The 54,781-nt window shown below is 70.5% G+C and carries 59 protein-coding genes and 4 pseudogenes (1 of these 63 cut by a window edge); 25 read left to right on the top strand and 38 right to left on the bottom strand.

The genetic code is table 11. From position 1 onward, the window contains the following. From ABGB08_RS25245 to ABGB08_RS25230, 4 genes are all read left to right on the top strand, one after another. Positions 1-321 carry the 3' portion of a transcriptional regulator gene (locus ABGB08_RS25245; protein ID WP_347594339.1) on the top strand. Its footprint begins 24 nt before the window's first position, so only the last 321 of its 345 coding nucleotides appear in the window; its start codon lies beyond the left edge, outside the window; its stop codon occupies positions 319-321. Between the two features lie 110 nt (positions 322-431). Beyond that, positions 432-1,388 carry a D-alanine--D-alanine ligase family protein gene (locus ABGB08_RS25240; protein WP_347594337.1) on the top strand — a complete coding sequence of 319 codons (957 nt, stop codon included), beginning with the start codon at positions 432-434 and terminating at the stop codon, positions 1,386-1,388. Next, positions 1,385-2,764 carry a UDP-N-acetylmuramoyl-tripeptide--D-alanyl-D-alanine ligase gene (gene murF / locus ABGB08_RS25235; protein WP_347594335.1) on the top strand — a complete coding sequence of 460 codons (1,380 nt, stop codon included), beginning with the start codon at positions 1,385-1,387 and terminating at the stop codon, positions 2,762-2,764. Before ABGB08_RS25240 ends, murF begins: the two co-directional genes overlap by 4 nt. A gap of 72 nt (positions 2,765-2,836) precedes the next feature. Then, positions 2,837-3,529, top strand: coding sequence for an aspartate/glutamate racemase family protein (locus tag ABGB08_RS25230; RefSeq protein ID WP_347594333.1), 693 nt, complete (start codon positions 2,837-2,839; stop codon positions 3,527-3,529). A 3-nt stretch (positions 3,530-3,532) separates the two neighbouring features. On the opposite strand, the gene ABGB08_RS25225 is transcribed toward ABGB08_RS25230, so the two are convergent. Together ABGB08_RS25225 and vanY-N are read right to left on the bottom strand one after the other, a co-directional pair. After that, the gene (locus tag ABGB08_RS25225) at positions 3,533-5,572 is read right to left on the bottom strand and encodes an ATP-binding protein (protein WP_347594331.1); all 2,040 of its coding nucleotides are present in this window, start codon (positions 5,570-5,572) and stop codon (positions 3,533-3,535) included. A gap of 48 nt (positions 5,573-5,620) precedes the next feature. Then, positions 5,621-6,166, bottom strand: coding sequence for a D,D-peptidase/D,D-carboxypeptidase VanY-N (gene vanY-N, locus ABGB08_RS25220; RefSeq protein WP_347594329.1), 546 nt, complete (start codon positions 6,164-6,166; stop codon positions 5,621-5,623). 190 nt (positions 6,167-6,356) lie between these two features. On the opposite strand from vanY-N, the gene ABGB08_RS25215 reads away from it, so the two are divergent. From ABGB08_RS25215 to ABGB08_RS25205, 3 genes are read left to right on the top strand one after another with little or no spacing between them, the layout of a single operon-like run. Beyond that, positions 6,357-7,031, top strand: a complete 675-nt coding sequence (locus ABGB08_RS25215; RefSeq protein WP_347594492.1) for a response regulator transcription factor — start codon at positions 6,357-6,359, stop codon at positions 7,029-7,031. Between the two features lie 7 nt (positions 7,032-7,038). Beyond that, positions 7,039-8,514, top strand: coding sequence for a HAMP domain-containing sensor histidine kinase (locus ABGB08_RS25210; RefSeq protein WP_347594327.1), 1,476 nt, complete (start codon positions 7,039-7,041; stop codon positions 8,512-8,514). Beyond that, on the top strand, positions 8,511-8,996 hold the full coding sequence (locus ABGB08_RS25205; RefSeq protein WP_347594325.1) for a hypothetical protein: 486 nt from the start codon (positions 8,511-8,513) through the stop codon (positions 8,994-8,996). The genes ABGB08_RS25210 and ABGB08_RS25205 overlap by 4 nt, the downstream gene beginning before the upstream one ends. Before the next feature lie 13 nt (positions 8,997-9,009). Here the strand turns inward: ABGB08_RS25205 and ABGB08_RS25200 are convergent, their stop codons facing one another. The 5 genes and pseudogenes from ABGB08_RS25200 to ABGB08_RS25180 all read right to left on the bottom strand — a co-directional run bounded on the left by ABGB08_RS25200 (position 9,010) and on the right by ABGB08_RS25180 (position 13,392). Next, positions 9,010-10,260, bottom strand: coding sequence for a DUF6596 domain-containing protein (locus tag ABGB08_RS25200; protein ID WP_347594323.1), 1,251 nt, complete (start codon positions 10,258-10,260; stop codon positions 9,010-9,012). Positions 10,261-10,283: 23 nt separating this feature from the next. Beyond that, positions 10,284-10,634, bottom strand: coding sequence for a YciI family protein (locus ABGB08_RS25195; protein WP_347594321.1), 351 nt, complete (start codon positions 10,632-10,634; stop codon positions 10,284-10,286). Positions 10,635-10,734: 100 nt separating this feature from the next. Then, on the bottom strand, positions 10,735-11,406 hold the full coding sequence (locus ABGB08_RS25190; protein ID WP_347594490.1) for a response regulator transcription factor: 672 nt from the start codon (positions 11,404-11,406) through the stop codon (positions 10,735-10,737). Positions 11,407-11,487: 81 nt separating this feature from the next. Next, positions 11,488-12,210, bottom strand: a pseudogene (locus tag ABGB08_RS25185) (MMPL family transporter); the annotation flags it as partial. 309 nt (positions 12,211-12,519) lie between these two features. Then, positions 12,520-13,392 carry a 5'/3'-nucleotidase SurE gene (locus ABGB08_RS25180; RefSeq protein WP_347594319.1) on the bottom strand — a complete coding sequence of 291 codons (873 nt, stop codon included), beginning with the start codon at positions 13,390-13,392 and terminating at the stop codon, positions 12,520-12,522. A 382-nt stretch (positions 13,393-13,774) separates the two neighbouring features. On the opposite strand from ABGB08_RS25180, the gene ABGB08_RS25175 reads away from it, so the two are divergent. Next, positions 13,775-14,008 carry a hypothetical protein gene (locus tag ABGB08_RS25175; protein ID WP_347594317.1) on the top strand — a complete coding sequence of 78 codons (234 nt, stop codon included), beginning with the start codon at positions 13,775-13,777 and terminating at the stop codon, positions 14,006-14,008. A gap of 16 nt (positions 14,009-14,024) precedes the next feature. Here the strand turns inward: ABGB08_RS25175 and ABGB08_RS25170 are convergent, their stop codons facing one another. After that, positions 14,025-14,459 (bottom strand): ester cyclase, encoded by a 435-nt coding sequence (locus tag ABGB08_RS25170; RefSeq protein ID WP_347594315.1) that lies wholly within the window; start codon positions 14,457-14,459, stop codon positions 14,025-14,027. 222 nt (positions 14,460-14,681) lie between these two features. After that, positions 14,682-15,689, bottom strand: a complete 1,008-nt coding sequence (locus ABGB08_RS25165) for a WYL domain-containing protein (protein ID WP_347594313.1) — start codon at positions 15,687-15,689, stop codon at positions 14,682-14,684. A 62-nt stretch (positions 15,690-15,751) separates the two neighbouring features. On the opposite strand from ABGB08_RS25165, the gene ABGB08_RS25160 reads away from it, so the two are divergent. From ABGB08_RS25160 to ABGB08_RS25150, 3 genes and pseudogenes are all read left to right on the top strand, one after another. After that, positions 15,752-16,357, top strand: a complete 606-nt coding sequence (locus ABGB08_RS25160) for a DinB family protein (protein ID WP_347594311.1) — start codon at positions 15,752-15,754, stop codon at positions 16,355-16,357. Between the two features lie 3 nt (positions 16,358-16,360). Continuing rightward, a pseudogene (locus tag ABGB08_RS25155) lies at positions 16,361-17,461 on the top strand (winged helix DNA-binding domain-containing protein). Positions 17,462-17,804: 343 nt separating this feature from the next. Beyond that, positions 17,805-18,221, top strand: a complete 417-nt coding sequence (locus ABGB08_RS25150; protein ID WP_347594309.1) for a hypothetical protein — start codon at positions 17,805-17,807, stop codon at positions 18,219-18,221. On the opposite strand, the gene ABGB08_RS25145 is transcribed toward ABGB08_RS25150, so the two are convergent. The 15 genes from ABGB08_RS25145 to ABGB08_RS25075 all read right to left on the bottom strand — a co-directional run bounded on the left by ABGB08_RS25145 (position 18,218) and on the right by ABGB08_RS25075 (position 30,933). Further along, entirely contained in the window at positions 18,218-19,213 is a 996-nt protein-coding gene (locus ABGB08_RS25145) for an ABC transporter ATP-binding protein (protein ID WP_347594307.1), read from the bottom strand. The two genes, ABGB08_RS25150 and ABGB08_RS25145, sit on opposite strands and share 4 nt — an antisense overlap. Continuing rightward, positions 19,210-20,217 (bottom strand): ABC transporter ATP-binding protein, encoded by a 1,008-nt coding sequence (locus ABGB08_RS25140; protein WP_347594305.1) that lies wholly within the window; start codon positions 20,215-20,217, stop codon positions 19,210-19,212. The genes ABGB08_RS25145 and ABGB08_RS25140 overlap by 4 nt, the downstream gene beginning before the upstream one ends. Next, the gene (locus ABGB08_RS25135) at positions 20,214-21,107 is read right to left on the bottom strand and encodes an ABC transporter permease (RefSeq protein ID WP_347594303.1); all 894 of its coding nucleotides are present in this window, start codon (positions 21,105-21,107) and stop codon (positions 20,214-20,216) included. The genes ABGB08_RS25140 and ABGB08_RS25135 overlap by 4 nt, the downstream gene beginning before the upstream one ends. After that, a complete protein-coding gene (locus tag ABGB08_RS25130; protein WP_347594301.1) occupies positions 21,104-22,051 on the bottom strand; it encodes an ABC transporter permease in 948 nt (315 codons plus the stop codon). Before ABGB08_RS25130 ends, ABGB08_RS25135 begins: the two co-directional genes overlap by 4 nt. Before the next feature lie 269 nt (positions 22,052-22,320). After that, the gene (locus ABGB08_RS25125) at positions 22,321-23,103 is read right to left on the bottom strand and encodes a helix-turn-helix domain-containing protein (protein WP_347594299.1); all 783 of its coding nucleotides are present in this window, start codon (positions 23,101-23,103) and stop codon (positions 22,321-22,323) included. Between the two features lie 84 nt (positions 23,104-23,187). Next, a complete protein-coding gene (locus ABGB08_RS25120; RefSeq protein ID WP_347594297.1) occupies positions 23,188-23,829 on the bottom strand; it encodes a dimethylmenaquinone methyltransferase in 642 nt (213 codons plus the stop codon). Beyond that, a complete protein-coding gene (locus ABGB08_RS25115; RefSeq protein WP_347594295.1) occupies positions 23,822-24,739 on the bottom strand; it encodes a PDR/VanB family oxidoreductase in 918 nt (305 codons plus the stop codon). Before ABGB08_RS25115 ends, ABGB08_RS25120 begins: the two co-directional genes overlap by 8 nt. A gap of 22 nt (positions 24,740-24,761) precedes the next feature. Next, positions 24,762-25,025 carry a hypothetical protein gene (locus ABGB08_RS25110; protein ID WP_347594293.1) on the bottom strand — a complete coding sequence of 88 codons (264 nt, stop codon included), beginning with the start codon at positions 25,023-25,025 and terminating at the stop codon, positions 24,762-24,764. Positions 25,026-25,027: 2 nt separating this feature from the next. Then, entirely contained in the window at positions 25,028-26,632 is a 1,605-nt protein-coding gene (locus ABGB08_RS25105) for a hypothetical protein (RefSeq protein ID WP_347594291.1), read from the bottom strand. Continuing rightward, a complete protein-coding gene (locus ABGB08_RS25100; RefSeq protein ID WP_347594289.1) occupies positions 26,629-27,282 on the bottom strand; it encodes an RraA family protein in 654 nt (217 codons plus the stop codon). The genes ABGB08_RS25105 and ABGB08_RS25100 overlap by 4 nt, the downstream gene beginning before the upstream one ends. Beyond that, complete coding sequence (locus tag ABGB08_RS25095) at positions 27,279-27,941, bottom strand: RraA family protein (protein ID WP_347594287.1); 663 nt, start codon at positions 27,939-27,941, stop codon at positions 27,279-27,281. The genes ABGB08_RS25100 and ABGB08_RS25095 overlap by 4 nt, the downstream gene beginning before the upstream one ends. Next, positions 27,938-28,366 (bottom strand): OB-fold domain-containing protein, encoded by a 429-nt coding sequence (locus ABGB08_RS25090; RefSeq protein ID WP_347594285.1) that lies wholly within the window; start codon positions 28,364-28,366, stop codon positions 27,938-27,940. The genes ABGB08_RS25095 and ABGB08_RS25090 overlap by 4 nt, the downstream gene beginning before the upstream one ends. Beyond that, positions 28,363-29,520, bottom strand: a complete 1,158-nt coding sequence (locus ABGB08_RS25085; RefSeq protein WP_347594283.1) for a thiolase domain-containing protein — start codon at positions 29,518-29,520, stop codon at positions 28,363-28,365. Before ABGB08_RS25085 ends, ABGB08_RS25090 begins: the two co-directional genes overlap by 4 nt. Then, complete coding sequence (locus tag ABGB08_RS25080; protein WP_347594281.1) at positions 29,517-30,170, bottom strand: 3-oxoacid CoA-transferase subunit B; 654 nt, start codon at positions 30,168-30,170, stop codon at positions 29,517-29,519. Before ABGB08_RS25080 ends, ABGB08_RS25085 begins: the two co-directional genes overlap by 4 nt. Positions 30,171-30,192: 22 nt before the next feature. Further along, positions 30,193-30,933 carry a 3-oxoacid CoA-transferase subunit A gene (locus ABGB08_RS25075; protein ID WP_347594279.1) on the bottom strand — a complete coding sequence of 247 codons (741 nt, stop codon included), beginning with the start codon at positions 30,931-30,933 and terminating at the stop codon, positions 30,193-30,195. Between the two features lie 204 nt (positions 30,934-31,137). Here ABGB08_RS25075 and ABGB08_RS25070 point away from each other — a divergent pair, with 204 nt between their 5' ends. The 5 genes from ABGB08_RS25070 (at position 31,138) to ABGB08_RS25050 (ending at position 36,877) form a co-directional block, all read left to right on the top strand. Then, positions 31,138-31,953, top strand: coding sequence for a helix-turn-helix domain-containing protein (locus tag ABGB08_RS25070; RefSeq protein WP_347594277.1), 816 nt, complete (start codon positions 31,138-31,140; stop codon positions 31,951-31,953). Positions 31,954-32,086: 133 nt separating this feature from the next. After that, on the top strand, positions 32,087-33,085 hold the full coding sequence (locus ABGB08_RS25065) for an amidohydrolase family protein (protein WP_347594275.1): 999 nt from the start codon (positions 32,087-32,089) through the stop codon (positions 33,083-33,085). Between the two features lie 21 nt (positions 33,086-33,106). Continuing rightward, positions 33,107-34,147 (top strand): aromatic ring-hydroxylating dioxygenase subunit alpha, encoded by a 1,041-nt coding sequence (locus ABGB08_RS25060; RefSeq protein ID WP_347594273.1) that lies wholly within the window; start codon positions 33,107-33,109, stop codon positions 34,145-34,147. Positions 34,148-34,167: 20 nt separating this feature from the next. Beyond that, positions 34,168-35,307, top strand: coding sequence for a hypothetical protein (locus tag ABGB08_RS25055; RefSeq protein ID WP_347594271.1), 1,140 nt, complete (start codon positions 34,168-34,170; stop codon positions 35,305-35,307). 13 nt (positions 35,308-35,320) lie between these two features. Further along, positions 35,321-36,877: an ABC transporter substrate-binding protein gene (locus ABGB08_RS25050; RefSeq protein WP_347594269.1), complete on the top strand. Its 1,557-nt coding sequence runs from the start codon at positions 35,321-35,323 to the stop codon at positions 36,875-36,877. Between the two features lie 46 nt (positions 36,878-36,923). Here the strand turns inward: ABGB08_RS25050 and ABGB08_RS25045 are convergent, their stop codons facing one another. The 9 genes from ABGB08_RS25045 to ABGB08_RS25005 form a co-directional block, all read right to left on the bottom strand. Beyond that, positions 36,924-37,139 carry an alcohol dehydrogenase catalytic domain-containing protein gene (locus ABGB08_RS25045; RefSeq protein WP_347594267.1) on the bottom strand — a complete coding sequence of 72 codons (216 nt, stop codon included), beginning with the start codon at positions 37,137-37,139 and terminating at the stop codon, positions 36,924-36,926. A gap of 25 nt (positions 37,140-37,164) precedes the next feature. Beyond that, positions 37,165-38,043 (bottom strand): HAMP domain-containing sensor histidine kinase, encoded by an 879-nt coding sequence (locus ABGB08_RS25040; RefSeq protein WP_347594265.1) that lies wholly within the window; start codon positions 38,041-38,043, stop codon positions 37,165-37,167. Next, complete coding sequence (locus ABGB08_RS25035) at positions 38,022-38,600, bottom strand: response regulator transcription factor (RefSeq protein ID WP_347594263.1); 579 nt, start codon at positions 38,598-38,600, stop codon at positions 38,022-38,024. Before ABGB08_RS25035 ends, ABGB08_RS25040 begins: the two co-directional genes overlap by 22 nt. 109 nt (positions 38,601-38,709) lie before the next feature. After that, complete coding sequence (locus ABGB08_RS25030) at positions 38,710-38,913, bottom strand: hypothetical protein (protein ID WP_347594261.1); 204 nt, start codon at positions 38,911-38,913, stop codon at positions 38,710-38,712. 54 nt (positions 38,914-38,967) lie between these two features. After that, complete coding sequence (locus ABGB08_RS25025; RefSeq protein WP_347594488.1) at positions 38,968-40,122, bottom strand: ferredoxin reductase family protein; 1,155 nt, start codon at positions 40,120-40,122, stop codon at positions 38,968-38,970. 9 nt (positions 40,123-40,131) lie between these two features. Beyond that, a complete protein-coding gene (locus ABGB08_RS25020; RefSeq protein ID WP_347594259.1) occupies positions 40,132-40,365 on the bottom strand; it encodes a hypothetical protein in 234 nt (77 codons plus the stop codon). Between the two features lie 46 nt (positions 40,366-40,411). Continuing rightward, positions 40,412-41,248, bottom strand: a complete 837-nt coding sequence (locus tag ABGB08_RS25015; protein ID WP_347594257.1) for a carbohydrate ABC transporter permease — start codon at positions 41,246-41,248, stop codon at positions 40,412-40,414. Further along, on the bottom strand, positions 41,245-42,189 hold the full coding sequence (locus ABGB08_RS25010; RefSeq protein ID WP_347594255.1) for a sugar ABC transporter permease: 945 nt from the start codon (positions 42,187-42,189) through the stop codon (positions 41,245-41,247). Before ABGB08_RS25010 ends, ABGB08_RS25015 begins: the two co-directional genes overlap by 4 nt. Positions 42,190-42,193: 4 nt before the next feature. Beyond that, entirely contained in the window at positions 42,194-43,531 is a 1,338-nt protein-coding gene (locus ABGB08_RS25005) for an extracellular solute-binding protein (protein WP_347594253.1), read from the bottom strand. 554 nt (positions 43,532-44,085) lie between these two features. On the opposite strand from ABGB08_RS25005, the gene rox reads away from it, so the two are divergent. Next, positions 44,086-45,510, top strand: coding sequence for a rifampin monooxygenase (rox, locus tag ABGB08_RS25000; protein ID WP_347594486.1), 1,425 nt, complete (start codon positions 44,086-44,088; stop codon positions 45,508-45,510). A gap of 255 nt (positions 45,511-45,765) precedes the next feature. Then, positions 45,766-46,122 carry a transcriptional regulator gene (locus ABGB08_RS24995; RefSeq protein ID WP_347594251.1) on the top strand — a complete coding sequence of 119 codons (357 nt, stop codon included), beginning with the start codon at positions 45,766-45,768 and terminating at the stop codon, positions 46,120-46,122. Here ABGB08_RS24995 and ABGB08_RS24990 read toward each other — a convergent pair whose 3' ends face one another. Beyond that, positions 46,123-46,656 (bottom strand): MarR family transcriptional regulator, encoded by a 534-nt coding sequence (locus tag ABGB08_RS24990; RefSeq protein WP_347594249.1) that lies wholly within the window; start codon positions 46,654-46,656, stop codon positions 46,123-46,125. A gap of 79 nt (positions 46,657-46,735) precedes the next feature. Here ABGB08_RS24990 and ABGB08_RS24985 point away from each other — a divergent pair, with 79 nt between their 5' ends. Further along, positions 46,736-47,164 (top strand): PPOX class F420-dependent oxidoreductase, encoded by a 429-nt coding sequence (locus ABGB08_RS24985; RefSeq protein WP_347594247.1) that lies wholly within the window; start codon positions 46,736-46,738, stop codon positions 47,162-47,164. Positions 47,165-47,205: 41 nt separating this feature from the next. Continuing rightward, positions 47,206-47,685 (top strand): nitroreductase/quinone reductase family protein, encoded by a 480-nt coding sequence (locus tag ABGB08_RS24980; RefSeq protein WP_347594245.1) that lies wholly within the window; start codon positions 47,206-47,208, stop codon positions 47,683-47,685. A gap of 215 nt (positions 47,686-47,900) precedes the next feature. On the opposite strand, the pseudogene ABGB08_RS24975 reads toward ABGB08_RS24980, so the two are convergent. Continuing rightward, positions 47,901-48,120 (bottom strand): annotated as a pseudogene (locus ABGB08_RS24975) (MerR family DNA-binding transcriptional regulator); the annotation flags it as partial. A 77-nt stretch (positions 48,121-48,197) separates the two neighbouring features. On the opposite strand from ABGB08_RS24975, the gene ABGB08_RS24970 reads away from it, so the two are divergent. Beyond that, the gene (locus tag ABGB08_RS24970; RefSeq protein WP_347594243.1) at positions 48,198-49,382 is read left to right on the top strand and encodes an erythromycin esterase family protein; all 1,185 of its coding nucleotides are present in this window, start codon (positions 48,198-48,200) and stop codon (positions 49,380-49,382) included. Between the two features lie 132 nt (positions 49,383-49,514). On the opposite strand, the gene ABGB08_RS24965 is transcribed toward ABGB08_RS24970, so the two are convergent. After that, positions 49,515-49,940 (bottom strand): VOC family protein, encoded by a 426-nt coding sequence (locus ABGB08_RS24965; protein ID WP_347594484.1) that lies wholly within the window; start codon positions 49,938-49,940, stop codon positions 49,515-49,517. A gap of 286 nt (positions 49,941-50,226) precedes the next feature. Here ABGB08_RS24965 and ABGB08_RS24960 point away from each other — a divergent pair, with 286 nt between their 5' ends. The 3 genes from ABGB08_RS24960 (at position 50,227) to ABGB08_RS24950 (ending at position 53,021) form a co-directional block, all read left to right on the top strand. Beyond that, positions 50,227-51,102 (top strand): LysR family transcriptional regulator, encoded by an 876-nt coding sequence (locus ABGB08_RS24960; RefSeq protein WP_347594241.1) that lies wholly within the window; start codon positions 50,227-50,229, stop codon positions 51,100-51,102. Positions 51,103-51,262: 160 nt separating this feature from the next. Further along, positions 51,263-51,841, top strand: coding sequence for an AMP-binding protein (locus tag ABGB08_RS24955; RefSeq protein WP_347594239.1), 579 nt, complete (start codon positions 51,263-51,265; stop codon positions 51,839-51,841). A 157-nt stretch (positions 51,842-51,998) separates the two neighbouring features. Then, entirely contained in the window at positions 51,999-53,021 is a 1,023-nt protein-coding gene (locus tag ABGB08_RS24950) for an NAD-dependent epimerase/dehydratase family protein (RefSeq protein ID WP_347594237.1), read from the top strand. Between the two features lie 167 nt (positions 53,022-53,188). Here the strand turns inward: ABGB08_RS24950 and ABGB08_RS24945 are convergent, their stop codons facing one another. Beyond that, positions 53,189-53,338 carry a hypothetical protein gene (locus tag ABGB08_RS24945; RefSeq protein ID WP_347594235.1) on the bottom strand — a complete coding sequence of 50 codons (150 nt, stop codon included), beginning with the start codon at positions 53,336-53,338 and terminating at the stop codon, positions 53,189-53,191. Positions 53,339-53,701: 363 nt separating this feature from the next. Between ABGB08_RS24945 and ABGB08_RS24940 the strand changes: the two genes are divergently transcribed. Beyond that, the gene (locus tag ABGB08_RS24940) at positions 53,702-54,298 is read left to right on the top strand and encodes a DUF1707 domain-containing protein (protein WP_347594233.1); all 597 of its coding nucleotides are present in this window, start codon (positions 53,702-53,704) and stop codon (positions 54,296-54,298) included. Positions 54,299-54,655: 357 nt separating this feature from the next. On the opposite strand, the pseudogene ABGB08_RS24935 reads toward ABGB08_RS24940, so the two are convergent. Continuing rightward, positions 54,656-54,781 (bottom strand): annotated as a pseudogene (locus tag ABGB08_RS24935) (helix-turn-helix domain-containing protein); the annotation flags it as partial.

Genomic DNA, 54,781 nt, shown 5'->3' with positions numbered 1-54,781 from the left:
CTGCACGTCCCGGCACGGCTGTCGATCGTCGCACTGCTGGCGCCGGCCGGCTGGGTGGACTTCGGCTTCCTGCGGGACACGATCGGGACCAGCGACTCGGCGCTGTCCAAACACATCTCCGCGCTGGCCAACGCCGGATACGTTTCGGTACGCAAGCAGCAGGACAAGGGGACGCGGCGCACGTACGTCCAGCTCACCCAGGAGGGACGGCAGGCCTTCCAGCGGCACGCGGCGGCACTGGAACGGATCGTCGCCCTCGCGCGCACGCCGACGGAACAACCCGGCAGGCTCGCCGCGAACCAGGACGCTCCAACCCCTTGAGGCCCATGATCATTGGTCCGGAACTGGACAGCGAATGGCCTGGGAACTGGTCAGGCGAAGAGCCGACGCTCGGCGGGGAACACCGTGCCGCCGAGGAAGGCTGATTGATCGTGACTGAACGCGTACGGGTGGCTGTGCTGGCGGGTGGGCCGTCCGCCGAGCATGAGGTGTCGCTGCAGTCGGCGCAGGCGGTGCTCGAGGCTCTGCCGAGGGATCTGTACGAGCCCGTCGCCGTCATCATCGACCGGCAGGGCAGGTGGCCGGTGGAGCTGCGACGCGATCTGGCGGACGTGGTCTTCCCTGTGCTGCACGGGCCGTTCGGCGAGGACGGCGTCGTCCAGGGTCACCTGGAGACGCTGGGCATCCCGTACGTGGGCTGCGGCGTCCTGGCCTCCGCCGTGGCCATGGACAAGGTCGCGATGCGGCGCACGTTCCTGGCGGAGGACATTCCGGTCACCCCACATGTGTGGTTCACCGAGCACGAATGGCGCACCACCACCGACTACTGGGGTCTGGTGAAGTCGCTCGACTGGCCGATGTACGTCAAACCGGCCAACATGGGCTCCTCCATCGGCATCTCACGTGTCACCTCCATGGCGGAGCTGCGCGCGGGCGTAGATCTGGCGCTGGCCTACGACCGGGTGGTCGTCGTCGAGCAGGGCGTGACCGCGCGCGAGGTCATCTGCGGCGTGCTCGGCGGCTATGACACTCCGGATGCCTCGGTGCCCGGCGAGCTCATCGTGCCCGGCGACTGGCTGGACTACGAGGCCAAGTACCTCAGCCGGGCCGAGATCGCCATCATCCCCGCCGTGCTGCCAGAACGGGTGGCCGAGGACGTTCGCGAGCTGGCCCTGCGCGCCTTCCGGGCGATCGGTGGTTATGGCCTGTCCCGGGTCGACTTCCTCTATGAGGAGGACACGGGACGCCTGTACGTGCTGGAGATCAACACCATGCCCGGCTTCACCTCCCGTTCCGTCTACGCCAGGGCCTGGGGCGCGAGCGGTGTCCCGTACCCGGACCTGCTGCGCCGCCTCATCGACCTCGCGTTCGCCAGGAGCGGCTCATGATCCCCATGACGCTGAACAAGATCGCGCAGGTCGTCGGCGCCCGCCTGCATGACGTGCGCGACCCGCAGGCGCTGGTGACGGCGCCCTCGGCGGTCGACTCCCGCGAGGTGGTGCCTGGCGGCCTGTTCGCCGCGACGGTCGGCGCCCGCGTCGACGGTCACGACTACGCGGCCGGGGCCATCGCGGGCGGCGCCGTCGCCGTGCTGGCCGCACGGCCCGTCGGCGGGCCCGCCCTCGTGGTCGAGGACGTCCAGCTCGCGATCGGCCTGCTGGCCAGGCACCTGCTCGAACACCTCAGCCCGACCGTGATCGGCCTGACCGGCTCGGTGGGCAAGACCACGACCAAGGACCTGCTGGCCCAGGTGCTCGAACGGCACGCCGCGACGGTCGCCACCGACAGGTCGTTCAACAACGAGCTCGGGCTGCCGCTCACCGTGCTGCGTGCCGATGCCACCACCCGCTACCTGGTGCTGGAAATGGGTGCGGGCCGGAAGGGCGACCTGACGTACCTGACCGGGCTCGCACCGCCCCAGGCCGGGCTGGTGCTCAATGTCGGCACCGCACATGTGGAGCGTATGGGCGTCGGGCCGGCCGACGTGGCCGAGGCCAAAGGCGAGCTGGTCGAGGCACTTCCGGCGGACGGGTTCGCACTGCTCAACGCCGACGACCCGTACGTCAGGGGCATGGCCGGCCGCACCAGGGCCCAGATCCTGTTGTACGGCCAGTCGCCGGAAGCGCAGGTGCGAGCCGAAGACGTGCGGATGGCCGACCGCGCGCGACCCGCGTTCGAGCTGGTGACGCCCTCCGGCCGCGCCCCGGTCGAGCTCGACCTCATAGGCGAGCACCAGGTGAGCAACGCCCTGGCCGCCGCCGCCGTCGCCACCGCGCTCGGCCTGGGCGTCACCGAGATCGCCGATGGGCTGCACTCCGCACGGCGGCGCTCCGCGGGCCGGCTGGAGATCGTCGAACGACCTGACGGCATCACCGTCGTCGACGACGCCTACAACGCCAACCCCGAATCCATGCGGGCCGGGCTGCGGGCGGTGAGGGCCCTGGCCGGCACCCGTCGTACCGTCGCCGTGCTCGGCGCGATGGGGCAGCAGGCGGACGCCTCCCGCGCCCGGCACGCGGAGCTGGGCCGGCTCGTCGCCGACCTCCGCTTCGACGTGCTGATCGCGGTCGGAGCAGGGGATCCGCTCGCGATGGCGGAGGCGGCGGAGTCCTCGAGCCAGGGCGTGGCCGTCCATACCGTCGAGGACGTGGCCGGGGCCCTCAGGCTGGCCACCGCGCTTCTCGAACCGGGAGACCTGGTGTTCGTCAAGGCCTCCAGCGAGATCGGGCTCGGCGCCTGCGCCCGCGCGCTGGCCGGCGCCTGAACAGTTTCTGGTCTGCTAAATGAGCAGGCGCTCCGCCTAGCCTGCCGGCACGAGCTGGCGAAACGGAGTTCCATGCGCACTATCGGTCTCATCGGCGGGTTGAGCTGGGAATCGACGATGATCTACTACCAGATCATCAACCAGCGGGTACGCGAGCGACTCGGCGGCAGCCATTCCGCCAACAGCCTCATCTGGTCGGTCGACTACACGACCGTCGAGGACCTCATCTTCGCCGACCGCTGGGACGAGGTGAGCACGTTGCTGACCGGTGCGGGCGGGAAACTGGAGGATCTCGGCGCCGACCTCCTGCTCGTCTGCAGCAACACCTTCAGCCGGGTGAGCGACGACGTGGAGCGGGCCGTGAGCGTGCCCGTGCTGCACATCGCCGACGCCGTGGGCGCCGAGGTCCGCGCCAGGGGCATGCGCAAGGTCGGTCTGCTGGGCACTCTCTTCACCATGGAGCAGCCCTTCTACCGGGATCGGCTGGCCGCCCACGGCTTCGACGTGGTCGTCCCTCGGCGTGAGCAGCGGGAACTGGTCCATCGCGTGATCTTCGACGAACTGGTGCGCGGGGTGCTCCGGGAATCGTCCAGGGACGCGTACGCCCAGATCATCGATGATTTCGCAGACGACGGCGCGGAAGGCGTCATCCTCGGCTGCACGGAGATCGAGCTGCTGATCGGTGCGAAGGACAGCGCCATCCCGGTGCTGCCGAGCGCTCGACTGCACGCGGAGGCGGCGGCCGGCTTCGCGCTTGCCGATTGACGCTCAGGTGGATGGGTACGCCGGTGCGCTGGTGCCGTACAGCTCCCGGTGCCACAGGTCGGCGCAGACACGTTCGATGCCGGCCGCCAGATGGCGGCGGTAGGTGGTGAAAGGGAGGCCGAGTCGTTCCGCGGCCAGCTCCTGGGTGGGCGTGCTGCGGAGGAACGTGACGGACAGCGCCCGGTGGAACTTGACCGAGCGCGGATCCGCACGCAGGTCGTCGATCGCCTGGCGTAGCAGGTCACCCAGTGCCGTGGCCGGGTTCTGCCCGGCCCGCTCGGCGATCAGCCTGGTGCGCGTCAGTGGGGAAGCGGCCAGCGCGTCCAGCCGCGACAGCTGGCGCAACGCCTTGCGAACCGCCTCGGCGAACTCCGCCTGGGACAGCACCGCCAGTTTCGCCGTCGCGGCGGGCCCCGCGACGAGCAGGTGGTTCATCCGCTCCAGCCACGCCTGCGCCGGCACCGCGCGCCAGTCATGAACGAACAGGGTGTACGGGTCCTCCCCCAGCCGTGGCTGCTCGGAGATGTCACGCATCCCGTAATGCCGCCGTAAATGCTCCACCGCCGCTTGGTCCGGATGCCGTATCTCGATATATGACCATGCCATCCGCTCGGCCCGCAGACAATTGCCGATCACTCGCCACTGGATCAAATCCATCACCGGCGAGTTTCCGCGGTACGGCGGCAGCGCCCACAGCCGGCTGACCGCCAAATGTTCACCGGCGCGCAACGGCGTGGTGGCACGCGCGTGCGCCCACGCCATGGCCACGATGGGATCGGCCGCCAGCTCCTCCTCATCGAGTTCCGCCAACCGCAACCACGCGGAGAAGGCCACGGGCTCGCCGGTTTCGGTCCGTCGATACAGCCGGAATGCCTCCAGCTGACGTTCCGCCCAGAAGGCGGCGCGGCCCGCGGACGCCGCACCCTCCGCTGCCGTCGCCACCCGGAGCAACGTGCCGACGTCCTCCTCCCGCACCACCTCTTCCTGGAACTCGCCCTCGTGGTGGCGGCCGTGGAAATCGGCCCCGTTGCCGCGATGCAGGTAGAGCAGTGCCGCCACCGCGCCGAGCAGGTCCCCCTCGCTCGCCGTGCGCACCCGCTCCGCCAGATGCGCATGGATGCGGTCGTGCATCACCGCGTACCCCCCGGGATCCCGCCAGCGTAGGTCCGCCTCCAGCAGCTCCCGCACCACGTCATGCGGAAACAGCCCGAGACTGCTCGACTCCACGAACGGCAACCGCCGCAGCCACCGGAACAACGTCCCGGCGTCCTCCGGCAAGGCCGCCCGCAGCAGGTCCTCCGCCGTCATGTACGCATGCGCGCAGATCTCCAGAGCATGCCGATGCGCCGCCGAAGGCAGCTCGCCCACCAGCTGATCCAGCAATGTGGCCACTACGTCGTGATTCGGCGTCCACCGCCTGCCGGCCCCGCCGTCCTTCGCCGCCACGGCCGCCCCCAGGAGCAGCGCCAGCGGATGACCACCGGCGAAGGCCAGCAGCGGCTCGCGCAACTCGGCCGGCACCCCGGAGGAGTCCATCAGGGCCTGCGCATCTCCGGCCCGCAGGTCGCGCAGCGGCAGCACCGCCAGCGCCCCCGCCCATCCCGGATCCGCCTGCCACCGCATATCCGGCGGGTTTCGCCCGGCGATCACCACCAGCGCCCCCATGGGCACCCGCGGCAGGAACCGCTCGCGCAGCCATCCCTCCAAGCCCTGAATTCGGTCGAAATTGTCGACCAGCAGCACCGCGTCCGCATCGCGAAGCACCAGCTCGGCCTCAGCCTCGGACGCCGCCGGCTCCAGCATGCGCCCGTCCACCATGGACACCGGCCGCCCCGCCACCGCGGCCTCGTGAGCGAACCGCCGCAACAAGGCCGACTTCCCGATGCCGCCGGGACCGTGCACGTATAGAACGGAGAAGCCGCCGCCGTACAACGCCGCGTGGAAAACCGCGAGCTCTTCCTCCCGCCCCACAAACGCCGTCTCGCGCGCTGCTTGCAGGCGCCATCCCAGCAATCCGGACTTGTTGGTACTCTCCGCTGCCATACCCCTAACCCCTCTTCGAACGCCCGGTCGATAAATCGCATACCTGGGCTAGCCCACGCCGGGGTGGGGGCGTCGTCGTGGTGGCGTGCCGCCGCTGTCTGGGCGGTGCTCGAAGTGCCACCACTCGTTGTCGTAGATGCGGTAGAGGTCGTAGTGGGCGCCGTGTTCCTCGAGCCAGCGCGCGCCTTCGTGCGGGCGCACGTCCAGCGCGATGCCCTTGACGTGGCAGGATTCCGCCGGTGGTAGCACGAGCATTCGGGCCGAGGCCGGGGAGCCGGCGCGGCGCACCTCCTCGTCGAACATCTGTTGCTGGACAAGGGGGTCGCGGTATCCCGAGGTGAGGCCGATGAGCTGGCCGTGACGCCAGAGGGCCTCGGTGCGCGCCGCGCTGAACGCCGCCATGGCGCCGTCGGTGAGCCCGGTGAGATCCTCGGCGGGGAATCGCATCCGCAACGCCCACCGGCAGGCCAGTTCGCGGGCGCGGCCGGGATGGCGGACGAACGCCGCCGGCAGCAGGAGCACGGCGAGCACCAGCGTGACCGCGGCGTACAGCCGGTCACGGGGCCGAGGTGGGATGGTCCGTGGTTCGCTCATGACGAACTACGATTGGCGCCGAATGTGCGCGCGTTGTCAGCCGTATGTCACCGTTTGTCGACGGCGCCACCGTCGGCGAGACCGTGACACAACCATGACATGGCGCGGACGAGGCGGGGACACGGTCGGCCGACAGTGGATGGGGTTGACCGGCGGGGGAGTTACGGAGCGTGCGGTGAAACTCAGCGGCGTGTCGCGAGTGTTGTTGATCGAGGATGATCCGGCCGTGCGGGAGGGCCTTGAGCTGGCCCTGACCCGGCATGGGCACCGGGTGCGCGCGGTGGAGTCCGGCGAGCAGGGGCTGGACCGGCTGCGTACGGACCTTCCCGACGTCGTCGTACTCGATCTGATGTTGCCCGGCATGGACGGGTTCGAGGTCTGCCGCCGCGTCCGGGCCGCCGGGGAGGTACCGATCATCATGCTGACCGCGCGCGGCGACGACATGGACGTGGTGGCCGGGCTGGAGGCGGGCGCCGACGACTACGTGGTCAAGCCGGTGCAGCCCAGGGTGCTCGAGGCACGCATTCGCGCCGTGCTCCGGCGGACCGGCCGGGACCAGGCGGAGCTGGAGCGGCACGGGGACCTGACCATCGATCGGGCCGGGCTGGTGGTCGCCAACCGCGGCGTGCCGGTCAGCCTCGCCCCGACCGAGTTGCGCCTGCTGCTCGAGCTCTCCGGCGCTCCGGGCCGGGTGCACAGCCGCCAGCAGCTGCTGGAATCGGTGTGGGAGCACGGGTATTTCGGCGACTCGCGTCTCGTGGACGCGTGCGTGCAGCGGTTGCGCGCGAAGATCGAGGACGACTCGGCGGCGCCCGTCTACGTGCAGACGGTGCGGGGGTTCGGGTACCGGTTCGGGCCGGTGTGAGCCGCCGGTGACACCTCGGCCGAGACTGGGGCTGCGTGCCCGGCTGTTGTTCGCGTTCGCCCTGCTGTGTGTGGTCACCGCGGCGGCGGTGGCCGGCGGGATCTACGTCCAGGCCCGCAACGCCATCCTGCAGAGGACCCAGGATGCCACGGTGCAGGCGGTGACAAGCCGCCTGGAGGCGCTCTACCCGTTGCGGAGTGCGGCGCCGGGCCCGACCGAGCTCGGCGAGATCGCCGCCGCCGTGACCGACCAGAACAGCAACTTCGCGGTCGCCTTCTACGGCGAGACGCACTCGCCGGTCCCTTCGCCGCCGGGGGACTTGAGGCCGGGCGGGAGAGCGCTGCTCTGGGATCTCGGGGTGATTTCACCTGAGTTGCGGCGGGTGGTGGCCAGCGGCCGTACCGCGTGGCAGCGGGTGGTGGTGCAGGACTCGCCTTGGCTGATCGTCGGCACGCCGTTGCTGATCGCCGAACGGGGTCGGACGACGCGGGTGTCCGGCATCGAGGTCTACACCGCGCGCAACCTGCTTCCCGAACAGCTCAGCATCGACGAGCTCGCCACATCCGCCTGGCGCACCGGCGGGGCGGCCCTGGCGTTCGCGGTCGTCCTCGCGTTGCTGGCCGCCCGTGGCGTGCTGCGCCCGGTGCGCGAGCTCGGCCGGGCGGCACGCCTGCTGGGCGAGGGCGAGATGCGGACCAGGATCGCGGTCAGCGGCTCCGACGAGCTGGCCGACGTGGCACGCACGTTCAACAACACCGCCGCGGAGCTGGAACGGCACGTCAAGCAGCTCCGCGAGATGGAGGCCGACGCCCGCCGGTTCGTGGCCGACGTGTCCCACGAGCTGCGCACCCCGCTGGCCGCGCTCACCGCGGTCGCCGACGTCCTCGACGAGGAGGCGGCCCGGCTGCCCGAGCCCGCCGGCAAGGCCGCCAGGCTGGTCAGCCAGGAGACGCTCAACCTCACCGGGCTGGTGAACGACCTCATCGAGATCAGCAGGTTCGACTCCGGCGTCGCGGCCCTCACGCTGAACGAGATAGACGTGGCCGAGTTGGTGCGCGCGACCCTGCGGGCCCGGGGCTGGTCCGAGTCGGTGCACACCGAGCTGCCACCCGCGGTGACGGCACGGCTGGACCCGCGCCGAGTGGACGTCATCCTCGCGAACCTGGTCGGCAACGCCCTGCGGCACGGCGAGCCACCGGTGTCGGTACGGCTTTCCGCCGACCCGCACTGGATCGCTCTCGAGGTCCGCGACCACGGACCGGGGCTGGACGAAGCGGTGCTGCCGCACGTGTTCGATCGGTTCTACAAGGCCAACGCGGCCAGGGCCAGGTCCGAGGGCAGCGGCCTCGGCCTCGCCATCGCGCGGGAGAACGCGCGCCTGCACCGAGGCGACCTCACCGTCACCAACGCCCCGGACGGCGGCGCCGTGTTCACGCTGCGCCTGCCACGCCGGGCACACGATCCGGACGGAGGCCCCGAGTGAGGACCGGGCTTGCCCGCCGCGTGCTCGCCGCAGGCCTCATATCGCTCGTCGCCGTGGCCGGCTGCGGCGTGCGACCCAGCGGCGTCATCGTCGGCGGCGACCCGCCGGCCGGAGGCGTCGCACCAACCACGACGATCACCCTCTACCTGGTGAAGAACGGCCGGCTCAACGCGGTGACGCGGCCCGGTGGTCCTCCACTGTCCCCAGCGGACACGCTCGCGCTGCTGGCCGCCGGACCCACCGCGAGGGAACAGGCGCACGGACTCACCACCGACGTCCCGACCGACGCCGGCCCGTTCTCGGTGACCGCCAAGCCGACCGGCGACTTGGTGGTGAACCTGTCCACTCCGGCCGGCGAACTGTCCACACTGGCCGTCGAGCAGATCGCGTGCACGGCCGCCGCCACGGCGCCGGGAAGCCCTGCCCAGGTCACCGTCGTCGGTGCAGGGCAGAGCGTCGGCCCCCGGAACTGCCAGGGGTAACGGTAGCGACCTATCAGTGGTGTTCCGCTGTCATGGTCTCGTTCAGCCTGCGCCGCAGGTGGGCTCGTTCGGGTTCGGTGCCCGCCAGTTCGAGCGCTTCCCGGTAGGCCACCGCGGCCTCGGGCAAGCGGCCGAGGCGCTGCAGCAGGTCCCCGCGGGCGGCCGGGTAGGGGTGGTGACCGCGCAGTTGCGGCTCGTCGGCCAGTTCGTCGAGCAGCGCCAGGCCGACTTCGGGGCCGTCACGCATTGCTATCGCCACGGCACGGTTCAGCGCGACGACGGGGGACGGTGTGAGCGCGAGCAGTACGTCATAGAGCGCCACGACCTGCGGCCAGTCGGTGGTCGCCAGGTCGGCGGCCTCGTCGTGCAGGGCGGCGATGGCGGCCTGCACCCCGTACGGGCCGACCGGACCGCCGGTCAGCGCGGTGATCACCAGGGCGCGGCCCTCCTCGATCATCGTACGGTCCCACCGGCCGCGGTCCTGCTTGTCCAGCAGCATGATCTCGCCGTCCGGGCCGGTCCGGGCGTCGCGTCGCGCGTGGATCAGCAGCATCAGCCCGAGCAGACCGGCGATCTCCCGTTCGGCGGGCAGCAACCGGCGCAGTATCCGCGCCAGCCGGATGGCCTCCTCCGCGAGGTCGAGCCGCTGCAACCGCGGGCCCGAGCTGGCCGCGTAACCCTCCGTGAAGATCGAATAGATGACCTGAAGCACCCCGGGCAGGCGCTCCGGCAACTCGTCGGCGCCGGGCACCCGGAAGGGGATGCGCGCCTCGCGGATCTTCTTCTTCGCCCGGACGATCCGCTGGGCCATCGTCGCGGTCGGCACGAGGAAGGCCCGCGCCACCTCGGGCGTCGCCAGACCGGCCAGGCAGCGCAGGGTCAGCGCCCCGCGGTCCTCGGCCGCGAGCGCGGGGTGGGCGCAGGTGAAGAACATCTGCAACCGCTCGTCGGGGAGATCGCCGTCGGCGTCCGCGGGCGGAGCGGGGGCGGCCCGGTCCGCCTCCACCTGCAGGATGGCGAGGCGGGCGGCGTAGGCCTGGTCCCGCCGCAGGCGGTCCACGGCCCGGCGCCGGGCCGTGGTCAGCAGCCAGGCGCCCGGCCTGGCCGGAACGCCCTCGACCGGCCATTGCACCAGGGCCGCCTCGATGGCCTCGGAAGCGACCTCCTCGGCCAGGTCGAGATCGCCGAAACGGCGGACGAGGGAGGCGAGCAGCCGGCCGCGCTCCTCACGGAACACCGACTCCACTGACGACTGGACGGACATGCCGGCTCCCTCGTCCCGCACCGTCAGGCCCCGAAGTCGGCGATCGGACGCACCACGACCGACCCGCTGCCGCGCGCGCCGGGGTTGCGGGCGGCCCAGTCGAGCGCGACATCCAGGTCCGGCACGTCGATGACGTAGAAGCCGCCGAGAACCTCGCGGGTCTCGGCGAACGGCCCGTCGGTGACGGTCCGCCCGCCGTCCTGGCCGACCCGCACCGTCGTGGCGGTGACCAGGTCCGCCAGCGACTCCCCGGAGACGTAGATCCCGGCTTCCTTCAGCTCCTTGTCGTAGCTCATCCAGTCCTCGACGCTGCACTCGGCGGCCGCGCCGTTCCCGTCGACCGCACCAGCGTTGATCAGCAACATGTACTTCATGGTCCGACTCCAGTTGTTTCCTCGCGCGGCGGGGTTGCCGTACACCCATGACGTCGTACAGGACACCGCCAATTCGACAGCCCCCGAGGATTCTTGTTCGTCAGCGGGAGGGCTGCGGGCGTACCAGACCAGTTTGGTAGGCGATGACGACCAGTTGGGTACGGTCACGGGCGCGCAGTTTGGTCATGGCGCGCTGGATGTGGGTGCGGACGGTCAGCGGGCTGACGACCAGGTGGTGGGCGATCTCCGAGTTGGACCTGCCATCGGCGGCCAAGGCCATGACTTCGCGTTCCCGGGTGGTGAGGGCGGTCAGTCGCTCGGCAGGGGGCGCGTCCGGTTCAAGGGTGGTGAGGAATCGGGTGATCAGGGCTCTGGTGGCGGTGGGTGACAGGAGCGCGTCGCCGGCGGCGACCGTGCGGATGCCGTCGAGCAGCGCGTCGGCGGAGACGTCCTTGCCGAGGAATCCGCCGGCGCCGGCGCGCAGGGCCTGGGCGACGTACTCGTCGGTTTCGAAGGTCGTGAGGATGAGGACGCGGGTGGTCGACAGGCTCGGGTCGGCGCAGATGGCGGCGGTGGCGGCGAGGCCGTTGACGCCGGGCATGCGGATGTCCATGAGGACGATGTCGGGGTGGTGGGCGCGGGTCAGCGCGACCGCTTCTTCGCCGTCGGCGGCTTCGCCGACCACTTCCAGGTCGAGGTTGGCCTCGATGAGCATCCGGAAGGTCGTGCGCAGCAGCGCTTGGTCGTCGGCGAGCAGGATGCGGATGGTCATGGGTCCGTCTTCGTCGTCAGAGCAGGATCGGCAGTTCGGAGGTGACGGTGAACCCGCCGTCGGGGTGGGCGCGAGCCCGGCCAGCGCGACGACGACGGTGAGCCCGGCGAAGACCACCGCAGAACCGGCGGTGCCCGCGGCCAGGCCGGCCGCCTCCTGGGGCGGGTGTCCCTTGGCTCGTTCCTCGCGGTAGCGGGAGACCACGAACAGGGCGTAGTCGATGCCGACCGCGAGTCCCAGCATGGAGGCCAGGGTGCTGCTGGTCGCGGACAGCCCGAAGACGCCGCCCACGGCGAAGATCGTGAGCATGCTGACGCCGACGCCGAGCACGGCCGTCACCAGTGGCAGGCCCGCGGCCACCAGCGAACCGAACGTGATCAGCAGCACCAGCGCGGCGAGCGCGACGCCGACCAGCTCGCTCAGCCCACCGACCTCAGGCTCGTCGGCCAGCACCGGCCCACCCACGTCCACCGTCAGCCCCGCCGCCCGTGCCTGGTCGACGGCCTCCCGAAGATGATCCTTGGTCTCGTCGGTGAGATCGCCGGATGTATACATGACGGTCGCATACGCCGTGGACCCGTCCTCGTTCACCGCCCGCGCCTGGAACGGGCTCACAACGCCGGCGACCTGGCGTCCCCGCGACACCTCGCCGACGAGCCGGTCGATGATCGCGCGGTTGCCGGCGTCGGTGACCTGCTCTCCTGCCGGGACGACGAACACGACCCGGGCGGTCGCCGTCTCGGCGTCGCCAGGGAACCGCTGCCGCATAAGGCCTAGCGCGTGCTGCGCCTCGATGCCGGGCATGGACCCGGTGTCGTCAGGGAGCTCGGACGCGGTGGTCGACGCGAAGCCGACGCCGCCCAGAACGGCCACCCACACCAGAACGAAATACCAGCGCCGTCGAAAGGCCAGACGGCCAAGCCGGTAGAGAAACGCAGCCACGGGACGAGGCCTCCGTATCGGAATCGAGGACCCCGTCAGACTCGCTGCCCATGAACGTTCCCGTCGTCATGCGCCTGCTGGCAATTCCTCTACTGAAATCGCAGTAGTTCAGGCTCCCCGACCGTCAAGCGCGCCTCCGGTTGGAGGCGCGCGACGGGGTCGCCTCGCGAATTACGGGGTGAGGCTGTGCACGCGGGCGCGGACCAGGGAGGTGGCCACCGGGCCGGCCTCCCAGCTCCCGTCTATCGCGGTGATCGTGACATTTCCGGCGGTCAGCAGGGTCCGGTCGGAGTTGTTGTCCGGGTCGGGGGTCGTGGCGAAGACCGGGAGGATGCGGAAGCACGTCGGGCAGACGTCCGTGGCCGGGGCGTAGGCCGTACTGATTGGCAGTGACAGGCCCAGCGAGGCGGTCTTCACCTGGCCGGTCGTGACGATCGGGTAGTTCACGTTCAGCCCGGTGTGCGGCGGCAGCAGGCGGCCGTTCTGCTGGGTCACGGCGAGACGGTTGACCAGTTTGACGGCGAACGCGGTGGCCTGCGTCATGGTCGGGAAGGCCGAGCCGTCCCTGGCGACGCTCAGCGCGATGGACGGCAGGCCGGCGGCGAGGGCGGTGACGGCGGCGCCGACCGTGCCCGAGTGGTTGGCGAGCGAGGCGACGTTCTCGCCCGGGTTCGGGCCGGAGACGACCAGATCCGGCGGGTTGCCGGCGAAGACCGTGTTGACGCCGAACGCGACCGCGTCGGCCGGGCTGCCCGCGACCGACCAGACGCCGGGCGACACCTGGGACGCCGTCAGGGTGGTGCCGAACCTGATGTTGATCGACGTGCCGACGGCGCTCGCGTCGGCCGCCGGGGCGACGATCGTGACCTGGTGGCCGGCGGCGATCAGCGCGGTGCGCAGCGCCTGGGTGTAGGTCGAGGCGTAGCCGTCGTCGTTGGTGAGCAGGATGCGCAGCGACGGCGGAGTCGTCTGAGCCTGTACGGGATTCGCCAGCGTCAGCATGCTGACTAACAGGGCTGGGATGAGAAGGATTCGTCGGAACACGATCGGTCTCCTTGTCGTCAGGCGCTCGGCGCCTGGTATTTCCAATTGCATGGGATCGGCATCGATAGGGGTGTCGACAAGTTCAGATCCATCGTTCACCTCGCATTCACGAGGCTTGTTCCAGCGCACCTCAGAATCTATTCAGCCAGCATGGATAGAGATCGAGCACGAGTGACGCGAAAGTGAACCTGCCCGGGCACCAGCGTGCGACACCCGTACCGTGGCGCACACCCCTAATTTCTCCACCCCTAGCCGAAACTAATTGCCACCAGATCTGACGAGGGGAGAAAAACGGGGTCACGAAGAATACGACTCATCCGACTGGTACGTGAGGTCGCCGACGTGTCAAGCCCCGAGTCCGGCAGGATGAACACACGTCGGCTTGGCCCGCAGCACCATGCCCAAAGACCTGCCACGCGACCTGGCCGGCGTCGTCGCCGGTATCTCCCATCGCGCCATAAAGGGCCACTGGGAGCATCCCTCCCCCATCGTGTGGCCGCCGCCGGTGACGTACCCGCAGATGCGAGCGCTGGCCGCCGAGATCCTGCCCGGCTCCCAGTACCGCCGTCACCTCCTGCTGCGTTACACCATCACCTGGCGCAAGCCACAGGACTGAGCTGGATCGGCGCTCCCTAGGCCGGAATGGCGCCGAGTTGCCGCAGCTGTGAGAAGACGTCGACGACCCCCCAGATCTCAGCGATTCGGCCGCCTGCGAAGCGGAAGATGAAGATCTCGTGGTATGTGACGGATTTGCCGGTTGGTGGCAGGCCCCTGTACTCGCCCTGGTGGGTGCCGGTAACCGTGTTCCTGAAGACGACCTTGTCCCCCTCCGCGATCACATCCTCAACTGCAACGTGAATGTCGGGGAACGCGCGAAGGAGCACCGCCCACACGTGCTTGAGTGCCTGCGCGCCCGTCGCATCCATCGGCACCGGCGCGTGGAACAGCACGTCCGGCTCGACGACGACGTCGATCGTCTTCGAGATGACCTCCGCATCCCCGCTGTTGAGGGCGTCATGGAAGCGCCTGAACGTCGCTTTGTTGCTCGTTGCCGCGGTTGTTGACATGAGATTTCTCCTCTGGGGTCGATATGAACATTCGGGCTCACAGCGGGGGGTTTGGCTGCCGGTGTGCGGCAGCCCGTCCGGGTCGGCTCACTTCTGGAGGACGGCCTGGATCTCGAGGCTGATCGACACCTTGTCGCCGACCACGACGCCGTGCTGGATGGTGTCTCACTAGTCCGACGACACAACGCCTCGGAATGTGAGGCGACTCGCCAACCTCACAGTTCACTGCGCTGCCTTGTCGAACTGGCCCGGCCGGCTTTGGATCGGGGGTGGTGTGGCGGTTGCGGCGTTGGCGTAGCGGCGGGCCAGGTGTGCGAAGGCGTTCTTGAGCTCGGCCGGGCCGACGACCTCGATGTCGGCGTCGAACCTGCCGATGGTGGCGGCCAGGCCGGGCCAGGACCAGGAGCCCAGGACGAGCCGGCAGCGGTTCGGGGCGAGTTCCTCGACGACTCCGTCGCGGATGTAGCGGGATACGGCGGCGGCGGGTAGGTCGAGGATCACCTCGCCGCGGCAGGGCCAGGTGCCGGTGCCGTCGGAGCCTCGGAACCTGCTGGCCACGAAGGTGGCCACCGCGCCTCCGGGCAGCTCGCGCGGGGTGAAGCGGGGGCCGGTGGGGGTGCGCGGGGTGATCCGATCGGCGCGGAAGGTGCGCCAGTCCTCGCGGTCGAGGTCCCAGGCGACGAGGTACCAGCGCCCGCCCCAGGTGACGAGGTGATGGGGCTGCACCCGGCGCGGTGGGGTCGGCTCGCCGTTGTCGTAGTCGAAGCGGAGCACCTCGCGGGCGTGGACGGCGGCGCTGAGTGCCATGAGCACGCCGCTGTCGACCGGTGGGTCCGTCGCGGGCCGCTCGACGGCGGTGACCTGGAGGGTGTCGATCCGGTGGCGCAGCCGTGCGGGCATGACCTGCCGGACGGTGTTCAGCGCGCGTGCCGCGGCTTCCCCGATGCCGGCGCCGGCGGTGGTGGCGATCTGGAGCGCGATGGCCAGCGCGACGGCCTGCTCGTCGTCGAACAGCAACGGGGGCAGCTCCGTGCCGGCGTCGAGCCGGTACCCGCCGTCGGGCCCCTTGAAGGCCACGATGGGATAGCCGAGCTCGCGCAGGCGGTCGACATCACGGCGTACGGTGCGCGGGCTGACCTCCAGCCGCTCGGCCAGCAGCGCCCCCGGCCAGTCCCGGCGTGCCTGAAGCAGCGAGAGCAACGCCAGCAGTCGCGCTGAAGTCTTCGGCATGACCCCCATATTGCCCTGAGAAGCGGCCACTCCCTGTCCGCTACTCCTGTGATTGTTGTCGCGTGCCAGTCAACGACAACAACCCGGAAGGCCCGACCGCCGTGACCGCCACCTCAACCCTCGACGCCGAGCGGGGCGACCTGCTCGCCGCGCTCGCGACCGCGCGATCCGCCCTGACCAACACCGTCCGCGAGCTCGGCGACGAGCAGCTCGGCGAGCGCCCGACGGTCAGCGCGCTGTGCCTGGGCGGGCTGATCAAGCACGTCGCGTCCATCGAGGAAGGGTGGCTGCGCTTCGTGGTCGAGGGCCCGGCGGCGATGCGGTACGACCTGCCCGACGGTGTCACCTGGGCCGACCTCGCGGCCGGTACCGCACGCGAGGTCCCGCAATGGGCGATCGATCACCAGAACGACTTCCAGATGCTGCCCGGCGAGACGCTGGCCGGGATCCTCGCGCGTTACGAGCGGGTCGCCGCCCGCAGCGAGGAGATCGTCGCCGCCGTACCCGACCTGTCGGTGACGCACCCGATGCCGGCGGCGCCCTGGCACGAGCCGGGAGCGGTGCGCAGCGTGCGCCGGGTGCTGATGCACGTCATCGCCGAGACCGCCCAGCACGCCGGGCACGCCGACATCCTGCGCGAGACGCTCGACGGGCAGAAATCAACCTGAGCGATGACCGTTCTCGACACCCGGGCGCTCAACCGCGCGACGCTCGCCCGGCAGTTGCTGCTCGATCACGCCGACGTGCCGGTCCTCGACGCCGTCGCGCACCTGTGCGGCCTGCAAGCGCAGGAACCGCAGGAACCGTTCGTCGGGCTCTGGTCGCGGCTGCGGGCGTTCGACCCGGCGGTGCTCTCGGACCTGCTGATCGGGCGGAGCGTGGTGCGGACCCACCTCATGCGCCGCACCGTCCACCTGCTCACCGCCGAGGACGCCCTGGCCTGGCGGGCCCGCCACGACCTCTTGCTGCGCCACCGGGTGCTCGGGACCTAGCGTCGCGAGCGCGCGGGGGTGGACCTCGACGCGCTCGCGACGGCAGGCCGGGCGGTGATGGCCGACGCCGAGCCCCGCTCGATGACCGAGCTCGCGCGGGCGCTGGCCGAACGCTGGCCGGCGCCGGGACCGCGGGCGCTGGGCGAAATGCTGATCGCCGCCCTCGTCCCGATGGTGCAGCTGCCGCCACGCGGGCTGTGGCGTACGAGGGCGGGAGTGCGCAACGTCCCGCTCTCCTCCTGGCTGGGCCGCGAGATCGACCCACCGGCCCCGGAGGGCTCCGATCCGGTCGGCGAAGCGCTGGTCCGGCGCTATCTGGCCGCGTACGGCCCCGCCGCCACGGCCGACCTGCGCGCCTGGTGCGGCCTCGCCGGACTGCCGGCCGCGGTGGCCGCGATACGCGAGGAGCTGGTCACCTTCCGCGACGAGCGAGGCCGGGAACTGCTGGACCTCCCCGACGCGCCACGCCCCGACCCCGACACACCCGCCCCGGTACGGTTCCTACCGGCGTTCGACAACGCGCTCCTCGGCTACCACGACCGCAGCCGCATCATCGACACCGCCCACCGCGGCCTCTCGGTCGCCGGCGCTCGCGTCGTCCTGGTCGACGGCCGGGTCGCCGCGACCTGGACCGTCAACGCCGACACCGTGATCGTCACCCCGCTGCGCCGCTTCTCTCAAACCGACCGCACCACCGTAGCCGAGCAGGGCCAGGCACTGGCGTCCTTCCTCTCCGACAACGACAGCCAACGCGTACAGATCACCGCGTCTCCCCCCTGAGCGACCCACCCGCGAGCTGCACGGGATCGGGCGGCGCGCTCCGGTTCACGCTGGGGCCTGCACGGTCAGCGTGAAACCCAGTGCCAGATGGATGGAAAGTGTGTCAGCGTGTCTATTCGAGCCCTTCTTCCTGAGATCTCGGGCGGTGCCACTCCACGGCCAGGCGAACCGGCAGGGTGACTGGCAGTCAGCACCAGGTCGACCAGGGCGACGAAGAGCTCCAGCAATCGCACGTCATCGACGCTCTGTGCGGGCCCCTACCATACGCGCATGACCACGCACGGATTTACGATCACCGCCAAGGGTCCGTTCGAATTCGGAGCGGTACGGCGCGAGGGTCACCGTGGACGGGCGGGAGTGCGCGGCCTTCCCGCCGCCGGTGACGCTGCTGGAGGCCGGTGGCCTCGGCCTGCCCGCGCAGAAGGAGGAGTGGCTGCGCGGGCTGGCGCGGGCGGCGCTGGACGGGGTGCTCACCGCCGAGCACCTGCGCTCGGTGGGTCCGGAGGAGGCCCTGGCCGAACTGCGGGCGCTGGCCGGCGTGGGGCCATTCTCCGCGGGGCTGATCCTGATCCGCGGCGCGGGCGCGCCGGATGCGTTCCCCGGCGACGAGCCGCGCCTGTTCGCGATCCTGCGCGAGGCGTACGGCCTGCCGGAGGACGCGCCACCGGCCGCGTACCGGAAGCTGGCCGAGGCGTGGCGGCCCTACCGGTCCTGGGCCTCCTTCCTGTTCCGGGCGTCCGCCTATGGCGTCCTGGATTAGGCGCGGATGCAGGCCACGACGTGCTGCTCGCCGATCGGGACCAGCGGCGGATCGGTGATCGCGCACTCCTCTGTCGCGATCGGGCAGCGGGTGCGGAAGCGGCAGCCGGATGGCAGGTCGATCGGGCTCGGCGGATCACCCGTCAGCACGATGCGGGTGCCGCGGCGCGGGGTCATCGGGTCCGGCTCCGGCACCGCGGACAGCAGGGCCTGGGTGTAGGGGTGCCGTGGCTCGCTGATCAGGTCGCCGACCGTTCCCTCTTCGACCACGCGGCCGAGATACATCACGGCCACGCGGTGCGACAGGTGCTTGATCGTCGTGACGTCGTGCGAGATGAGGATCATCGCCTGGCCGGCGTCTTCCTGGAGCCGCAGCAGCAGGTTGAGGATCTCCGAGCGGGTCGACAGGTCGAGCGCCGAGGTCGGCTCGTCCGCGATCAGGAGCTTGGGCTCCAGCGCCAGCGCCCTGGCGATGCAGACCCGCTGCCGCTGGCCGCCGGAGAGCTGGCTCGGGTAGCGGGTGCCGAGGGCGGGGTCCAGGGCCACCCGTTCGAGCAGGTCCGCCGCCCTGCCGTACATCTCGCGGCGCAGGCACCGCCCGTGCGCCAGGAGCGGCTCGGCGACCGCGTGCCCGATCGTCTTGGTGGGGTCGAGCGCCGAGTACGGGTTCTGGAAGATCATCTGCATGTCTGCGCGGGCCTGCCGCAGCCGCCTGCCGCGGATATCGGTCAGCTCGCGCCCGCCGATCTCGACCGTGCCGGAGTCGGGGGTGAGCAGCCGGGCGACGAGCCTGCCGACCGTGCTCTTGCCCGAACCGGACTCGCCGACGATGCCCAGCGTCTGGCCGGGGTAGGCGGTGAGGTCCACGCCGTCGACGGCGTGCAGCCGCTCGACCGTGCGCCCCACCAGGTTCCGCCGGACCGGGAACGTCTTGACCAGGGCGCTGGCCCGGACGACCGGCGCGGGCGTCGCATCGGCCTTCGGCACGCTCATGAGCGGCTCCCCAACACCAGCTCGCCGGCCGCGACCCGGTCGCAGAACGTGAAATGGGCGTCATCGCTGACGGCGCCGAGCTGCGGTTCGGCGCAGCACGGCTCGGCGTAGGAGCATCGCGGCCGGAACCGGCAGCCGGTCGGCAGCGCGCCGCCGGCCGGGACGCGGCCGGGGATGACGTTCAGCGTCGTCCGCGCGTGGCCGGCCTGCGGCACCGCCCTGAGGAGGGCCTCGGTGTACGGGTGCCGGGGGGCGTGGAACAGCTTCTTGGCCGAGGCGCGTTCGACGACGTGCCCGGCGTACATCACCACGACGTCCGCGCAGAAGTCGGCGACGACGCCGAGGTCGTGGGTGACCAGCAGGACGCCCAGGCCGAGGTCGCGCCGCAGGTCCTCAAGCAGCTTGAGGATGTTGGCCTGCACGGTGGCGTCGAGCGCGGTGGTCGGCTCGTCGGCCAGCACGATGGCCGGTTCGCACGCGATCGCGGCGGCGATCATCACGCGCTGCTGCATGCCGCCGCTCATCTCGTGCGGGTATGCCCGGGCGCGCGTCGCGGCGTTCGGGATGCCCACCCGGTCCAGCAGTTCCACCGCCCTGGCCCGCGCCGTACGACGCGACTCGCCGAGGTGCATCCTGCGCGACTCGCCGATCTGGTCGCCCACCGTCATCGTCGGGTTCAGGCTGCTCATCGGCTCCTGGAAGATGGCGCCGATGGTTCGGCCCCTGAGGTCGCGCAGCGTGCGCTCGCCGGCGCTCAGCACGTCCACCCCGCCGAGCATGATCGACCCGGCGGAGACCCGCATGCGCGGGGGCAGCAGGCCGAGGACGGCCAGCGAGGTGAGCGTCTTGCCGCAGCCGGACTCCCCGATCAGCGCGACCGACTGGCCGCGGCTGACGTCGAAGCCCACATCCTGCACGAGGGCCCGCTGGCCGGGGCGGCCGGTGAAGTCGATGACGAGCCCGCGCACCGACAGGACCGGGCCCGCGCCGCTCCCGTTCGTCACGAGTGCCTCCCGGTGGTGATCACATCGCGCAGGGTGTCGCCCAGCACGTTGAAGGCGAGCACGGTCAGGGCCAGCGCCACGCCGGGGGCGACCCCGCCGAAGGGGTCCCTGAACTGGTTCTGGTAGGCGGCGGAGAGCATCGATCCCCAGCTCGTGTCGGGAGGCTGGACGCCCAGGCCGATGAAGCTCAGGCTCGCCTCGGCGAGCAGGGCGACCCCCATCAGGATCGTGGCCTGGACCAGCAGCGGCGCCGCGACGTTGGGCAGCAGGTGCACCCACAGCATGCGGCTGGTGGAGCAGCCGATCGACTCCGCCGACTCCATGAAGGTCTCGCGGGAGACGGCGAGCGCGGCGCCGCGCACGACGCGGAACAGGCTCGGCGCGAAGGCGATGCCGACCGCGATCATCGAGTTGACCAGTCCGGGGCCGAGCATGGCGATGATGGCCATGGACAGCGCCAGCGCGGGCAGGCTCATCAGCGCGTCGGCGAGGCGGCCCGCCGCCGCGTCGACCAGGCCGCGGCGCAGGCCGGCCAGCAGCGCGATCGGCACGCTCAGGACGGCGGCGGTCGTGATCGCGATGAGCGGGGCGAGCAGGGCGATCCGCGAGGCGGTCATCATGCGGCTGAGCACGTCGCGGCCGAACTCGTCGGTGCCGAGCAGGTGGGCCAGGCTCGGCCCGGCGAACCGGTTGCCCAGGTTCTGCACGACGGGGTCGTACGGAACGATGAACTCCGCCCCCACCGCGACGAACAGCATGAGGAGCAGGAACAGCCCGGCGGCCACGCTGGCGGGGCTGCTCAGGAACGCGTGCGCGATCTCCCGCAGCGGGGAACGGGCGGGCGCCTGCGCGGCGGCGATCGGGTCCGGCCGGACCGCGGTGTCCGTCACGAGGCACGCACCTTCGGGTTGACCCACTGGTAGGCCAGGTCGACGATCAGGTTGACGGTGACCATCACGACCGCGGCCAGCAGGACGTACCCCTGGATCATGGTGTAGTCGCGGTCCTGTACGGCGCGCAGCGCCAGGGTGCCGATCCCGCTGACGCCGGCGACGGCCTCGACGATGATCACGCCGCCCAGCAGGTGGCCGGCCTGCAGGCCGATCACGGTGATGACGGGGATCGAGGCGTTGCGCAGCACGTGCCGGCGCACCAGGAGCGTTCCCCAGGCGCCGCGGGCGCGCGCGGTCCGCACGTACGGCTCGGCCATGACGTCGGCGATGGAGCCGCGCGCCTGCCTGGCGATCTGCGCCGCGGTGGCCAGCGCCAGGGCGGAGCCGGGTAGCAGGATGTGCTGGAGCCACGGGCCGAAGCCCTCGCTGAGCGCGGTGTAGCCGGTCGCGGGGAGCAGGCGGAGCTTCATCGCGAAGATCGAGATGAGCAGCATGGCCACCCAGAAGCCGGGGACGGCGATCCCGATGGTCGTCATGGCGGTCACCGCGCGGTCCAGCCAGCTCCCCCGGTTCAGGCCCGCGACCACGCCCGCGCCGACGCCGATCACAATCGCCAGCAGCAGGGCGGTGAGCGCGATGGACAGCGTCGGGGGTATGGCGTTGGCGATCGACTCCGCCACGGGGCGCGTCGAGGTCAGGGAGGTGCCGAGGTCTCCCCGCACCACCTGGGAGAGCCAGCGTCCGTACTGGGTGAACAGGGGCTGGTCGAGCCCGAGTTGCCGACGGATGACCTCGACCTGCTCGGCGGTGGCGTTCTCCCCCGCCGCGGTCCTGGCGGGGTCGCCGGGTATCAGGCGCACCATCAGGAATGCCAGCACCGAGACGAGCCAGAGCACGAGCGCCCCGGCGGCGATCCGGCGGGCGACGGCGGTGAGACTCATGGGCACACCGGATCGGCGTGCCGCGGTGGTAATCCGGCGACGCCGGACGGACGACGAACCATGGCGTTCCCTCCAATATCGTCCAGATTGTGAACACCATGTTCAAACTTGATTGCACGAAGCCTATGTCGGCAATGTGCACGACACAAGGTCTTCCTCGCGGGGATCCACTTCACCGGCCCGGCCGCGCATCACAGCGGAGCCCGCACCGCCGTGAACGTACGCCGGGCCGGCGGTTCACGTGGTGAACCGCCGGGCAGGAAGGTGGGTCAGGAGATGCCGAGGAGGAATTCGGGGATCTGGCCGCCGAGGCAGGCGGTGAGCCGATCGGCCGTCTCGCGTACGCGGCGAGCGCGCTCGGGCACCGCGGCGTCGGTGGTGGTGCCGGCCAGCCCGACGACCGCCAGCGAGCTACACAGGCCGGTGGCGTCGAAAACGGGCGCCGCGACGGCGACGATGCCGACGTCGCGGTGGCGCATCACCGCCAGCCCCGTCTCCCTCGCCTCCGCCACGTGCGCGTCGAACGCCGCCCGCGCGGCCGGCTTGAGCCGTTCGCGCTTGGCGTCGACGTGCGTGGCCTCCGGCGGGAGGAAGGCGGCGAAGAGCACACCCTGTGCGGTGTCGACGGGCAGCACCGTGCCGACCCGCACCGTCAGGACCGCCTCGGCGATCTGCGGCTCCGCCACGTGCACCACCATCGGGCCGGTCGAGGCCCACAGGCTGAGCGCCACCGTGGCGCCCAGGTCGTCGCTGAGCGCGGCCATGAACCGCGGCGCGATCGCGAGCACGCCCGCCGACCCCGTGGCCATCGCGCCCAGCTTCATCGCCAGCGGGCCGACCACGTAGCTGGAGTGCCTGCTGCCGGGTTCCAGCAGCCCGACGGCGGCCATCGAGGTCAGGTACCGGTGGGTCGTGGTGCGGTTCAGGCCGAGCACGGCGGCGACGTCGACCGTGACCAGCTCGGTCCGGTCGACGTTGAACAGCCCGAGAATCCGGCTGGTCCTGGTGACCGCCTGGATGTCGGCCTGGCCCGGCTCGTCAAAGTCCTGCATCGAAACCGCCGCTCTCGATACCAGCCTGCTACGGACGACGGACAGCCTACCGGTCGCCGGGTGTGCGCCAAGTGAACATCATGTTCATCCGCCCAGGGGCGGCAGGCCGTAGATGTCCGGCGTGGTCTCGCCCTCGCCCAGCCGGGTGAAGATCTCCCGCTCCGCCGCCTCCCTGGCGTGGGACGCGGCCAGCACCTCGGCGGCCCGGGGCCGCGGCACCACCACGACCCCGTCCGCGTCGCCGAGTACGAGGTCGCCCGGGTCGACGTCCACGGACCCGCCGTCGCCGCAGAACCGCAGCCGGCACCCCTGCGCCTGCGCCAGCGACGGATCCTTGGTCGTGCCGCGCACGCTCAGGCCGCGCGCGAACACCGGCCACCCGGACGCGGCGATCGCCTCGGCGTCGCGCACGCAGCCGTCGATGACCAGCCCGGCGAGGCCGCGGGCCAGCGCGGCCCGCACCATGACCTCGCCGACGTAGCCGGCCTCGAAACAGCCGCCGGTCTGGCAGACCACGACGGCGCCGGGCGGGGCCAGGGCGAAGGCGTGGTGCAGCGCGAGGTTGTCCCGCTGCCCGCACAGCACGGTGTGCGCCGGGCCGCACAGGGTGGCCCCCGCCGCCCCCACCGGCCGGATGGCCGCAGGCAGCGCGCCGATCCTGCCGCCCGCCTCGTGCGCGGTCGCCGTCGGCACATACCGCCACTCAGACGTTAAGGAATCAGACATCGAGCACCAGCTTCTCGCTCAGCGCCCGGGAACAGCAGATCATCATCGTCTCTCCCGCCTCCCGCTCGCCCTCGGTGAGCAGCGAGTCCCGGTGGTCCGGTATCCCGTCAAGCACGGCCGTCTCGCAGGTGCCGCAGATGCCCTCCCGGCACGAGCTGGGCACGGGAACGCCCGCCGCCTCCAGCGCCGCCAGGATCGTGCTGTCCCTGCCTACCCGGACCGTCACGCCTGACCGCCCGCACACCACCTCGATGGCCCGCTCGCCGCCCTCGGGCACCGCGGCCTGGACCGGGCGGAACCGCTCGATGTGCGGGGGGCCGAACCCGCGCGCGCGGGCACGCTCCCCGATCGCCGCCAGCAGCGGCTCGGGACCGCAGCAGTACACGACGGTCCGTTCCGGGTCGTGGCGGTCCAGCGCCTCGTCGAGGTCGAGCAGGCCGGCCTCGTCCTGCGGGTGGACCCGCACCCGCGCGCCGTACGGGCGGAGCCGGTCGAGGAAGGCCATGGACGGGCGGCGGCGGCCGCCGTACAGCAGCTCCCATTCCGCGCCGGCGGCGGTGGCCGCGGCCAGCATCGGCAGCACGGGCGTGATGCCGATGCCGCCCGCGACGAACAGGTAGCGCGGCGAAGGCACGAGCGGGAAGTTGTTGCGCGGCCGCGACACCTCGACCGGTTCGCCGGGCCGCAGGCTGTGGTGGATGTAGCGGGTGCAGCCCCGGCTCGGGTCCGCCAGGAGCACACCCAGCCGGTACACCCCGGGATCGCCGGGATCGCCGCACAGCGAGAACTGCCGCGGCGGCGACCCCGGCACCGTCAGGTCGACGTGGGCGCCCGGCGACCACGGCGGCAGCTCCCCGCCATCGGGGTCGCGCAGCTCCAGCGAGAGCACGCCCTCTGCCTCGTAAGCCATGGAGCGTACGCGCAACCGCATCTCAGTTCAGGCCTGACGGCACGGCTCGCCCGCGCTCACCCGGATAGACCAGGTCGCGCACGCGGTAGCCGGTGCCGGACAGGCAGTCGTCGGCGACGTCGCGCATGAACTCCTTGGGCACGATGCACTCCTCGCACGCCTCCTCGCGCGGGACCACCTCGACGTCCACGGACGCGGCGTCGACGATCGTGGCCCGCATCAGGTAGTCCTGGCCGATCATGCGCTGCAACCGGCCCATCGCCTCGGACAGGGAGTTCGCCTTCATGGTCACTTCTCCGGAGTCGGTGTGATCGCGCGGGTGACGGGGACGCTGCTGGGATGGCTGGGGATGAGGGTGGCGTGGGTGGGCTCCGGCCCGCCGACGACGACCACGAACAGGTGCGAGGGATCCTTGACCGTGTAGACCAGGCCGTCGTGCTGCACGAACTCGTACGGCGGGTCCGGGTGGGCCGAGCGCGGGAAACGCTCGATCGGCAGCGTCGACCGCTTCCAGATCTCGGTCGCGACGCCGGCCTTGGACAGGCCCGCGGCGGCCAGCACCCGCGCGTGCCCCGGGGTGATCAGGACCGCGACGGTGCCCCGGCCCATCACGACGTTGGGATTGCCCATGAAGGCGAGCCCGTCGGCGAACAGGCTGAGCATGGCGTCGGCGTCCTGGCGCGGCGTGAGCAGGTTCATGCTGCCGGTCGCGCCGAGCAGGGTGACGGCGCTCTTAGCCGGGTCCACGCCGCGGTCGGCGTGCAGCGGCGCCCACGGCGAGCTTTGCTCGTTCTCGGCGAAGCAGAAGGAGAACCGGCCGGGCTGGCCCATGATGGACTTGGAGATGCTCCCGGGCGTGGCGCCGCCGATGTTGTTGATCAGCAGCCGCAGCGTACGGCCGATCGCGACGTTGGCCCGCCACCCGTGGCCCAGGGCGCCGCGGCCCGCGTTCACCCCGGCCGCGCCGCCGACCGGCCCGTTGACGATCACCAGCGGGGTGGACGGGCCGGTGGTCGTGGCGATGCCGTTGAGGTTGAACTCCGGTTCGCAGGCGGCGCGCACCATCGCCACCAGGATCGGCATCACCTCCGGCACGGCGCCCGCCATGACGGCGTTGACGGCCAGCGACTCGTAGGTGACGCCGAAGCCGGTGGGCGGCATCATGGCGATGACCTCGCCCGGGTCCACATCGCCGAGCGCGGCGAGCAGCCGCTCCACCCTGGGCACGGTGGGCAGCCGGACGGGCAGGCCGTCGGTCCAGCCGCGCCGGTAGAAGAACTCGTGCGCGGTGTCGTCGTCGGCATCGCCGGCCGCCTCCACCGCCGCGAACCGCGTGGCGGTCGCCGGGGCCGGCCCGTCGGCCGCCACCGGGACGGTCAGCCGCTCGACGATCTCGTCCACCGCGTCGTCGACCAGGTCGAGCGCCACCCGCAGGTCCACGGTCTCCGGGTTGAGGGGCAGCAGCACCTGCGGGATGGCCGACCGCTTCGCCCGGGCCACGGCGGCGGCGAGCTCGGCGAACTCGCTCGTCACGACCAGCACCGCCGGCAGGGACAGACGGGTGAGCTCCAGGGCGTCGTGGAAGCTCCACGCCGTACAGGATCCGCAGTTGGCCAGGCCGACCACGGCGGCGTCGGTCTCGGCGGCGATCCGGCGCAGCAGCTCCGGGTCGGCGGCCGAGCCGTTCGGGACGATGTACTGCTCGAACGTGATGCCCTCGTGCCGGTCGGCGAGCAGGGTGGCGAGATGATCCACCATCGCGTGCCAGCTCGGCCAGGCGTTCTTGACCAGCGCGACGCGCTTGCCCGCCAGGTCGGGCAGCGGCCCCGGCCCCATCGGCTCGGCCACGTTCGCGGGGGCGTGCGTCGGGTCGAACAGCGTATGTGTCCTCAAGGCTCCCTCTCTTGTGCCTGAAGGTGGTGGTAGCCCGTGCGGGCCCTGGCCACCCGCAGGGTCAGGCCCGTGGCGACGTGCGCCCTGATCTGGTCCTCCGCGGCGGCGATGGCGGCCGCGACGTCGTGGATCTGGTCGAGCCGGCCGGCCGGGAGAGCGAGCACGCCGTCCCGGTCGCCGATCAGGATGTCGCCGGGTTGCACGCGGATGCCGCCGACGCCCACCGGACCGCCGATCTCCTCGGCCCTGACCCTGTCCTTGCCCGTACGCATCCAATTGCCCCTGGCGAAGATCGGATAGCCGGTTTCGAGGCTGCGGTCCAGGTCGCGGCAGACGCCGTCGATGACGGTGCCGCCGACGCCGCGGCTCGACGCCACCGTGGTGAGGATGTCCCCCCAGACGGTGGCGTCGGTCCTGCCGCGGTTGTCGAGCACGACGACGTGGCCGGGCGGGACGTCGTCGATGTAGTCGCCGACGGTGCCGCCGGACCGGCCGTTGGGGCCGTACCGGACGGTGAAGGCGGGACCGGCGATGGTGGCGCCCGGGACCAGACCGGCGAGGCCGGCGCACTGCCCGGGGATGCCGAGCCGGTCGAGGGCGTCGCTCACCGTGCCGGTGCCGAGCGCGAGAAGCGCCGTGGCGAGCGTCATGACAGCATCTCCTCGTAGTCGCGGCCCATCGCCTCGGCCACGGGCACGCCCGCGCGCACGGCGGCCGCTATCGCGGCCTCCCGCGAGACGATGGCGCGGGCGCGGGCCAGCAGCTCGGGCAGCCGGTCGGCGGGCGCCACGACGACGCCGTTCTCGTCGGCCACCACCAGGTCGCCGGGGCGGACGGTCACCTCGCCGATGACGATCGGCTCGTCCCAGCCGGTCTCGACGACGCGGCCGCGGGCGGTGACCGGCGTCGGGGCGCGCCCGAAAACGCCGAAGCCGAGTTGGCGGGCCTCGTCGACGTCGCGTACCGGCCCGCCGACGACGACGCCCTCGATGCCGCGGCGGTGGGCGGCGAGGGACAGGATGCCGCCCCACCCGGCCGGGGCCGCGCCCTCGTACGGTCCCGGGTGGGCCACCACGACGACCTGGCCGGGACCGGCGGAGTCGACCGCCGAGGTGCACAGGTGCCGGGCGGGGACGCCGTCGCCGGCGGGGCCGAGCCGGACCGTGACCGCGCGCCCCGCCACGGCCGGTACGCCGCTCAGCGCGCGCACGCCGGGCAGGACGCCGGGCAGGCCCATGGCGTCCAGCGCGTCCGACAGCGCGCAGGTGCCGAGCCCGGCCGCCGCGCGCACGGCGTCGCCGGCCGTCACGACCCGCTCCCGTCGTCGCAGTCGGGGCGGAAGCGCAGGATGACGGCGCCGTCCGCGCCGGTCTGGATCGCCGCGCGGACCCGCATGCCGATGCGGACCTCCTCGGGCGGGACGCCGACGATGTGCGTCAGCAGCCGCGGCCCCTCCGCCAGCGTCACGTAGGCGAGCGCGTAGGACCCGCTGTCGCGGTACGGTCCTGCGGGCCGCCGCACGACGGTGGCGCTGTAGACCACGCCGCGGCCGCCGGCGGCCCGCCATTCGACCTCGAGGTTTCCCCCGGCGTCGGCGACGCGCGGGTACCACAGCACCTCCCCGGTCACGCGGCTGTACGGCAGCCGCAGCTCGCCCTCGGCCAGCGCCCGCCAGTACGGCTCGAGCCCCGGCGTGATCGTCGCCGCCGGCACCGGCAGCGCGGCTTCGCTCACGTGTCCTCCTGACCGAGTAGCAACGTGCTGCTGAAATGGCGGCTCCCGAGCGCCTTGCCGATCCCCTGCACGAGCGCCACCTGGACGTCGGGGAGCTGCACCGGGGCGTTGGCCTCCCCGCGCAGCTGGCGGACGGCTTCGATGATCTTCACCATGCCGCCGCGCGAGCCGGGGTGGTTGTTGCACAGGCCGCCGCCGTCGGTGTTCACCGCCAGCTTCCCGGCATGCGCCCGCAAGCCGCCGTCGGCCACGAACCGGCCGCCCTCCCCCTTCGCGCAGAAGCCGAGATCCTCCAGCAGCATCAGGACGGTGATCGTGAAGGAGTCGTAGATGGAGGCGTAGTCGACGTCGGCCGGCGTCAGGCCCGCCTCGGCGAAGGCCCGCGGGCCGGACCAGACCGCGCCGGTGCAGGTGACGTCCACGGCCGGGCCGGCGTGCTTGAACGCCTCCGCCTGGCCGAGCACCTTCACCCGGTGCCGGTCCAGGCGGGCCGCCACCTCGGGGCTGACCACGACCACCGCACCGCCCCCGTCGGTGGTGACGCAGCAGTCCAGCCGGTGCAGCGGGTCCGCGATGAGCGGGGAGTCCAGGACCTCCGCGACGGTCACCGGGTCGCGCAGCAGCGCGTTCGGGTTGTGCTTGGCGTGCTCGGACGCGGCCACCTTCACCTCGGCGAGCTGCTCCGGGGTCGTTCCGTACTCGTGCATGTGGCGGGCGGCCGCCAGGGCGTACAGGGCAACCGGCGGGATCCCGTACGGGGCCTCGAACGGGTCCTCCGGGCCGCTCACCGCGCGGTGCGGAGGCAGCGAGCGCGGCAGGCCGCCCATCGCGATGACCGCGACCTCGCAGCGGCCCGTCATGATCGCGGCGGTGGCGTGCCCGACATGGGTCGGGTACGACGCGCCGCCGCTCTCGGTGTCCTCGACGTGACGCACCCCGCGCAGCCCGAGATATTCCAGCATGGACAGGCCGCCCAGGCCGGGCTGCTCGGAGGAGCCGAACCAGCCGTCGACGTCGGCAGGCCCGAGGCCGGCGTCGGCGAGCGCGCCGTGCGTCACCTCGGCGAGCACCTGCGGCACCGACGATCCGGTGATCCGGCGCTCGGGGTGCTCGTAGGCGCCGACGATGTAGGCGCCGCCTCTGATCCCGGTCATGCTCCTCCTCGGGCGAGCGCGGTACGGAACGAGGCGCCGGTGCGCTCGCGGACGTAGTCGGCGCCGACGCCGGGCGCGAGTTCGCTCAGCACCAGCCCGCCGGGTCCGATGTCGAAGACGGCCAGATCGGTGTAGACGCGATGCACGACGCCGCGGCCGGTCAGCGGGTACTCGCACTTCTCGACGATCTTCGGGGCGCCGGACCTGCGGTCGGTGTGCTCCATCGCGATCCACACCCGGCGCGCCCCGTGCACCAGGTCCATCGCGCCGCCGACTCCGGGACGGCCGCCGGGCACGTGCCAGTTGGCCAGGTCGCCGTCGGCCGAGACCTGCAGCGCGCCCAGGATCGTCACGCTCAGCCGGCCGCTCCTGATGAGCGCGAACGACATCGCGGAGTCGCAGATGGCCGCGCCCGGCCGCAGGGTCGTGTAGCCCTTGCCCGCCTCGGTCAGGTCGGGGTCGCGATCCGCCGGGGCCGGGGCCGCGCCCATGCCGAGCAGCCCGTTCTCGGAGTGGAACACCACCTGCTTGCCGGCCTCCACGTGCTCGGGCACCAGCAGCGGGATGCCGAGGCCGACGTTCACGTAGTCGCCGTCGGCCAAATCCGCCGCGACCCGCGCCGCGATCTCCAACCGGCTCCGCCCGCTCATCTGGCCACCTCGGGCGCTGTGCTCATTTGGCCGCCTCCGGCAGCCCGATCTCCGACAGGGCCTCGACCATGTGGTCGACGAAGATGCCCGGCAGGTGGACCTGGTCCGGGGGCAGCGCTCCGATGGGCACCACGTTCTCGACCTCCGCGATGGTGATCCGCGCCGCCATGGCGCACAGCGGGTTGAAGTTGCGCGCGGTCAGCCGGAAGACGAGGTTGCCCATCCGGTCCGCCCGGTGGGCGCGGACCAGGGCGACGTCGGGGCGCAGGGCGTGCTCCAGCACGTAGGTCCGGCCGTCGAACTCGCGGGTCTCCTTGCGCGCGCAGTATTCGGCGACCTCGCCGTCGGGTCCGTACGCGGCGGGGAAGGAGCCCTCGCCGAGGTCGGTGCCGACACCGGCCGGGGTGTAGAAGGCGGGCAGGCCGGCGCCCGCCGCGCGCAGCCGTTCGGCGAGCGTGCCCTGCGGCACCAGTTCGAGGTGGATGCGCCCGGAGCGGTACTGCTCGCCGAAGCGCGGGTGGGCGGGGAACGATCCGGTGAACCTGGCGATGCGTTCCTCGATCAGCAGCCGGGCGAGCCCGCGCTCGCCGATGCCGCAGTTGTTGGAGATCACGTGCACGTCGCGCGCGTCGAGATCGCACAGCGCCTCCACGAGCCCGAGCGGCGCGCCACAGTCGCCGAAGCCGCCGACCGCGATCACCGCGCCCCGCCGTGGCACGTCCGCGAGGGCGTCGGCCACCGACGCGCGCAACTTGTCGATCATTTCCCGCCTCCGATCGCGAGGGGCACGCGATCAGCCCTCAGCCGCGGCGTCCGTCGGCGGAACCACGAAGCCGATTGACCTTGCGTTCATAGTACGAACATTATGTTCACTTCTCGACGAGAGGTGTCAAGGGCGCACCAGGAAGGACCTAAACTGTTGGGTTGCCTCGCGCCACGGAGGTAGATACAGTCACGAGTGAACGTCATGTTCACATTACGCACAGAAGAGGTGGACGCGGTGACCATGCCGGAGACGACGGCGAGCGCTCCTGGGCGCGCCGACATCCAGGCCGTCGACAGGGTCGGCCAGATCCTCGGCCTGTTCGCCGACGGCACCACCCATCTCACCACCAACGGTGTCGCGCTGGCGCTCGGCCTCAACCGCACGACCGCGCACCGCTACCTGACCTCCATGGCCGCGGAAGACCTGCTGCGGGTCTCGACGGACCCGCCCGGATACCGTCTGGGCAGCCTGATCCTGCGCCTCGGCGGGCAGGCCATCGGCAAGCGCCGCGTGGTGGCGATCTCGGCCGAGCGCATGGCCCGCCTCGCCGACAAGGTCGGCACCACGATCTCCCTGAGCCTGTGGACCCCCGCGGGACCGGTCGTCGCCCGCGTGCAGGAGCCGCAGGGCCGCGGCATCGTGCTGACCTACCGGGTCGGCACCGTCATGCCCCTCGACACCGCCCAGGCCGTGGTGTTCCTCGCCTTCCGGCGGGACGCCGAGGACGTGGAGGAGTCGCTCCGCTCCCTGCCCGAGCCGGCCCAGAGCGTCACCAGGGCCAAGGTCGGGGAGGTCCGGCGGACGGGGCTGGCCACCGCGGTCAGCGAGGTCAACGGCACCTGCGGCCTCGCCGCCCCGATCTTCGACAGCACCGGCGTCTGCGCCGCCCTGGCCATCGTCGACACCATCGGCTCCGCCACCAACTCCGCCTTCTCCCACCGCCTGGGGCACCTGCAGGAGGCCGCGCAGGACCTGACCGCCCGGCTCGGCGGCTCGGCGCCCGACTGGCTCGGCTGAAACCCCCGTCGAGAGGATCAGCGTGACCCGTCGCTCGATCGTCATGCCCGGACTCGGGCACGGCACCTCCCCCATCCCCGCCGCGGGCCTCGTCAGGCCGCCGCATCTCTAACGCCCCCATCGCGGAGGACTCATGGTCATCGACGCGCACGCCCACCTGAACGCCCCCGAGGTCTTCTACGCCTACAAGGCGCGCCTGCAGTCCTCCGGCGGCCGCCACCGTGGCGACCCGAAGATCAGCGACGAGGCCCTCGCGGCGGCCGCGGCCCGCAACGTGGCCGCGCTCGACGAGGTCGGCACGACGATGCAGCTCATCTCCCCGCGCCCCTTCCAGCTGATGAGCTCGGCCCGGCCGGAGCGCATCGTGCACTGGTGGGTCGAGGCCAACAACGATCTGATCCGGCGGTCGGTGGACCTGCACCCGGACCGGCTCGCCGGTGTCGCCGCGCTGCCGGTCTGCGCGGGCCGCCCGGTCGAGGAGGCGCTGGCCGAGCTGGACCGCGTGGCCGCGCTGCCGCAGTTCGTGGGCGTGTGCCTCAACCCCGACCCCAGCGAGGGCGCGGGCACCACGCCGCCGCTGGGCAGCGCGTACTGGTATCCGCTGTTCGAGCGGCTGGTCGCGCACGACCTGCCCGCGCTGGTGCACTCCGCCGGCTGCTTCAACGAGCGGGAGACCTACAGCGAGCACTTCATCACCGAGGAGTCGATCGCGATCCTCACCGTGCTGCGGTCCAGCACGCTGGCCGACTTCCCGGAGCTGAAGCTGATCATCGCGCATGGCGGCGGCTCGGTGCCGTACCAGATCGGGCGCTGGCAGGCCGAGCGGCTGATGCCGAGCCTCGGCGGCTCGCCCGACTCCGAGCGCTTCGAGGTGTCGCTGCGCCGGCTGTGGTTCGACACGGTCCTGCACAACCCGGCGTCGCTGCGCCTGCTGCTGGAGACCGTCGGCCCGGACCGCTGCCTGTTCGGCACCGAGCGGCCCGGCAGCGGCTCGGTCGCCGCTCCCGGCACCGGGCGGCACCTGGACGACATCAAGCCCGTCATCGACGCGATGCCGGGACTCAGCGAAGGCGACAAGCAACTCGTGTTCGAGGGCAACGCCCGGAAGGTGTTCAGCCGCCTGCCGTGCTGACCCGGAACGGAGGAGTGCACCATGGTCCAGTCCCCGTTTGTCCGCAACGCCTGGTACATCGCCGCGCTGCGCTCGGAATGCGGCGAGCGCATGCTCGCCCGCAGCGTCCTCGGCGTCTCGGTGACGCTGTTCCGCACCAGGAGCGGGCGTACGGTCGCCCTGCGCAACCGCTGCTCGCACCGCGGCTACCCCCTGTCCGAGGGCTCGCTCGGCCCCGACGACGTCATCACCTGCGGCTACCACGGCTTCCGCTTCGACGCCGCGGGCACCTGCCTGAGCGTGCCCGGGCAGAGCGGCATCCCCGGCGGTTCCGACCTGCGATCCTTCCCGGCCGCGGAGAACGGTCCGTTCGTGTGGATCTGGATGGGCGACCCCGCGCTCGCCGACCCCGCCGAGATCCCGGCGGAGACCGGCTTCGGCGATCCGAGCTTCCGGTTCGTCTCCGGGCACGTGGTCATCGACGCCGGCCACACGCTGATCGCGGACAACGTGCTCGACCTGTCCCACGAGTCGTTCATCCACGCCACCAAGATCGGCTCGCGGGAGGTCGCGGAGACCGGCATCACCAGCGAGTCCGACGAGAAGCGGTGGCTGGTCCGGGCCTCGCGCGTCATGCGTGACGTGGAGTGCCCGCCCACCTACCGCGAGCGGACCGGCCTCGGCTCCCCCATCGACCGCGAGCAGCACATCAGCTTCTTCGTCCCGTCGCTGTACGTGCTGGACGTCATGGTCGTGGCCGCCGAGTCGAAGCACGACCCCGCGACCGGGCCCCGGCGGCCGTACCTGGGCAAGGTCGTCTACGGCCTCACGCCGCTGTCGGAAAAGCGCACGCACTACTTCTTCGCCATCGGCCGGGACTACGCCCAGGACGACCCCCAGATGGACGCGGCCGTGCACGAGGGCCAGCTCTGCCTGATCGACGAGGACGCGTACGCGGTGGCGGTCCTGCAGCGCCTGGCCGAGGAGGAGGGCCCGATGCCCGAGGTGAGCACCCGGCTGGACACGGCCGCGCTCATCGCCCGCCGGATGCTCGCCCGGCGGCTGCGCGCCGAGACCCGCTGACTCGCCGGGAGGACAAGGCCATGGCATCGATCGTCCTGGGCGCCGCCACGTCGCACACCCCGCTGCTCATCCTGCCGCCCGGCATGTGGCTGGAGTACGCCGAGCGCGACGAGCACAACCCCGAGCTCGTCTTCCCCGCGGCGGGGCGGGCGATGAGCTACCAGGAGGCCGTGGCCACGGTCGTCCCGGGGTGGATCCGCGCGCGGCCGCGCGACCTGGCCACCTTCGAGCGGCAGTCGGCGCGGTGCCAGGCCGCGCTGGACGAGCTCGCCCGCGACCTCGCCGCCGCCCACCCGGACGTCATCCTGATCATCAGCGACGACCAGGACGAGTGGTTCTACGAGTCCAACATGCCGGCGTTCTCCATCTTCTGGGGCGACACCGTGCCGCTGATCCCCCGGCCGAAGCCGGTGACGGGCACCGAGCGGCAGCGCCTGATGGACCAGCTGGTCGCCGACGGCTACGGCGACGTGCGCCGCGACGTGCCGGTCGACTCCGGGCTCGGCCGCCACCTCGTCGAATACCTCATCGAGCACGACTTCGACGTGAGCCAGATGACGTACGTCGAGGAAAGCTACGGCGGCCGGGTCGCGCGGCGCTACCCGGCAGGCGACGGCGAGCTCGACGTCGTACGCGAGACGGCGTTCCGGCCCCAGGGGCTCCCGCACGGCTACGCGTTCGTGGTGCGGCGCCTGCTCGGGGAGGGGCACCCGCCGATCCTGCCGATCTCGCAGAACACCTGCTACCCGCCGAACGCGGTGACGCCGCGGCGGTGCCACGCGCTCGGGGCGGCGCTCGCCGGGGCCGTCGCGGAGTGGGACGACGACGTGCGCGTCGCCGTGATCGCCTCCGGCGGGCTCAGCCACTTCGTGGTGGACGAGGAGCTCGACCGTTCGCTGCTGCGGGCGCTGCGGGAGGGCGACACCGCGACGCTCACCTCGCTGCCCCGGGAGCGGCTGTACTCGGCCACGTCGGAGTGCCTGAACTGGGTCACCCTCGGCGCGATGATGGCCAGGGCCGGCCTGGCCATGGAGGAGCTCGCCTACGAGCCGGTCTACCGCACCGAGGCCGGCACCGGCGCGGGCCTGGGCTTCGCCCGCTGGATTTCCGCCGGCGCGGACGAGTCACCCGATCAACACCATCTCGATGATTCGATCTGAGGAGATGCCAGCAATGCCAAGCCGACCCCCCACACCCCGGCGCGCCATCGCCATGGCCATGGCCGCCGTACTCGCCCTGTCCTCCTGCGGCGGCGGCGCCGACAGCGGCGGCGGGACCAACGCCGGCTCGTCCACCGGCAAGGCCGAGATCAGGTTCGGCGGAACCGTGATGTCGACGTTCGACCCCGCCCTGTCGGGGGTGTACCAGCAGAGCTTCCTCACCCCCGTGTACGAGAGCCTGCTCTCCCGCGACGCCGCCGGCGAACTGGTCCCAGGACTGGCCACCGAATGGAAGCTGTCGGACGACGGCAAGACGTTCGACGTCACCCTGCGCGATGGGGTCAAGTTCCAGGACGGCGCGACGCTCAACGCCGACGCCGTCAAACGCTCCATCGAGCGCGGCAAGAACCTGCCCAAGAGCCTGGTCAAGGCGCAGCTCAACGTGGTGACGAGCGTCGAGGCGGTCGACGCCACGCACGTGCGCTTCCACCTCGACGGCCCGCCCGGGTCGATCGGCAACATCCTCGCCAGCGAGGCCGGCATGATCATCAGCCCGCAGGCGGTCGACAACCCCGACCTCGCCGCCAAACCGGTCGGCACCGGGGCGTACACGCTGGTCAGCAAGACCGACAGCGAGATCGTCTACCAGGCGTGGGACGGCTACTGGAACAAGGACGCGGTGCAGAACTCCGGCATCCGCTACGTCCAGCAGCAGGACTCCTCGGCCCGGTTCCGCGCCCTGGCCTCCGGCCAGCTCGACCTGATCGGCATGGACGGCGCGCAGATGGCCGAGGCCGAGAGCGCCGGCCTGAAGGTCGTGCAGGGGGCGAGCACCAACCTGGTCGGCATCCTGCTCAACCCGAAGGCCGTGCCCGAGTTCGCCGACCCGCTCGTCCGCCAGGCGATCATGCGGGTGATCGACCGCCAGGCGATCACCGACAACAGCGGCTTCACCGGGGCGTGCACCCCGTCCGCGCAGCCCTTCCCCGAGGGATACTGGGCGCACGTGGACGGCCTGGAGAACGACCCCGGCCTGTCCTATGACGTCGCCGCGGCCAAGGACCTGCTGGCCAAGGCGGGCAAGTCGGACGGGTTCTCCTTCACGCTGAGCACGATCGCGTTCCCGGCCTTCTCCTCGCTGGCCCAGATCCTGCAGGCGCAGCTCGACCAGATCGGCGTCAAGGTCAAGATCAACGTCATGGACACCAGCGCGTACATCGTCGCCCGCGGCGCGGGCAACCTCGAGGCCGGGCTCGGCCAGTACGCCACCGGGCGGCCCGACCCCAGCGCCTTCCTCCAGACGATGTACCTGCCCGACGGGATGTACAACTGGGGCAAGATCGACTACCCGGGCGCGGCGGACCTGCTGATGAAGTCGCTCGCGAGCACCGACACCGCCGAGCGCTCCGCTCCGACCCACGAGCTGATCAACCTGGTCACCAGGACCGGCCCGAACCTGGTCCCGATCTGCGCCCTGAAGCAGACCTTCGGCACGAGCACGGCCGTCGAAGGCTTCGGCACCACGCTCCTGCAGGAGTACGACTGGCGCGGCATCTCCGTCAAGAAGTAGGCCGGCCGCCGGACCTCTCCCCCGAGCGGCCCGGCGGCTCCCGCGGTCAAGGGCCGATGAGGGCGGCCGCGTGCAGGGACGCGGCGAGCGCGCCCGGGTGGCCGGTGCGGGTGTAGATCTCGGCCGCGGTGTCGGTGAACTTGATGACGTGCTCGCAGGTGCCGTCCGACCAGGCGAACGGGGCGATCACGAAGTCGCCCCTGCGCAGCGTGGCGACCTGGGCGCCGACATCCTCGACCACGCCGACGAACTCGTGGCCCATCGGCCTGCCTTCGGCGGGTACGCCTTCACCGTGACGCGCGGAGCGCGGGGGCCGCGATCGGCAGGGTCAGGACGGCGGCCAGCCCGCCCAGGGGCGAAACGCCCAGATCGAGCGCGCCGCCATGCAGCCGGGCCTGCTGCTGGACCAACGCGAGCCCGAGGCCGGATCCGTCGCCGCGGGTCTGCGCGCCCCGGGCGAAGCGCTCCTTCATGGTCTCCCGCTGATCGGCCGGGATGCCCGGCCCGTCGTCGGCCACGATGATCTGGGCGCTGCGGCCGGCCATGGTCACGTTGACCTGGACCTGGCCGGCGGGATGGCCGTGCAGGGCCGCGTTCTCCAGCAGGTTGTCGATCGCCAGGCGTACCCCGGCGGGCCAGCCGTGGACGGTGGGGATCTCCTGGACGGGCAGCGACAGCAGGTAGGTGACGGCGGGGTGGCGTCGGCGCGCGTGCCCGACCGCTTGGGCGAGCAGGTCGGCCAGGTCGATGTCGTCGGGCGCGGGCAGGGCGCGGGCGTCACCGCGGGCCAGCGTCTGCAGACCTTCCAGCAAGCTGGTGATCCGCTGATGCTCGGCGGCCATGGCCTCCAGGGCCCGCTCCCGCTGGTGCGCGGGCAGGCCGGAGCCGCGCCGCAGGATCTCCAGATTCATGCCGAGGGTGGTCAGCGGGGTCCGGAGTTCATGACCGGCGTCGGCGGTGAAGCGGCGGGTGGCGTGCATGCTGGTCAACAGCTGGCCGAGCATGCGGTTGAGGGCCGCCGACAGGTCGGCGACCTCGCGCGGCCCGCTGACCACCGGCAGCCGCCCGGCCGACAGCCCGGAGTCGATCATCTCGGAGTCGATGGCCAGCGCCGCCCGGCGCAGGCGCTGCAAGGGCTGCAGGATCAGCCGGATGACGAACCACACACCCGCGCCAGCAGCTGCGTCCGGCTGAGCACCTGACCGGCATGCTGCGCCAGGGTCAGCAGCAGGTCGAACTCCCGGGTGGTCAGCCCCAGGTCGTGGCCGCCGCGGGAGGCTTGCCTGCGGGCCGGCTCGATCGTCAGGTCGCCGAGCAGCAGCGGCCGCCGGGCACTGGACTGGTGCAGCCGGACCAGCGCGTGCAGCCGGGCGGCGAGTTCGGCCAGGGAGAAGGGCTTGACCACGTAGTCGTCGGCTCCGGCGGCCAGCCCCGCCACCCGATCCTCCACTTCGTCACGGGCCGACAACATGCAGATCGGGATCGTACGGCCCTGCGCCCGGAGGCGGCGCACCACCTCCACGCCGCTCAAGCCGGGCATCGTGACATCGAGCACCACGATGGAGGGCAGCAGCTGCTCGATCCGGTTCAACGCCGCCTGACCGTCGGCGGCCTCGCTCACCTCGAAGCCCTCCAGGGTGAGCCCAAGTTGGAGCGCCTGACGGACACCCCGGTCGTCGTCGACGACAAGCGCGTGCGCCGCCTGCTGAGAAATGATGATCACCCCCGATTTCGTGCCGCTCGCTCCCGCGACGGCATGACTACGAAGATACGTAAGACGATGTGGCGTTCACCCTGCCGGGCGATCCGCGAGGCAGATCAGGGCCTGGCAGTCACTTGACCTCACCCGGCTTGCCGGTGTGGTCGTTCGTCCGCCCCTCGTTCTTCTCCGCATCCGCGCCGGAGCCATCAGGAGCAGGCGGTGTCTCCACGGAGGACGACGCCGGCGCGTCGTGCGCTTTTTCGTGGGAGGTGGTGGCGACCGCTTGAAAGACAATCCCCAGGCCGACGATCACGACGGTCAGGGCAGTGACCATGAGATTTCTGATCATGATTTCCTTCCAGAGAGTTAGTCCCGAGCGAGGGGCTGGCTACCAGCTGTAGTCCTCGAGGTGGATGTCGTGCTTGGACACGCCCGCGGCCTTCAGGCTGTCGCGGACCAGGTCGTTCCATTTCCGCGGCCCGCAGACGAAGACGTCGCTGCCGGCGATGCCGGGGGCCAGCAGGGTCAGCGCCCGCGTGTCGGTGCGGCCGGATGGGGTGCCATCGGGGAACCAGGAGCCGGGCGCGCGGCGTGAGCCGATCAGCAGATGCAGGGCGATTCCTCTGCGCTGGGCCAGCTCTTCCAGCTCCTCCAGGTGGATGGCGTTGTGGATGCCGCTCACCCGGTAGATGACCGTCACCTCGCCGGGCTCGTACCGGGCGTCGGCGAGGATGCCGGTGAACGGGGTGATGCCGACCCCGGCCGCGATCACGACCATGCGGGGGTGGCGGCGGACGTCCTCGGTCAGCGTGCCGTACGGACCCTCGATCATGACGCGGGTGCCGGGCTTGATCATGGTGGCTCGGCCGCTGCCGTCGCCGATCGCCTGGATGGTGATGCGCAGCTTCTCCGGGTGGGGGGCCGCGGAGATGGTGTAGAGATGGCCGCGCGTCCAGCCGGGGCCGCCTAGGAAGCGCCAGATGAAGAACTGGCCGGACTTGGCGCGCAGGCGGTCCAGGTCTCGGCCTTCCATCACGATGGAGGAGACGCCGGGAGTCTCCCGCCTGACCTCGGCGACATGCAGGCGATGGCGCAGCGATCGGCGCAGCGGGTAGTAGACCCGGTAGATCAGGGTGGTGATGAGCGCGATCAGGAGCATGGCCCACCAGAACGCCTGCGTCCACAGGTCGTGGAAGTGCGTGCCGTCGAAGATCTGGTGCGGGAACGCCAGGGCCATGCCGAGGTAGGCGTACAGGTGGATCAGGTGCCACGACTCGTACCGGATGCGCTTGCGGACCACGCGGATCGACGTCACCACGACTACGATGATCATGAAGGTGCCCAGGCTGGTCAGCAGCATCCAGGAAGCGCCGACGAACAACCGGTACAGCGCGCGCAGCGGCCCTTCCCCCCGGTCATCTCCGGCGCGGCTGACGGCGAAGAGCACGACGTGCGCCATCATCAGCCAGAAGGACCAGTAGCCCAGGAGCCGGTGCCGATGGGCCAGCAGGTCATGACCCCAGGACTGCTCGACCCACGGGATACGGGCCAGCTAGATCACTTGCAGGGCCATGAGGGTCTGCGCGAGCAGGCCCGTCAAGAGCGCCTGGGATTCGACGATGTACTCCGGATAGACGAAGGTCTGCAGGAACCCTCCCGTCCGCGCCCAGATCCACACGGTGAGCACCATGCTGGCAATAGCCAGGATGGCGAGCAGATCGGCTTTCCAGACGGAACGCGGCCGTCTTCCGGCCTGGGCGGCACGCCACGCGGTTGTCGTACTCATGGGTTCAACCCTGAAGGGCGACCTTGTGACGAGATTAAGAGTCTGCTCAGCCCTTCACTCCGGTCAAGGTGACGCCCTCGATGAAGACCCGCTGGGCGAGGAAGAACACGATGATGACCGGCGCCATGACCAGCAGGGTGGCGGCCATGGTGAGATTCCACTGCACGCTGTGCAGCGCCTTGAATGACGCCAGCCCGAGAGACAAGGTCCAGTTGTCGAGATTTGTCGAGGCGTACAGGAGGGGTCCGTAGTAGTCGTTCCAGCAGTAGAAGAACTGGAACAGGGCCACTGCGGCGACCGCCGGGCGGGCCATCGGCAGGATCACCCGGATCAGCGTCCGCAGGTCCGAGCAGCCGTCCACGCGGGCCGCCTCGACGTACTCCTTGGGGATGGTCAGCAGGAACTGCCGGAGCAGGAAGATCGAGAAAGCGTCGCCGAGCAGCATCGGCAGGATCAGCGGCCACAGGGTGCCGGTCAGCCCGGCCCTGGCCCAGATCAGGTAGACGGGCACGGCGACCACCTGCGGCGGCAACATCATCATCGTGATGACCAGCAGGAAGGCCACCCGCCGCCCGGGAAAGCGGAACCGGGCCAGCGCGTACGCCACCGGAATCGACGACAGCAGCATGGCGGCGGTGCCGAGCACCGCGTACAGCAGGGTGTTGCCCAGCCAGCGCGGCAGCGGCGAGCGTTCGAACACCTCGGCGAAGTTGTCCCAGTTCCAGCTGTGCGGCCAGAGCTGGCTGGTCAGCGCCTGCTGGTCGGTCATCAGCGCGGTCAGGCCGACGAACACCAGCGGGCCCAGGAACATCGCCGCCAGCGCCAGGGCCAGCGCGTGGGTGGCGATCCAGTACAGCGCCCTGCGGCGGCGCGTGCCCCTCACCGCAGGCCCCCTTCCTCGTCCAGGCCGCGGAAACGGCGCAGCAGGACCAGCGTGAACACCATGGACGCGGCGAACAGCAGCAGCGCGAGCACGCAGGCGTAGCCCATGGAGTAGTCCCGGAAGCCCGCGTAGAAGAGCCACTGCGGCAGGGTGAGCGTGGACATCTCCGGGTAGCCGGGGATGAAGGTGGTCCCCGGGGAGTCGGTGGTGCCGGAGGCCACCCGGGCGGCGATCATCGCCTGGGTGAAGTACTGCAGGGCGTAGATCACCCCGGTGACCGCGGAGAACATCAGCACCGGCGAGATCAGCGGCAGCGTGATGCTGCGGAAGCACCGCCACGCGCCCGCGCCGTCGATCTCGGCCGCCTCGTACAGGTGCCGGGGCACGTCCAGCAGGGCCGCCAGGAAGATCACCATGACGTTGCCGATCCCCCACATGCCCAGCAGGGTCAGGCTCGGCTTGGACCAGGCCGGGTCGCCGAACCAGTCAGGACCGGAGACGCCGATCAGCCGCAGCGCCTGGTTGAGCGGCCCGGTGGCCGGGTTGAGCAGGAAGACGAAAGAGACCGTCCCGGCCACCAGCGGCACCAGCGAGGGCAGATAGAAGACGGTGCGGAAGAACCCGGCACCCGACTTCAGCCGGGTGACCAGCTGGGCCAGCCCCAGCGCGAAGACCAGCTGGACCGGGACCATGAAGACCACCAGCCAGAGCGTGTTCTGGATCGCGACCAGGGCGCGCGGATCGCGCAGCAGGTACCGGTAGTTGTCCAGGCCGATGAACTCCAGCGTGAACAGATCGTACCGGTGGAAGGAGAAGTAGACCGTGGCCAGCAGCGGATAGAGGAAGAACACCGCGAAACCGGTCAGCCACGGCGACAACCAGAGGAGGGCGCGCAGGCCCTCACGGCGCCGCCACCGCGGCGCCGTGCGGGTGAGGCTCATCCGCTCAGCCCCCGGACAGCTTGAGCTTGTCGTTGATCTCCTTGTCGACCTTGGCCAGGCCCGCGTCCAGGTCCTTGACCCGGCCCGCCTCCCATTCGAGCACGAAGGCGGAGAACGCCTCCTGGTTGAAGACGCTGTTGACGTTGGACGGCAGGGTGGTCGTCTTCGGGTGCTCGAAGATCTGCAGGAAGGTGGCGAAGTTGGCGTCCTTGGCCAGCGCCGGGGACTCCATCGCCGCCTTGGTGGTCGGCACGTTGCGCAGCGCGTTGGAGAGGGTGACCAGGCCGTCGGTGTCGGTGGTCAGGTATTTCACCAGCTCCCAGGCGGCCTGCGGGTTCTTGGCGCCTCTGGGCACGCCGATCACGGTGCCCGCGGTGAAGCCGGAGCCGTACAGGTCGGGCTTGGCGTCGGCGACCGGGAGCGGGGCGGTGCCGTAGTCCATGGACTTGGCGTCCTTGTCGGCGGCGATCATGGCGTTCCGCCACTCGCCGTCCAGGACCATGGCGACCTTGCCCTGGAAGAACGGGTGCTCGGCGCCCCACTCGTCGCCCAGGGACTTGCGGAAGGTCTCCAGGTTGGCGTAGCGGTACCAGTCGACGAGCTCCTTCTGCCAGGTCAGCAGCTGCTTCCAGGCGGGGTCGGAGCCGATCGCCGAGGTGCCGTCGGGGTTGTACCAGGTGGCGCCGACCATCGGGCCGAGGTGGGAGAGGGAGTTCTCGTAGTACTGGGTGCTCGGAATGAACCCGGCCACCTTGATCGTGCCGTCCGGGTCCCGGACGGTGAGCTCCTTGGCCAGCCTGGTCAGCTCCGACAGCGTCTTGGGCGGCTCGTTGCCCTTCATCAGGGCCTTGTTGTAGTAGAGGCCGTACGCGTCGGCCAGCAGCGGCATGGTGCAGCGTTTGCCCTCGAACTCGGTGTAGGCGCGGGCCGCCGCCGGCAGCACCGACAGGTCGATGCCGTCCTGCTTGATCACCTGGGTGAGGTCCTGGAAGACCCCGCTGCGGCACCACTGCGCCACGTTGTCGGTGGTGAAGGAGGACGCCACGTCCGGCGCGTCGCCGCCGCGGACCGCCTGGGTGATCTGCTCGTCCTGTACGCCCTTGACCATCTTCACGCTGATCTGCGGGAACTTCTTGTTGAACCCGGCGATGGCGTCGGTGAACGCCTTGACCTCCGAGTCGGCCGCGAAACCGTGCCACAGTTCGATGGTGGCCGCCGGGAGGGACGCCGATCCGGACGGTTTGGGCTGGGAGCCGAGGGTGGGGGCGTCGGTGCCCGCCGTACAGGCGGTGGAGACGGCCAGCGTGGCCAGCACGGCCACGGCGAGAACGGTTCGATGCACGGGGGCCTCCTGCGCGCGGTGGTGCTGGAACAACATTAGGAAAGTTTCCTAACGAATCTTGAAAGTAAGGAAACTTTCCGAACTCGTCAAGCACGGGGAAGCTCTTGCAACCGACTCGTGACCGCGGCGTTGCAATCGGCCCGCGAGGACGCGGTAGCGGGGTTGATGTAGCCCACGGGTGAAAGGCTTGGCGTCCACTTCGCGCTCAAACGCGGAAGTCGATTGGAGTTGTGATCACGTGGCCGGGAAAGGATTGGACGGGGTGATGCTCGGGCTTGTAGCTTGCAGTTGACCGTGACACCGCCCGAGGAGGTGAGACCCATGAACGCTGTATCGATGTGGGTGCTCCCCCTTCCCGTCACAGTCGGGCGATTGACGTAGGTGTCGCCGGGAGCGCCTTCCCAACAAGGCACTCCCGAAAGGCAACACCTATGCACTCTCAGCAGGTCATCGCCGAGCCGCCGTCGAACGACAGGGTCGAGCGTGACTCCACGGTGGGCGACGTCCCCGGAGTTCTCCGGTCGCCGGCCTCCGGCGCCGATCGCGCGCCCCTCATCTTCGATGTGATCATTGCCGGGTGCGGGCCGACCGGTGCGATGCTCGCCGCCGAACTGCGGCTGCACGATGTGCGGGTACTCGTTCTGGAGAAGGAAACCGAGCCCGCGTCCTTCGTCCGCATCGTCGGTCTGCATATTCGCAGTCTCGAGCTGATGGCGATGCGCGGACTGCTGGAGCGCATCCTCCAGCATGGAAGACAGCGTCCGGCCGGCGGTTTCTTCGCCGCCATCACCAAACCCGCGCCCAAGGGCCTGGATTCCGCCTACGCCTATCTGCTGGGCATCCCGCAGCCGGTCATCGAACATCTGCTCGCAGAACATGCGATCGACCTGGGTGCGCAGGTCCGGCGCGGTTGCGCGGTCGCCGGTTTCGAGCAGGACGACGAGGGTGTGACCGTCGAGCTGGCCGACGGGGAACAGCTGCGTTCGCGCTACCTCGTCGGCTGTGACGGCGCGCGCAGCACGGTGCGCAAACTGCTCGGTGTCGGCTTCCCCGGCGAGCCCTCACGGAACGACACGCTGATGGGCGAGATGAAAGTGGGTGTACCGCAGGAGGAGATCGCCGCCAAGGTGACCGAAATCAGCGAGACCCATCAGCGATTCTGGCTCCGGCCCTTCGGCGAAGAGGTCTATAGCGTCCTAGTCCCCGCCGCGGGAGTCAGCGACCGCGCGGAACCGCCCACCCTCGAGGATTTCAAACAACAGTTGCGCACCATCGCCGGAACCGATTTCGGCGTGCACTCCCCGCGCTGGATGTCCCGCTTCGGGGATGCCACCCGGCTAGCCGAACGTTATCGGGCCGGGCGGGTGCTGCTGGCCGGCGACGCGGCACACATCCATCCACCCATCGGCGGACAGGGCCTCAACCTGGGCGTTCAGGACGCATTCAACCTCGGCTGGAAACTGGCCGCACAAATCCGCGGCTGGGCCCCGGAACCACTGCTGGACACCTACCAGGCCGAACGTCATCCGGTCGCCGAGGACGTGCTGGACAACACCCGCGCCCAGATCGAACTGCTGTCCACCGAACCGGGCCCGCAGGCCGTGCGCAGGCTGCTCACCGAACTGATGGACTTCGACGAGGTGAACCGCCATCTGATCGAGAAGATCACCGCGATCGGCATCCGCTACGACTTCGGCGAGGGCCCCGACCTGCTCGGCCGCCGCCTGCGCGACATCGACGTGAAACAGGGCCACCTCTACGGTCTGCTGCATCGCGGCCGCGGCCTGCTGCTGGACCGCACCGAACGCCTGACCGTCGGCGGCTGGTCAGACCGGGTCGATTACCTCGCGGATCCCACTGCGGTACTGGATGTCCCGTGCGTCCTGCTACGCCCCGACGGCCACGTCGCCTGGATCGGCGACGATCAGCAGGACCTGGACGACCACCTCTCCCGCTGGTTCGGCAAGCCCGCCAACTGATTCCGCCTGAGCAACGAAAGGCCCGTGAGGATGATCGGAACGGCCAGTAGCGACTGACCATCGGAAGGCTGGCGGCAGCATCAGCCGCGGTGCTCTGGCGCCAGCGTCGGCCTGCGAGGAGGGCTAGCCTCCGAGCCATCGACCGTTCGCCGCCAAAATCCGGTCCGATCCTCCTCGCGGGCCAATCAAGCCATGGCCGATCGGCGTGGCCAGGCTCTCCTGTGCAGCGTTGACACATACCGAACAGACAACCACTTGCCAATTTGGCAACCATATTCCATACCGAACCCGGGAAACCGTCGCACCCACCCCCGCCACGACCTGGACGACCTGCTGACCCACGCGGTCCGCCTGTCCATCGTCGCGGCACTCGCCGACGTCGACCGCGGCGAGTTCGCCCTGGTACGCGACAGCGTGGAGATCACCGACCCGATGCTGTCCAAACAGGTCGCCCTACTCGAACAGGCCGGCTACGTCGGCGTCCACAAGGGCAGGGTGGCCCGCCGTACCCGCACCTGGCTCACCCTCACCCCCAACGGCCAGGCCGCCTACCGCCGCCACATCCACGCCCTCCAGGCGATCGCCAGCCTGACACCAGACTACGCAGACTGATCAAGACACGCAGCGGTCCGAGGCGGACGGTGATGTCCTGCAGCGGGCGATGATCTCGGCCATCGTGCTGCGGAAGCGCTCGCGGTCGCTGTCCGACAGCGGTGCGATGAGACGGCTGAGTTCCGCGCTCACCTCGGCGTGGAAGGCCGTCGCCGCCTGGTGGCCGGCGTCGGTCAGGGTTGCCTGCAGGGCGCGCCGATCGCCCGGCACGGATGATCGCTGGGCGAGCCCGCGCCGCTCCGCCCGGTCCATCAGGCCGGTGAGCGCCGCCTTCTCCACCCCGAAGCACTGCGCGAGGTCGGCCATGCCTCGGGGGCCGCCGAGCAGGACGCACAGGAGCTTGGCCTGGACGGGGGTCAGGTCGTGGCGTTCGGAGACGCGGGCGTAGATGCCCTGCACCAGAGCGGTGAGCTGGACCAGTCCGGCGGCGACGTCCATGTCCGGGTCGCCCGCGCCGGCGCGCTGCGTGCCGGTAGTGCAGCCGAGCCCTGCTGCGGGATCGGTGGACGTGCTCGGTTGCCCCGTTTTGGCCATGACACTATGGTACATGCCACATATAGTTAATATCGCATACAGTACGCGTCATTAACGAGAATGCTGTGGAGGTCCGGACGTGTCTTTCAGCGACGAAGAGATCGCCTACGTGCGTTCCCAGCGGCTGGCCCGCCTCGCCACCGTCGCCGCCGACGGCCAGCCGGACGTGGCGCCAGTGGGGTTCGAGTTCGACGGAACGCACCTGTACGTGGGCGGCATCGATCCGGCCAAGACCCGCAAGTTCCGCAACGTACAAGCCGGCCACACCAAGGTCGCGCTCGTCATCGACGACCTGCCGTCGGCCAATCCGTGGACGCCGCGCTACCTGCGCATCTACGGCGAGGCCGAGCTCGTCGAACGCCAGGGCCAGTTCGGGCCCGCCGCCTACATGCGCATCACCCCCACGCTGTCGTGGAGCTTCAACCTGGAAGGCCTGCCGTTCGCCCACGACCGCGAGGTCAAGGTCAGGCGCACCGTCCACGATTCCGCGCCCGAGCCCGGCGCGTAGCCGTTCGTTTCATCAGACCTGTGAATCACGGAAGGACTCACATGAGCTTCAACACACCTGCTGGAACCCGCGGCACCCGCCAGCCCTCCGGGCGGGCGTTCCGCTGGCTGAACAAGCTGATGGCCAGGCGCATCCGCCGCAAGGGCGGCGGCACGTTCATGGGCTTCAACGCCCTGATCATGACGACCGTCGGCCGCAAAAGCGGCGCCGAACGCACCACTCCGGTCGGCTGGTTCCCCGGCCCGGACGGCAGCTACCTGATCGTGGCCTCAGCGGCCGGAGCGTCAGGAAACCCGGCCTGGTACTACAACATCGCCGCCCACCCCGACCAGGTCCGGATCGAGGTCGAGGGCCGCACGATCGCCGTGACCGCCGAGCAGCTCCACGGGACCGAACGCGAACAGGCCTGGCAGCAGATCACCACCGCCGCCCCCCGCTTCGCCTCCTACCAGCACAAGACCGACCGGGAACTGCCGATCATCCGCCTGACGCCCCGACCCGGCCAGGAGCTCCCCCTATAAGTGATGTTGCCCGCAGCTCGCCACGAGACTGCACACCTCGCTCACGTCGATGAGCCGCCACACCAAGACCCTCCGCCAGGCAGGGCTGATCACCAGCACCCACCACAGCCGTCCCGCACGACCTCACCCCGCTGGGCCGCAGGCTTCTCGGCTGCCACGCGGGTGGGTGCATCAGCGATGCGCGGACGGCTCGCATGGTGGTCCGGATCGGCCACGCCACCGTTCACGGCCCGCTTGATCGCCCCCGCGGTCGCGTGGCCGGGCGCGGGGATCAACGTCAGGAACGTCCGCAACGCCGCCGCATGGCCCGGAGCGTATCCGCGTAGCCATGCGGCGAGCGCTCGGCCGGCGGCAGAACCCCCGCCTCCTCGTAGTTGCGCACGGCCTGCGTGGAAGGCCGTGCTCGCGCGCCAGATCGATGGGCCGTAACCGCATTTTGAAGGTATGTCCTCGTAAACAGCCGGAAATACCGCCAAAGTTTACACGAAAGGTTCAACGATACGGTCAAAGATATGACAGCCCCGATCCGGGACGCCGCCCGCCCCTTCAGCGGCGGTGCCCTCACCGCGCTCCTGTCCCCCGCCACCCGGCTGCTCGGCCTCGGCGAGCCCACCCACGGCGTCGACGCCTTCCTCGAGCTGCGCAACGAGCTCTTCCGCCACCTCGTCGAACACGAGGGCTACCGCTCGATCACCATTGAGAGCGACTGCCTGCTGGCCCTGGCCGCCGACGCGTACGTCACCGACAGCACCGGGACCCTCGACGACGCGATGAACCGCGGCTTCAGCCACGGCTTCGGCGCCTCACCCGCCAACCGCGAACTCCTGCGCTGGATGCGCGCCTACAACGAGGAACATCCCCCGCACGAGCGGCTCCGCTTCTACGGCTTCGACGGCCCCCTGGAGATATCCGGCCCCGCCAGCCCCCGCCCAGCCCTGACCGCCCCGCACGACTACCTCGCCGCCCACCTCGACCTGGCCTGGAGTCGCGAGACCCTCGAGGAGCTGCTCGGCCCCGACGAACGCTGGACCAACCCGGCCGCCCTCATGGATCCCACCCAGTCCGTCGGCCGCACCCCCGAAGCCAGGGAACTGCGCCTGATCGCCGACGACCTGCGCGCGCTGCTCACCGCGCACGCCCCCCACCTGACGGCCGCCACCTCCCCCGACGACTGGTGGCGCGCCGACCTGCACGCCCGCGCCGCCGCCGGGCTCCTGCGCTACCACGCCGGCATGGCCGACACCGCGCCCACCCGCGTGGGCACGCTCATGTGCCTGCGCGATGCGATGATGGCCGACAACCTCGACGCCATCGTCCGCCGCGAGGCCCGTCGTGGCCCCACCCTCGCCTTCGCCCACAACAGCCACCTGCAGCGCGACAAGAGTCACCTGCAGTTAGGCGGCCTGCCGCTCCAGTGGTGGAGCGCGGGCGCCATCATCGGCACCCACCTCGGCGACCAGTACGCCTTCGCCGCCACCACCTTCGGCACCCGCGGCTCCGACATCCCCCATCCCGACACCCTCGAAGGACTCCTGTCGACCCTCCCCCACGCCCGCGCCGTCATCGATCCCACCCACCTCACCGCGACCCTCGACCGGAAGCTGACGCCCCGCGTCCCGGCCGACCACACATACTTCTCCCTCGACCCGGCCACCATCGACCAGATCGACGCCATCGCCTTCATCACCGAAATCTGAGCCACCCAGCTGATCGGCCGGTTCAGAACCTCGGTGATTTCGTTCGGTCGCACGGTCATCTCTTTCATTGTCGTTTTCTTGGTCCGTCCAGCGGATCGTTCTGGTTGGTCGCAGGTCGGCCGCGACGGACTGTCAGCTGAGCTGCTCGGCCAGCGCGATGATGATCCCCTCGGGGCCGCGGACGTAGCAGAGCCGGTAGCTGTCCTCGTACTGGGCCAGCTCACCGACGAGTTCGGCGCCGTGAGTGCGCAGGCGGGCAATGACGTCCTCGATGTCGTCGACGGCGAACATGACGCGATGCATGCCCAGCGTGTTGTGCGGCGGGTTGTGCGGACTGGCGCCGATCGCCGCGGGGGTGTGGTATTTCGCCAGTTCCAGCCGGCCGTGGCCGTCTGGGGTCCGCATCATCGCGATGTCGCAGCGGACACCGTCGAGTCCGACGGTGCGGTCCGCCCAGAGGCCCTCGATCTGCGCTTTGCCCTCCAGTTCCATGCCGAGTTCTACGAAGAACGCAATGGCAGCCTCAAGGTCGTCGACGACAATGCCGACGTTGTCCATCCGCTGGAGCGTCATGGTGGTTCTCCTTCTTCGTCGCGCGGCCCGTCGTGGCCACTGGTGTACCAGGGACGGAGCCAGCAGCACGTTCTCGACACTGGGAAGCGTGCTGAGTTCTGGCTCCTGCTTCCGGCACAGCGGCATGCCCGGCTCGGCGAACGACAGGCCGAACATCCCGGTACGTGTACATATCGACGAACCTCCACGTGATCTCAATTCCGAGTCTGTCCAGAGGTGTCACATGCGTCCAATGCCACTATTGGCGAAAATCCATAGATATCCTTGATGAATGCTTGATATCGTCCGGCTGCGCGTCCTGGCGGCGGTCGCCGCCCACGGCTCGGTCACCGAAGCAGCCAAGGCCCTGCACTACTCGCAGCCCTCGATCAGCCACCACCTGGCCCGGCTGGAGGCGGCGACCGGCGCCAGGCTCATCCAGCGCGTGGGGCGCGGCATCCGGCTCACCCCCGAAGGAGAACTGCTCGCCCGCCGCGCCACGGAGATCGTCGGCCGGGTCGACGCCGCCGGCGCCGAACTGGCCGCCCAGCTCGGGCTGCGGACCGGCCGGGTCCGGCTCGCCGCCTTCAGCTCCGCCCTGAGCGTCCTGGTCCCCCCGGCGGCTGTGGCCCTGCGCGAGTCGTACCCGAACATCGAACTGCACCTCGGCGACGCCCATCCCACGGCCGCCCGCCGGATGCTGCGCGAGGGATCGGCAGACCTGGCCATCGTGTTCTCCTACGAGGACACGATGCCGGACGACGGCATCCGCTACTCCTACCTGCTCGACGACCCGGTGCACCTGCTCAGCCGCGAGTCCGGGCAGACCCTCACCGACCACCGGGACTCGGCGTGGATCGCCGGGTGCCCGAACTGCCGCGGCGACCTCGTCCGGATCTGCGAGGCCGCCGGGTTCAGCCCGCGCATCGCGTACAGCAGCGACGACATCCTCGTCGAGCAGGCCTTCGTCGCCGCCGGGCTGGGCGTCACCACCATGCCGGGACTGGCCCTGCGCACCCACCACGCGGACGGGGTCAAGGCCACCGAACTGACCGCCGTGCGGCGCCGGATCCACCTGGCGGCGTTCGGCGAGCCGCCCGACCCGCCGGCCACCACCGCCTTCATCACCGCCCTGCGCACCACCCTCGACGGACTCCGTCCCGGCTGAGGGTTTTGTGGTTTTGGATGAATTAGTACCTCTAAGCCGACGCCTTTACAAAGTAGAGTACGGAGTCACTTCGTCCACCAGGGAACCGTTGCGTCAACACCGTCATCGACAACGGCCGCCCGATCCCGTCCGCGAACATCAGCCGCTGTAACCCCTGCGGATGCACAACGCGGGCATCACCTCCGGCTTGCACGCGGCCCACAGCGTCGGCGGCACCCTCGTGCTCGGCACGCCGGTCCTGGACCAGGCCCTCCCCGTCGTCGCTCGCGAGCGGACGACCGACGTGCGCATCGGCCACGGCCGTTTCGGCATCGTGGACCATCCCCTCTTCGAGGAGGCGATGACCGCCATGAAGCGCGTGGTGCTCTCGGGCGCGAAAGTGCCCGATCGCGTCTTCGAGGCCTTCGAGAGTCGCGGGGTCTGGGTTGGCCAGAAGTTCGGTATGGGCGAGGGATTCTTCGCCATGTCGACGGCTGCCTCGACTCGCGAGGCGAGGCTCACGACCGTCGGCGTCCCGGTCCCACCGTACGACGAGTTCCGGGTCCTCGAGCCGGGCACCGAAACCGAGGTGCCGGATGGCACTGTCGGAGAGCTCGCCTGTCGCGGGCCTTACACCATCCGGGGCTACTTCGACGCCCCCGACATCAACTCCTCGGCGTTCACCTCCGACGGTTTCTACCGCACCGGCGACCTCGTCGCGGTCCGGACCGTGGGGAACGACCGCCGTTCCCCCCAATGACGGAAGTGCCCGAGCCGTCCGTCACGCTCGGCCTGGTCGACGCCCTGGAGGACCGCGCGGGTGCACGGCCTGGACGAGGCCCGGTTCAGCCCTGCGGTGATCCGCTGATCGCAAATTGTCGGCGGAATTTCACCACTTGGCGCGAAAAAATGGCGCTATGAAAATTCTGGTAATCGGTGGGTCGGTGTTCCTGGGGCGGGCGATCGTGGCGGACGCTCTGCGCCGGGGGCACAGGGTGACGACGTTCAATCGGGGGGTGAGCAGCCCGGACCTGTCTGGGGTGACGGCCGTGCACGGGAACCGCGAGGTTGCGGCCGACCTCGACCGGCTGGTCGAGGGGCGGGAGTGGGACGCGGTCATCGACGTCTGCGGCTTCACCCCCGCCGTCGTCCTGGACGGGGTGCGGCGGCTGAACGGCCACGTCCCGCACTACACGTTCATCTCCAGCATCTCCGCCTTTCCGGGGTACCCGAGCGTGATCGGGCTGGACGAGAGCGCCCCCCGGCACGAGTGCCCGCCGGACGCCGACGCGAGCCTCGGCGAATACGGGGTGCTCAAGGCCGGCTGCGAGCGCGCGGTCGAGGAGTTCTTCGAGGGCAAGGCGCTCATCATCGAGCCGGGGCCGATCCTCGGCCCGCACGAGAACCTCGACCGCCTGTCCTGGTGGCTGACCCGGATCGAGCGCGGCGGCCGGGTGCTGGCGCCCGGCGTCCCTGACCTGCCGATGCAGATCATCGACGCGCGCGACATCGCCGCCTTCACCCTGGACCAGGCCGAACGCGGCGCGACCGGGCGGTACTTCACCACCGGCGAGCCGGGCAAGATCACGTTCGGGGAGTGGCTGGGGCTGTGCGTGGCGGAGACCGGCTCCGACGCCGAACTGGTCTGGGTGGAGGACGAGTTCCTGGTTGCCCACAGCGTGAAGCCGTGGACCGAACTGCCGCTCTGGCTGCCGCGGGGGCCGATGACCTCCGGGATCTGGACGCCCTCCTCCGCCAAGGCCGTCGCCGAAGGGCTGGTCTGCCGGCCGGTGGCGGAGACCGTACGGGACACCTGGGCCTGGCTGCGGGAGATCCCGGTGGCCGAGCGGTCGTTCGGCGGACGGCTCCTGCGGCACGGCATCGACCCAGAGAAGGAAGCCAGGATTCTGGAGCAGTGGGACCATCACATTAGCGGATGAATTGATCGCCACCTGACGACGAGGAGTGCGCGGTGCGATGAAGCCCATGGGACGCCGCTGTCGCGATGACGTCTGTGCAGCGTTCCGGATCGGTCTGTGCTCTCGCCAGCCGATCCGGACCACCGCTCTCACGTCCCCGAGCGGCGCTGCGGCCCGCCCTCGCAGGTTCAGCCGGCCACTCTCCGACGGCGCGCGATCGTGGAGATGATGAGCGCGGCCAACAGCGCTGCGCCGTTGAAGACGTCCTGGATGTAGACCTCGGCACCCAGCTGTTGGAGACCCGTGATGCCGACACCGATGACGTAGACCGCGATCACGGTCCCGGCGACGTTGTAGCGTCCCAGTCTGATGCCACCATTCCCGTCGATGCCGGCGCCTTGGCCCCGTTCAAGATTCCACACAGTGCCGATCGAGTCAGCAAGCTGGCCCCGTAGGCTGTTCGTGCTGCTGAGGGGGTTGTGGCTGTAGGTGAATTAGCGCCCTCACGCCGACGTCTTTACAAAGTAGAGCACAGGATCGATTCGTCCGCCAAGGCACCATTGCGTCAACACCGTGCCTGTCCGCGAGTATCAGCCGCTGCAACCCCTGCGCGTCACCCGCCTGCCGCCGACCCGCGCTCAGCACCGGCTCCCCCAAATACAGACGGTCGTACTTTTCGCGTATCTCCGTACCATTGAGGTATGACCGCTGGGCTTCCGGAACCTGTCCGCCGTGGTGAGACGCGCGTCTCGCATGAGGAGCGGGAGGCGGTGGTAGAACGGCTGAGTACGGCGGCGGCCGAGGGCCGGATCGACCTCAGTGAGCTGGATGTGCGGCTGGACCTGGCGTTGAACGCCAAGACTTATGCCGATCTGGAGTCCCTTACCGCTGATCTGCCGCCGGATGTTCCGGTGGATCAGGGGCCGCTGGTCCTCAAAGGAGGCATGAACGGCGCGTCACGTTCCGGACGCTGGCTGGTGCCCGCGCGGATTGCCGTGTACGGCGGCATGGGTGCCGTCAAGCTCGATTTCACCCAGACCGAATGCCGGCTGCCCGAGATCGAGATAGAAGCGCACGGGCAGATGGGCGGCGTCACGATCATCATCCCTGACGGGTGGGTGGCGGGGACCGCCGGGATGGAGCCCGGCCTCGGTGGTTTCACGGACAAGACCACGTCGCAGCGACTCCCCCGGACACCACTGATCCGCCTTACCGGCACCGGCGGCGCGGGAGGCGTGGTCATCCGCCACCCCAACAGCTGGGAACGCCGAACGCAGCGGCGCGCTCAGAGCGCTTGAGCGACTACAGCTGTGGCACGCGCGGATCGTCTGGATCCGCTGACCCAAGACGGCCTGTTGTCAACGAAGCCGTCGCCAGGTACATGCGAGCGGTGTTGGTCCTGGTCAACGCATGTATGGTCTGCGAGTTGCGCTGACATGCTCCGCCCGTCGTAGTTGGCCCGGGACTCCTATGGCTACGGTGCGCCGTTAGATAGCGTTGATCTTTGTGGTTTACCTGGGGTTTTCCGGGCCGTGGTTAATGCGGTGGATGGTGGAGCGTCCGATGCCGTCCTCGGTGGCCAAGTCTGCGAGGGACACCTCGCCCTCGGCGTAGCGGCGGCGGATGGACCGGTGCTCACCAACGTCCGCCGTCCTCACTTCACGCGTGACCGTCGAGGTCGGACGGTCGAGGCGTCTGGCGATCTCCGCGTAGGCGAGCCCGTCTCCCAGCCCCAAGGCGATCTGCTGGCGTTCCTGCTGGGTGAGCCTGCCCCCTGGCAT

The organism is Acrocarpospora sp. B8E8 (genome assembly GCF_039871605.1).
Classification (GTDB): Bacteria; Actinomycetota; Actinomycetes; order Streptosporangiales; family Streptosporangiaceae; genus Acrocarpospora; species Acrocarpospora macrocephala.
This window is presented reverse-complemented; position numbering and strand designations above follow the sequence as displayed.

What these genes read in the sequence shown, in the direction of transcription:
- murF (WP_347594335.1), top strand. Translation starts at nt 1,385, where the DNA reads ATGATCCCCATGACGCTGAACAAGATCGCGCAGGTCGTCGGCGCCCGC.
- ABGB08_RS25230 (WP_347594333.1), top strand. Translation starts at nt 2,837, where the DNA reads ATGCGCACTATCGGTCTCATCGGCGGGTTGAGCTGGGAATCGACGATG.
- ABGB08_RS25225 (WP_347594331.1), bottom strand. Translation starts at nt 5,572, where the DNA reads ATGGCAGCGGAGAGTACCAACAAGTCCGGATTGCTGGGATGGCGCCTG.
- vanY-N (WP_347594329.1), bottom strand. Translation starts at nt 6,166, where the DNA reads ATGAGCGAACCACGGACCATCCCACCTCGGCCCCGTGACCGGCTGTAC.
- ABGB08_RS25200 (WP_347594323.1), bottom strand. Translation starts at nt 10,260, where the DNA reads ATGTCCGTCCAGTCGTCAGTGGAGTCGGTGTTCCGTGAGGAGCGCGGC.
- ABGB08_RS25195 (WP_347594321.1), bottom strand. Translation starts at nt 10,634, where the DNA reads ATGAAGTACATGTTGCTGATCAACGCTGGTGCGGTCGACGGGAACGGC.
- ABGB08_RS25190 (WP_347594490.1), bottom strand. Translation starts at nt 11,406, where the DNA reads ATGACCATCCGCATCCTGCTCGCCGACGACCAAGCGCTGCTGCGCACG.
- ABGB08_RS25170 (WP_347594315.1), bottom strand. Translation starts at nt 14,459, where the DNA reads ATGTCAACAACCGCGGCAACGAGCAACAAAGCGACGTTCAGGCGCTTC.
- ABGB08_RS25165 (WP_347594313.1), bottom strand. Translation starts at nt 15,689, where the DNA reads ATGCCGAAGACTTCAGCGCGACTGCTGGCGTTGCTCTCGCTGCTTCAG.
- ABGB08_RS25145 (WP_347594307.1), bottom strand. Translation starts at nt 19,213, where the DNA reads ATGAGCGTGCCGAAGGCCGATGCGACGCCCGCGCCGGTCGTCCGGGCC.
- ABGB08_RS25130 (WP_347594301.1), bottom strand. Translation starts at nt 22,051, where the DNA reads ATGAGTCTCACCGCCGTCGCCCGCCGGATCGCCGCCGGGGCGCTCGTG.
- ABGB08_RS25125 (WP_347594299.1), bottom strand. Translation starts at nt 23,103, where the DNA reads ATGCAGGACTTTGACGAGCCGGGCCAGGCCGACATCCAGGCGGTCACC.
- ABGB08_RS25120 (WP_347594297.1), bottom strand. Translation starts at nt 23,829, where the DNA reads ATGTCTGATTCCTTAACGTCTGAGTGGCGGTATGTGCCGACGGCGACC.
- ABGB08_RS25115 (WP_347594295.1), bottom strand. Translation starts at nt 24,739, where the DNA reads ATGGCTTACGAGGCAGAGGGCGTGCTCTCGCTGGAGCTGCGCGACCCC.
- ABGB08_RS25110 (WP_347594293.1), bottom strand. Translation starts at nt 25,025, where the DNA reads ATGAAGGCGAACTCCCTGTCCGAGGCGATGGGCCGGTTGCAGCGCATG.
- ABGB08_RS25100 (WP_347594289.1), bottom strand. Translation starts at nt 27,282, where the DNA reads ATGACGCTCGCCACGGCGCTTCTCGCGCTCGGCACCGGCACGGTGAGC.
- ABGB08_RS25085 (WP_347594283.1), bottom strand. Translation starts at nt 29,520, where the DNA reads ATGACCGGGATCAGAGGCGGCGCCTACATCGTCGGCGCCTACGAGCAC.
- ABGB08_RS25080 (WP_347594281.1), bottom strand. Translation starts at nt 30,170, where the DNA reads ATGAGCGGGCGGAGCCGGTTGGAGATCGCGGCGCGGGTCGCGGCGGAT.
- ABGB08_RS25075 (WP_347594279.1), bottom strand. Translation starts at nt 30,933, where the DNA reads ATGATCGACAAGTTGCGCGCGTCGGTGGCCGACGCCCTCGCGGACGTG.
- ABGB08_RS25070 (WP_347594277.1), top strand. Translation starts at nt 31,138, where the DNA reads ATGTTCACATTACGCACAGAAGAGGTGGACGCGGTGACCATGCCGGAG.
- ABGB08_RS25065 (WP_347594275.1), top strand. Translation starts at nt 32,087, where the DNA reads ATGGTCATCGACGCGCACGCCCACCTGAACGCCCCCGAGGTCTTCTAC.
- ABGB08_RS25060 (WP_347594273.1), top strand. Translation starts at nt 33,107, where the DNA reads ATGGTCCAGTCCCCGTTTGTCCGCAACGCCTGGTACATCGCCGCGCTG.
- ABGB08_RS25055 (WP_347594271.1), top strand. Translation starts at nt 34,168, where the DNA reads ATGGCATCGATCGTCCTGGGCGCCGCCACGTCGCACACCCCGCTGCTC.
- ABGB08_RS25050 (WP_347594269.1), top strand. Translation starts at nt 35,321, where the DNA reads ATGCCAAGCCGACCCCCCACACCCCGGCGCGCCATCGCCATGGCCATG.
- ABGB08_RS25045 (WP_347594267.1), bottom strand. Translation starts at nt 37,139, where the DNA reads ATGGGCCACGAGTTCGTCGGCGTGGTCGAGGATGTCGGCGCCCAGGTC.
- ABGB08_RS25030 (WP_347594261.1), bottom strand. Translation starts at nt 38,913, where the DNA reads ATGGTCACTGCCCTGACCGTCGTGATCGTCGGCCTGGGGATTGTCTTT.
- ABGB08_RS25020 (WP_347594259.1), bottom strand. Translation starts at nt 40,365, where the DNA reads ATGAGTACGACAACCGCGTGGCGTGCCGCCCAGGCCGGAAGACGGCCG.
- ABGB08_RS25010 (WP_347594255.1), bottom strand. Translation starts at nt 42,189, where the DNA reads ATGAGCCTCACCCGCACGGCGCCGCGGTGGCGGCGCCGTGAGGGCCTG.
- ABGB08_RS24990 (WP_347594249.1), bottom strand. Translation starts at nt 46,656, where the DNA reads ATGGCCAAAACGGGGCAACCGAGCACGTCCACCGATCCCGCAGCAGGG.
- ABGB08_RS24980 (WP_347594245.1), top strand. Translation starts at nt 47,206, where the DNA reads ATGAGCTTCAACACACCTGCTGGAACCCGCGGCACCCGCCAGCCCTCC.
- ABGB08_RS24970 (WP_347594243.1), top strand. Translation starts at nt 48,198, where the DNA reads ATGACAGCCCCGATCCGGGACGCCGCCCGCCCCTTCAGCGGCGGTGCC.
- ABGB08_RS24965 (WP_347594484.1), bottom strand. Translation starts at nt 49,940, where the DNA reads ATGGACAACGTCGGCATTGTCGTCGACGACCTTGAGGCTGCCATTGCG.
- ABGB08_RS24960 (WP_347594241.1), top strand. Translation starts at nt 50,227, where the DNA reads ATGCTTGATATCGTCCGGCTGCGCGTCCTGGCGGCGGTCGCCGCCCAC.
- ABGB08_RS24955 (WP_347594239.1), top strand. Translation starts at nt 51,263, where the DNA reads ATGCACAACGCGGGCATCACCTCCGGCTTGCACGCGGCCCACAGCGTC.
- ABGB08_RS24950 (WP_347594237.1), top strand. Translation starts at nt 51,999, where the DNA reads ATGAAAATTCTGGTAATCGGTGGGTCGGTGTTCCTGGGGCGGGCGATC.
- ABGB08_RS24940 (WP_347594233.1), top strand. Translation starts at nt 53,702, where the DNA reads ATGACCGCTGGGCTTCCGGAACCTGTCCGCCGTGGTGAGACGCGCGTC.